Below are 57,671 nucleotides of genomic sequence, written 5' to 3'. Positions count from 1 at the left end.
CTGCGCGAACATGGCATTGATGTTGTCCATGATTTGCCAGGTGTTGGTGAGAACCTTCAGGATCATCTCGAACTTTATGTTCAGATGGAATGCACCAAACCGATCAGCCTCAACAGCAAGCTTGATCCGTGGAGCAAATTCAAAATCGGTCTGGAATGGTATCTGTTCAAAACCGGTCTTGGTGCCACCAACCACTTTGAAGCAGGTGGCTTTATCCGGTCCAAAGCCGGTGTCAAACACCCGGATCTGCAATATCACTTCATGCCGGCGGCGATTAACTATAACGGGTCAAAGGCCGCTGAAAAGGATGGTTTCCAGGCCCATGTCGGACCGATGCGATCCAAGTCGCGCGGCACTGTGCGACTGGCATCAAGCGATCCCAAAGTTCGCCCGATCATTGATCCGAACTATATGAGCCACCCGGAAGACTGGGAAGAAATGCGCGCATCGGTGCGTCTGACCCGGGAAATCTTCGGTCAGGAAGCTTTCGCCGATCTGCGCGGGGCAGAAATCGCACCGGGCAAGGATATCCAGACGGACGAGCAGATTGATGCCTGGGTCGCTGATCATGCCGAAAGTGCCTATCACCCGTCCTGTTCGTGCAAGATGGGCAGTGATGACATGTCCGTGGTCGACGAAAAGACCCGCGTGCATGGCATCGAAGGCCTTCGTGTGGTCGACAGTTCGATCATGCCGTCGATTGCCACGGGTAACCTGAATGCGCCGACGATCATGATCGGTGAAAAGGCTGCCGACATTATTCGCGGACGCGATCCGTTGCCGCCATCAAACGCACCGTTCTTTGTTCATCCCGAATGGGAAACAAAGCAACGTTAACAGCCATAACGTCAAAGCCCCTGATCATTGGTCAGGGGCTTTTTTTATCTGGTGTGATGTTATCGACGCCGTGATCTGGCACGGGGCAGGTCGCGCCGCTGGACCGGGCGGTCACCGTTGCCACCACCAACACCATCACGCAGTCTGTGGTGCAACCCCGCACCGATGGCGGTGCCGATCGCGCTGCCCATGGCTGTTCCCATTGCGATATATGGGGCATGGTTTCCGGTAACTGTGCCCAGAAAAATACCGGCAGTAGTACCCGAAAGCGTCCCGACAAGCAGGCAAATTGACATCGACATTACCGGATCATCCGCTGTGCAAAGGGTGAGATTAAGGGGCAATAATGCGCAAGCACGAACCGGTTTGCAAGATAAGTAGATTGCAATTGCCGCAATGGCGGGTGATCATTATGGAATATTGTATGCAATGCGCATGTTGTTTCCCGCAATCATCCGAAGTCCCGCCATGCAAGAAATCAGTCTGCTTAATTCCGTGATCGGCCCCGTGATGCGCGGGCCGTCAAGTTCGCACTGTGCCGCGCCCTATATGATGGCAAAGCTGGTGCGCGAACTTTCATGTTCTAATGGCGAGGTCCTGCAAAAGGCGGTGGTGCGGTTCGATCCGCGCGGCTCGTTCGCCCCTTGCTACAAGGCGCAAAGTTCGGATGAAAACTTTGCCGCCGGTCTTTACGGGGCCAAGCTGACCGATGGGGATTACCGTGACATTCTGGGGCGGGTGGAACGCGGCGAAGGGTTCCATTTCGCAATCGAGGTCACCGAACTTGATAACAACAACCATCCCAACCGGGTTGATCTTGAACTGACCCTGCAAACGCAAGATGGCGGGCAGCGCACCGATCTTTATACCGGGGCGTCGGTTGGCGGTGGCATGTATTACATCGACAGTATGAATGGCGAGGCCCTGTTTCTGACCGGGAAAACCGCAAGCGTCTTTGTCTGGGGGGATGCGGCGGTGACGGATGCCGACACCATTGCCGAAATGCTGGCCGGTGGTGGCAATATGTTGCTGGGGGTGGCTGTCGACCAGAAACACACACGTATTGAAGTATCCCTGCAATCCGTGCCCGCCATGGACATTCTGGGGCAAGTTGCCAAACGCGATGGCGTGACCGATCTGCGCTTTGCCGATGCATCGCAATATCCGGTCTGTGCGATGGATGATCTGTTTTCAACCAGCGATGCGGTAATTGCCATTGCCGATCAGCAGGAAGGCGGATCGATTGCCGATGCGGCCCTGGCACTTGAAGCCAAACGTCTTGGTCTGTCGCGCCAAGCAACCCGCGATCTGTTTCGTGAACGGTGCGAATTGATGCTGCGCGTCGTGGCCGAGGGATTTGATGCCAAACCTGAAGATAACGTCATGCGGTTCCTGACACTTCGGGCGCGCAAGGTGCGCGATGCCAATTTGCCCGATGGTCTGGGTGGTCCGGTATTGCAGGATGCGATTGCCGGTGCGCTTTCGGCAATGGAACGTGACAGCAATCGGGGGCTGGTCTGTGCTGCCCCGACGGCGGGCAGTGCCGGGGTGGTGCCCGGAACGCTATATGGTTTGATCCGCCATGGCATTGATATCGAAGGTGCAACCGACGCGCTTCAGGTCATGGCGCTGATCGGGGCCGTGTTTGCCGCACGCGGGACATTCGCCGCGGAATGCGGGGGATGTTCGGTTGAAACCGGGGCATCGGCGGCAATGGCGGCGGCCGGTGTGACCCAGGCCTATGGCGGGACGGCACAGCAATGTTTTGATGCGGCCAGCATGTGTTTGATGAATACGCTTGGTTTGGTCTGTGATCCGGTTGGCGGGGACGTTGAAATCCCGTGCCATGCCCGCAATGTGGCCGGTGTTTCACATGCCTTTTCATCGGCGATGGCGGTATTGGCCGGGTTTGATGCGGTTCTTGGCTATGACGAACTGGTTGATCAGACCGTCAAGATCGGGGCAATGATGCATCCCGATTTGCGCTGTACGGCGCGCGGAGGCTGTGCTGCGACCAAGACCGCCTTGCGCATGGTCGAAGCCGCAAGTCTTGGCAAATAGGACAGGACTCCGTCCATGACGGCGGACGGGATTTGTCATCCTGCCTGTTTTGGATGGTTTTGATGGATTTCTGCTGACAGATATCGCGTTGCGGATGCGGGTTGACGCAATCCTTTATCCCGATGGTTGCCTGTTTTGGCATAATCCGCGAAATCCGGTCAAAGTCATTAGAAACAGGCAGTTTTCCCTTGATAGCTGCCCCTGATCGGGCAGGATAGAGCCACAATATTCAACGAAAATGAGGATTCCTCATGTTTACCCCGAACCTGCTGACCGCCAATGACCGGGACGGCACCTATCCGGCATCCTATTACGCGGCAACGGCGAATGCGACCGACCCGTTTGCCAAGCTGGAAGGCGATCAAACCTGTGACATTGTGGTGATTGGCGGGGGCTTTACCGGGTTGTCATCCGCACTGCATCTGGCCGTGCGCGGCTTTGATGTGATTGTGCTTGAAGCCCATCGTGTGGGGTGGGGCGCATCGGGGCGCAATGGCGGACAGGTCGGGTCGGGCCAGCGCCGCGAACAGGATGATCTTGAAAAAATGGTCGGGCGCGATGATGCCCGCAAACTTTGGGATATCGCCGAACAGTCCAAGGATATCGTCAAATCCCTGATCACCAAACACGATATCAAATGCGACTGGAAACCGGGCATCCTCCATGCTGACCATCGGGCGCGTTTTGTCCCGGAAACCCATGAATATGTTGAAAAGCTGCAATCCGAATACGGCTATGACCAGATCCGGGCCGTGGATCGAGATGAAATGCGCGCCATGCTGGGATCGGAATTTTATCACGGCGGGTCGCTGGATATGGGGGCGGGGCATATTCATCCGCTGAATTTCGCATTGGGGATTGCCGATGCGGCACGTGCAGCCGGGGCGCGAATTTTTGAAAATTCCGTTGTGACGTCCTATGAAAGTCAGGCTGGCAAGGTAACGGTGAAAACAAGGGATGGCGGCGTTGTTAGCGCTAACAAACTCATCCTTGGCTGTAACGGGTATCTTGATGCGCTTGATGATCGTGTCGCGAAACGCGTCATGCCGATCAACAATTTCATCATCGCGACCGAACCGCTAGGCGATGATTTGGCGCGTGAATTGATCCGCGATGATGTGGCGGTCGCAGATTCAAAGTTCGTGATCAACTATTACCGGCTGAGTGCCGATAAACGCATGCTGTTTGGCGGCGGGGAGACCTATGGTTATACTTTCCCCAAAGACATCAAATCGTTTGTCGCGCCCCATATGCTGGAAGTCTATCCGCAGCTTAAAGACGTCAAAATCGATTATGGCTGGGGCGGGACATTGGCGATCACCATGAACCGCATGCCGTTCTTCCGCCGGATCGAGGATAATATCTTTACCGCCAGCGGCTATTCCGGGCACGGGGTGGCGATGGCGACCCTTGCCGGTCAGATCATGGCCGATGCAGTGGGCGGAACCATGGAACGGTTCGATGTGATGGCCAATATCAAGACCCCGATTTTCCCGGGGGGCAAGGCATTACGGTTCCCGATGCTGGTGGCGGCCATGCTGTGGTATTCGATCCGCGACAAGCTGTGATCGGTTCGGGCAAATCCGGATGGGCTGCCTGACGGGGTCAGGTGTCGCCGTTCCCGGGTGACCAGCTTGTCACCGGGTCATAGCGTTCACCCTTGGACAGGATGACACCATTATGGGCGGCAATCCCGATTTCAAAACTTGACGCAATACGCAGCGCACGTTCCATGAAATGCCGTGCGGCGGCTTCCTTGCAATGTTCCGAAAGGGTCAGCGCAAACAGTTGCAGCCAGCGATCAAAATGATGGCGGGTGATTTTAAGCGGCAGGTGCTTTTGCATCGGGCGGCCGTCATAATTACCAGTGGCAAGGGCAACCGATGACCAGAACATCACCATGCGATCAAGGTGATGGTCCCAGTTTTCGACCTTTTCGGCAAATACTGGGCCGAGCATTTCATCTTCGCGAACCTTGGCATAAAAGCCGTGAACGATATTTTTGATCATGTCGTGATCGATCCCGGTATCTTCCTTGATACGGCGGGTGGCGATTTCGCGGCGTTCCTTGATTTCGGCAAGGGTAGGCTGTTTTTCAGACATGTCACATGGCCCGTGGTTCGCTGGATAGACCGCAGTTTTACGCAAATCCGCGATGTTGGAATATGACATATGTCACTTTGACCCGGGGCGCAAACAGATCACGGCCCCGGATCGGCAGACCTGTTATGCGTAACGGTCGCGCAAACCGTAATAGCGATAGGCAACCGACCGGGCAACGCGCCGCAGGGCTGGAAGCGGGAAACGCTGCATCGGTGTTGCAATAACAGCACCCAGATCTTCCTGATCGCTGATGCCCAGCATGCATTCCGCCAGCATCTTGCCGCCGAGACTGGCCAGCGCCACACCATTGCCATGCCAGGCAAGTGCGGTCCAGACATCATGATGACCGGGCACGCGCCCGATATAGGGACGCCAGCTTTGCGACAGACAGGCAAGCCCGTTCCAGTGATGGGTCAGTTCAATGTCGCGCCAGGCCGGGAATATGCGATGGAAATTATCAAGCAAGTCCTGCTTGCCCGCGGCAAAGGCGGCCTCGGTCGCGGTAATGCCGCCACGTCCGCCAAACAGGAACCGGTTATCAGGCAGCTTGCGGAAATAATGCAGCAGAATGCGGCTGTCAAAAGCCATCAGATCACTTGTCCAGCCCTGTGCGGCCAGTTCCGCATCACTTAGGGGCCGGGTGACAAGAATGCCCGAAAATACCGGCATCAGGCGCCCGCCAAGCCAGTCAGGAAGGTTTTCGGCACTGTATCCGTTTGTTGCAATGACAATCTTGCTTGCGGTGATCTGGCTGTCGCCGGCATAAAGACGATAGTTTTCACCATCTTCAACAAAGCGGTCGATGCGGGCCTGTTCAAATATCCGAACACCTGCCGCAATGCATTTTTCATGCAAACCCGCCAGATATTTCATGGGGTTAAGGCCGAAACCTTCTTTGACGTGCAAGCCGCCATAGGTATCCCCGGCATTCAGGCCGCGTTCGATCAGGGCATCCTTGTCAAGAAATTCGGTCTGAATACTGGTGAAATGGGCGATCTCGTCAGCTTCGTGATGAAGGTCGCGCACGCGGTTGGGTTTATGGGCCAGCACAACTTCTCCATCCGAATGACGATCGGCATCAATGTTCCAGTCGCGCAGGCGCTGATCAACCAGATTGACGGCATCGCGCTGAATGAGGGCAAAGTGACGCACGGCATCGTCGCCAAACCGTTTGGCAAGCTCACCATATCCCTTGCCGCTGCCGCCCATGCAGCAGAAACCGCCATTGCGTCCCGAAGCCCCCCAGCCACTGCGACCGGCGTCAAAGACCGCGACATCAGCCCCGTTTTTGGCAAGTTCAAGTGCCGCCGACAGGCCACAATATCCGCCACCGATAATCGCAACATCGGCCTTGATGACCGCATCACGCGGCAATTGTTGGCAATCGGGAAGGGGGGATGCGCTTTGCACCCAGAAGCTGTCAGGCAGGGTGTGCGTCTGATAGGCGGCCGGCTGATAAATGCGTTTGAGCATGGGGCGTCTCATAGTGGGGTGAGGTAAAAGTTGGGGCAAAAGTTGAGGCAAAACTCGAGCCGAAACAACGGGGCGGACAGTCACGTGATAGAGTTGGTCGAGTGGCGGTCAACAGTTGGTCAAAGTTGATCAGAGGCCGGGGCGGCCTATCAGTCAGGTGGTCGGGGCTTGGTGCGATGGCCATAAAATGAAAATACCCGGCGATGATAATGCATGCCGGGTATTTCGTTAAGGTCCTGAAATCGATCAGAAATTACATTTTGCCGATTTTCTTTGCCGTCTCGTCAAAGGCCGCGCGGGCGCGTTTGACCAGTTCGTCAATTTCTTCCTTGGTGATGCAAAGCGGCGGGGAAAGTACCATGCGATCACCACAGGCACGCATGATCACGCCATTGGCAACACAGGCATCGCGGCAGATGGTCCCAACCGTGCCCGGCTTGTCGAACATCTTGCGGGTTTTCTTGTCATCAACCAGCGGCATGCCGGCAATCAGGCCAACCGTTTCAACCGCACCGACCAGCGGATGGTCTTCAAGGGTTTTAAGGGCCTTGGCGAAATAGGGGCCAATGTCATCCTTGACGCGTTCAACCATCTTTTCGTCGCGCAGAATGCGAATGTTTTCAAGGGCCACGGCGGCACATGCCGGATGACCGGAATAGGTGAAGCCATGGGTGAATTCACCACATTCATTGATCAGCACATCCGCCACGCGATCACCGACCATGACGGCCGAAATCGGCAGATAACCCGATGACATGCCTTTTGCCATCGGCATCAGGTCCGGTTTGATGTCAAAGGTATCGGAGCCGAACCATGCACCGGTCCGGCCAAAGCCGCAGATAACTTCATCAGCGATCAGAAGAATGTCGTATTTCTTGCAGATGCGCTGGATTTCCGGCCAATAGGTTGACGGCGGAATGATGACGCCGCCAGCACCCTGGATCGGTTCACCGATAAAGGCGCCAACGCGATCCGCGCCAAGTTCCTCGATCTTTTCTTCGAGTTTGCGCGCCGCAATCAGGCCGAATTCTTCCGGGGTGTGATCGCCGCCTTCGCCGTACCAGTATGGCTGATCAATATGGACCACATCCGGCAGAAGCGGGCCGCCCTGGGCGTGCATGCCGGCCATCCCGCCAAGCGACGAACCGGCAACGGTCGACCCGTGATAGGCGTTCTTGCGGCTGATGATCACCGAACGTTCCGGCGTGCCTTTGAGTTTCCAGTACTGGCGCACCATACGGACAACCGTGTCGTTCGCCTCCGAACCGGAATTGGCATAGAATACGTGGTTCAGGCCATCTGGCGTGATTTCGGCAAGAACTTTGGAAAGCTCGATCGCCGGGGTATTCGCGCACTGGAAGAAGTTGTTGTAATAGGGCAGTTCAAGCATCTGCTTGTAAGCGACTTCAGCCAGTTCCTTGCGGCCATAGCCGACATTGACGCACCACAGACCGGCCATACCATCAAGATAGCGTTTGCCGTTCGAGTCCTCGATAAACACGCCTTCGGCACGGGTGATCACCCGGGTGCCACGGTTATTCAGATCCGCTGTATCGGTGAACGGATGAATATGGTGTGCCTGGTCGATGTCCTGCCAATAGGCGGTTTTGTCGAAATTATTCATAACGTCTCCTGACAGCGCAGTTTGTCTGCTTTTGTGCGATATGTTGAACATCTGTAATCAGTGTTCGTTTTTTTGAACACCTTTGCAAGAGGATTTTTCGACAAAATTTTTCGGCTATCCAACTCGGTTTTTGTTATCCAGTGGTTGGTTCGGGACGGCCATTGTTAAAGAGTTGTTTCGACCGGTGAATTCTTTTGCACTGCATGATTTGCACGATATATCGAACGAAGGGGCTTGACCGGGGCATTCCGGCGCGGCACGATGGAACACAGGCACAATTCCTTTAATAAAAGGCCTTTTCTGGGAGTATAAGACGATGAACAAGTCGTTCGTCGAAGACAGTAGGGCGGAAGCCCAACGATTCTTTGAAGAAAACCCTGATGTCGAACTTGTTGAGTTGCTCATTCCCGACATTAACGGCGTGTTTCGCGGCAAGCGAATCAGCAAGCAGAAGTTTCTCAAAAGTTTTACCGAAGGTGTGACTTTGCCGGGCTCCATGTGCCTGGTCGATATTACCGGTGACACCCCGGAAGGAACGGGGCTTCTTTGGTCGAGCGGTGACCAGGACAATCTGGCAAAACCGATCCCGGGAACCCTGTGTCTTGTTCCATATGGCGAATTGCCCTTGGCGCAGGTCATGATGAGCCTGCATAACCTGGATGGTACCAAGTTCTTTGCCGATCCGCGCAATGTGTTGCAGGGCGTTGTTGATCGCATGGCGGCCGATGGTCTGTATCCGACCGTCGCCCTTGAACTTGAATTCTATCTGGCAGATCAGAACGAAAAGACCGCTGAACCGCTTCCGCCCCAGCCGCTTGGCGGCGGGATCGCATCGGACGGTGTGCAGGTTTACGGCCTTCAGCAGATCGAAGACTTTGAAAAGGTCCTTCATGACGCGGTTGCCGAACTGAACCGTCAGGGCATTCCGGCCGACACCATCGTTGCCGAAGCCGGACCCGGTCAGTTTGAAATCAACCTTGGTCATGTGACCGATCCGATGCTGGCCGCTGACCATGCAATGCAGCTTAAACGCGTGGTCAAGGGCATTGCCTGGGACCATGGTGTGACCGCGACTTTCATGGCCAAACCCTATTCCGATCAGGCGGGCAACGGTTTGCATGTTCATGTGTCCTTGCGGGACAAGGATGACAATAACGTGCTGTCCCCGGTCGCGGGCGAGGAAGTTTCCGAAAACCTGCGCTTTGCGATTGGCGGTTTGCAGGAAGCGATGTTTGAAAGCATGGCGGTATTCGCGCCGAACCCGAATTCATATCGCCGGTTCCAGAACAAGGCCTATGCGCCGATGTCGCCGAACTGGGGTTTGAACAACCGTACGGTCGCGTTGCGTATTCCGGCCGGCAGCCCCAAGGCCGCCCGTGTCGAACATCGCGTGTCGGGGGCGGATGCCAACCCGTATCTGGTGCTGGCCTGTGTTCTGGCCGGGATGCATTACGGCATGAAAAACAAGCTTGATCCGGGCGAGCCGACCGTTGGTAACGGTTATGAACAGCATGGCGGGCGGATTGTTCCGCGCAGCATGATTTCTGCTCTTGATCGTTTCGTGGATGGCAAGATCGTCAAGGAATATCTTGGTGAACGCTTCGTCGAGGTCTTTGATATCTGCCGTCGGGCCGAATATGACGAATTCTTTGCCGAGGTCACCCAGCTTGAATATCGCTGGTACCTTGATGCGGTCTGACCGCAGGTAAAAATAAAAACATTCAATAGGGAACAACCGGGAATGTCGCAAAAGGTCGGGGATCGTCTGAAAGCTGTGCGCAGCATGTACGGGCTGTCGCAGCGTGAACTGGCACGACGTGCCGGTGTCACGAACAGTACGATTTCAACGATTGAACAAAATCGTGTCAGCCCGTCTGTTGACAGTCTTGCCAAAGTGCTGGCAGGCATCCCGATGAGCCTGATTGATTTCTTCACCATTGATCTCGACAATGGTGAAGAAATTTTCTTTAAAAAAGAAGAGCTTGTCGAACTTTCCGACGGGACGATGTCAATGCGTCTTGTCGGGGCATCGCGCAAGGATCGCAAATTGCGCGTGTTGCATGAAACCTATCCGGCGGGTGGCGATACCGGTGACAATCTTATCGTTCAGAAGGGCGAGGAAGCCGGTGTCATTATCCGCGGGAAACTTGAGGTGACAGTGGGCGAGCGGGTCAAGGTTCTTGGCCCTGGTGATGCCTATTACTTCAATGCAGAAATTCCGCACCGTTTCCGCAATGTCGGGGACGGGGAATGCGAAGTCGTCAGTGCTGCCACACCGCCGTCATACTGATCGCGTAAAGTATCGGGCATATGACCCGACCTGAATTCCGATATTGAACAAGGCCCCAAAAGCGCCATCCGTCAGGAGACTTCCGATGACCAATCCGTTGAATTTTGAACAACTGACCGCACAGGCCGCCGCCCTTGATATTCGCAACAAGGCGTTCATCAACGGTGCCTATGTTGATGCCGCATCGGGCAAGACATTCGATTGCATCAGCCCGCGCGACGGGTCGGTTCTGACCAAGGTTGCCGAATGCGATGTCGAAGACGTCAACCGTGCGGTGGCATCGGCCCGCGCAGTCTTTGAAAAAGGCAGCTGGTCCGAAGCGGCACCTGCCAAACGCAAGGCGATCCTGCTTCATTTCGCGGACCTTCTTGAAAAGAATGCAGCCGAGCTGGCATTGCTTGAAAGCCTTGATATGGGCAAGCCGATCACGCTTGCTGCCCGCGATGATATTCCGCTGTCTTACAAATGCATCCGCTGGTATGCCGAGGCGATTGACAAGATTTATGATGAAATCTCGCCGTCGGGCACCAATGAAATCGGCATGATCACCCGTGAGCCGCTTGGCGTGGTTGCGGCAGTGGTGCCGTGGAACTTCCCGCTGATGATGGCGGTCTGGAAGCTTGGCCCGGCATTGGCGATGGGCAATTCGATCATCCTGAAACCGGCAGAACAATCGCCGCTGACCGCCCTTCGTGTGGCGGAAATCGCGGTTGAGGCCGGTATTCCCGAAGGTGTTCTGAACGTTGTGCCGGGCTTTGGTCCGACGGCGGGCAAGGCGCTTGGCCTGCATGAAGATGTCGATTGCGTGACCTTTACCGGGTCGGGCGAAGTCGGCAAGCTGTTCCTGCAATATTCGGGTCAGTCGAACATGAAGCGCGTCTGGCTTGAATGTGGTGGCAAAAGCCCGAACATTGTTCTGGCCGATTGCCCGGATATGGATGCCGCGGCCGCGGCCGCAGCCGGTGGTATTTTCTATAACCAGGGCGAGGTCTGCACAGCCGGTTCGCGCCTGATTGTCGAAGAAAGCATCAAGGATGAATTCATCGAAAAGGTCATTGCAGCGGGTGCAAAAATGCAGCCGGGTGATCCGCTTGATCCGAAAAGCCAGATGGGCGCGATTGTCGATGAAAGCCAGATGAACCGCGTTCTGGGCTACATCGAAAAAGGTTCTGCCGAAGGTGGCGTTCTGCGCACCGGTGGCAAACGCGCACGCACCGAGTCCGGTGGCTATTATGTCGAACCGACCGTGTTTGATGGCATCAAAAACGATATGACAATCGCCAAGGAAGAAATCTTTGGCCCGGTTCTGTCGGTTATTTCGGTCAAGGACTGGAAAGAGGCTGTTCAGACGGCAAATGATACGCCATATGGTCTCGCAGCAGCGGTTTGGACGCGCGACATCAACAAGGCACACATGACCGCAAAGAAACTGCGTTCGGGTCTTGTCTGGGTCAATTGCTGGGACGGGGGATCAATCACCATGCCGTTTGGTGGTTACAAGCAGTCCGGCACCGGTCGCGATCGTTCGCTGCATGCGCTCGATAAATATTGTGAAATCAAGTCGACCTGGATTGCGCTGGGCGACGCCTGATTACAAGCAGGTTCTCATTCGGAGATAAGGGAAGAAAAATGAGCAGCACTGGCGTCATTGACACCAAGGGCGGTGATAACGCCTTTACGGCGAAATCTGTGCATCAGAATACCAGCGAGCCGATGTATTCCGGTGCGCTGTCATTCATGCGCCGCCGCTATTCGCGTGATCTTAACGGTATTGATATTGCCGTGACGGGCATTCCCTATGACCTTGCGACATCAAGCCGTCCAGGCACGCGCCTCGGCCCGCAGGGGGTGCGTCGTGCATCGACCAATCTTGCATGGGCACCGCATTTTCCGTCCGGGCGCGATATCTTTGCCGAACTGGCGGTGATTGATTACGGCGATATGGTGATCGATCCGGGCCATCCGGAAAAACTGCCTGACATGATCGAAGACCACGCGCGCGATATCGTGCAGTCAGGTGCGAAGATGCTGACGATTGGTGGGGATCACTTCATCACCTATCCGATCCTGAAAGCCCATGCCGAAAAATACGGTGATGGTATTTCCCTGATCCAGTTTGATGCCCATTCCGATACCTGGGAAGATGATGGCGACCGTATCGATCACGGCACCATGTTCTGGCACGCGGCGAAAAAGGGCATCGTCAATCCGTCGAAATCCATTCAGGTCGGTATTCGGACCCACAATGAATCGACGCACGGCTATAACATCATCTATGGCCCGGAAGTTCAGTCGATGTCGATTGACGCCATTGTCGAACAGATCAAGGCAACGGTTGGCAACAACCCGGCCTATATCACCTTTGACATTGATGGTCTTGACCCGTGCTATGCGCCGGGAACCGGTACGCCGGTTCTGGGCGGTTTGACCAGCCATCAGGCAGTGTCGATCCTGCGCGGTCTTGCCGGTCATGTGAACCTGATCGGCAGTGACGTGGTTGAAGTATCCCCGCCATTTGATGTTTCGGACATCACATCCCTTGCCGGGGCGACCATGGCGTGGGAAATGCTGAACATTCATGCGGTAAACCGCGCGAAATAACGGTTCTGCTCATAGGCCAGGGCGACGCAGTCAGTTGCGCGCACTGGAAATATTCAAGGGCTGGTGCTTTTAACAGGCGCCGGCCCTTGTTTTTTCATTTTCTTGTGCTCTGATAGGGCCGAATAAGAAATGAAACATGACAGGAAATGAAAAATGAAACCGATCGCGATTACCCGTTTGACCATCTGTGGCATTGATGAATTGCCAACCCATCGTAATCACGGGGTTTCCCATATCCTGTCAGTTCTTGATCCTGACCGGGAAGATCCGCCCATCTTTGGCGATTTTGGCCCGCATGAACGGACCGTTTTGCGGTTTCATGACGTGATTGACGACAAGGAAGGCCGTCCGGCACCGACCCGTCAGGATGTCGAAGCCATTCTGGCCTTTGGCGAGGCCCTGAAAGCCAGCCACGCAGATCGCCGTGATGGTCACTTGCTGGTGCATTGCCATATGGGTGTGTCGCGCTCAACCGCAGCCATGATTACCCTGATGGCGCAAATCGAACCGGATCGTGACGAAGACAGCATTTTCACCACCATTCGCGAAATGCGCCCGATTGCCTGGCCGAATTCGGTCATGATTGCGTTTGCCGATGACATGCTGGGGCGCGAAGGGCGACTGACCGCCGCCTTGCATCGTCACTATGCCATTCAGCTGGAACGTGATGACATGTTTGAACGCTGGATGACCGAACTTGAACGTGCGCGCGAGATCGAATTTGGCCGCGCACTGGCCCGCCAAAAGGCATCCACACAGTGATGTGCTATCATTCGTTCCGATTTTGGTTTGCACGTCAAATTGAATCGATTTAAAAAGCCCGTCGGTCCCACAGATCGCAACATGAATTTGATAACGGGTCCGCATTTGTTTGCGGACAATCCGAACGGAGAAACGTCATGACAGCCAAAGCTGTTTGTCTTGGGGAACTGCTGATTGATTTTGTTCCGACTGTGACCGGTACCGGCCTTGCCGATGCGCCTGCCTTTGCCAAGGCAGCAGGGGGGGCGCCGGGCAATGCGGCTGTGGGATTGAAACGTCTGGGCATTGATACCGGCTTTATCGGCAAACTTGGCGATGATGCCTTTGGGCATTTCCTTGTTGATACGCTTAAGGCCGATAATGTTGATACATCGGGTATTGTTCTGACCAAGGAAGCGCTGACCGGATTGGCATTCGTGTCGCTTCGTGCCGATGGCGAACGCGAATTTTCATTCTATCGCAGCCCGTCGGCGGACATGTTGCTGTGCCCGGCCGATCTTGATCGGGATATGCTGACATCAACCGATCTGTTCCATTACGGAACCCTGTGCATGATCGATGATGATCCGCGCGCCGCCACCCTTGAGGCCATCCGTATCGCGCGTGAAAACGGGGCGATCATTTCATGTGACCCGAACCTTCGCCTGCCGCTTTGGCCAAGTGTTGAAAAGGCGCGTGAAATCCTGCGTCTTGCGATCAGTCAGGCCGATGTCGTCAAGATGTCGGACGAAGAAATCATCTTTGTATCTGGCAAGGAAGACCTGGAAGACGGCATCAAGGATCTTTGGTGTGACCAGTGGCGTGCACTTGTCGTGACCTATGGCCCCAAAGGATCGCGCTTTATCACGCCGGAATTTGACGGTTTCGTTCCGTCGTTTGACGTAACGGCGGTGGATGCCACTGGTGCCGGGGACGGATGCACGGCGGGCTTCCTGTCGCGTTTGCTGAAAGACCCGGAACTTCTGGGGGCCGAGGAAAAGCTGATTGCGGCATGTCGCTTTGCCAATGCGGTGGGGGCGATTACCGCGACCAAGCGCGGGGCCATCAATGCGCTTCCGACCGAAAAGGAAGTCGAAGACTTTCTTTCAGCGCGCTAAGGCGCCAGCAACAGGAATGTCGTGGTATCCGCATAATCTTGCCACGACATTCTGCAAACTGTCCCACACATGGTTTGAACAAGATGCTAGTCTGCGGGATCGCGACTGCACTGTTTTGGTGTGTAATACGTTGAACAAGGCCGAGGGTGGTGATGTCCGCTGACAAACTGACTGCAAACTGGGAAGAACTGGATCAATTGGGCGCGGAGGTTTCCGGGAAACTGAACCTGCGCCAGGCATTTGCCGATGATCCGGCACGGTTCGAACGTTATAGCGCCGCGCTTAATGACCTGTTTGTCGATTATTCGAAAAACCTGATCACCGATGATGTGATGGCCGCCCTTGTGCGCCTGGCCAAGGCTGCGAATGTCGAAGAATGGCGCGACCGGATGTTTGCCGGTGACAGGATCAATATCACCGAAAACCGTGCTGTTTTGCACACGGCCCTTCGCAATCTGGATGGCGGTGCGGTCAAGGTTGATGGCGAAGACGTCATGCCCGCCGTCAAGGAAGTGCTGGCACGGCTTAAGGCATTTGCCACGCGTGTTCATTCCGGCGAATGGAAGGGTCATACAGGCAAGAAAATAACCGATGTGGTCAATATCGGTATTGGCGGATCCGACCTTGGCCCGGTGATGGTCAATGAGGCACTTCGCCCGTTCCATATTGATGGCATTCGCTGCCATTTCGTTTCAAACGTCGATGGCGCGCATATTGTCGATACGCTCAAGGATCTTGATGCGGAAACGACACTTTTCATCATTGCGTCCAAGACCTTTACGACCGATGAAACCCTGACCAATGCCTATTCCGCTCGTGACTGGCTGGTGAAGGCGCTGGGGGATCAAAGTGCGGTCGCCAAACATTTCGTGGCGGTTTCAACCGCCCTTGATAAGGTCGCCGCATTTGGCATTGATACCGATAATGCATTTGGGTTCTGGGACTGGGTAGGCGGGCGTTACAGCCTGTGGTCGGCGATTGGTTTGCCGATCATTCTGGCTGTCGGCTATGACAAGTTCGAGGACCTTCTGCGCGGTGCGCAATCAATGGATAACCATTTCAAAACCGCACCGGTGGAAACCAACATTCCGATGATCCTGGCCCTGATCGGGGTGTGGTATCGCAATGTTCTGGGCGCATCGAGCCAGGCCATCCTGCCTTATGATCAGCATCTTTCGCGGCTGCCAGCCTATTTGCAGCAGGCCGATATGGAAAGTAACGGCAAATCTGTCACCCGCGATGGCAAGGCGATTGCCTATGAAACCGGACCGATCATCTGGGGCGAGCCCGGCACCAATGGCCAGCATGCGTTTTATCAGCTGATCCATCAGGGCACCGAACTGATCCCGGTTGATTTCATTGTTGCGGCCAATGCGCTCCATCCGCTTGGCAACCATCACGACAAGCTGGTGTCGAACTGTCTGGCGCAGGCCGAAGCATTGATGCGTGGCAAGACCGAGGATGAAGTGCGGGCCGAACTGGCGGGCAGTGACCTTTCCCCGGCCGAGATTGATGTTCTTGCCCCGCAAAAGGTATTTGCCGGGAACAAGCCCAGCACCATGATCCTGTATAAGCAGCTTGATCCATTCACCCTTGGCCGCTTGGTGGCGATGTATGAACATAAAATCTTTGTTCAGGGCGTCATCTGGAACGTCAATTCCTATGACCAGTGGGGCGTCGAACTTGGCAAGCAGCTTGCCAAGGAGTTGCTGCCGATGGTCGAAGGCAAGGAAGACGCCGGTGCGCGTGACGCATCAACAGCGGGCCTGATCAAGCGTCTGCATGCTTTGCGCGGGTGATTGCTAGTTCCCGTCATCGGGGACCAGACAAAGCCGATAGGCACCGGAAGGGCGGTTTTGGCCATGGCTGATACCGCCCTTTTGATATTCAAGCAGCCGTTCGGCGCAGAGCTGTTCGGCCACCTGATGAATGCGCGGCATCAGATCGGTCCAGTTTTTGCCAAATGATCGGGCGACCTCGGACGGGCAGAAGGATTTGTCCGCACCGCGCCGGGCGGCAAGTGACAGCATTCTTTGGCGCAAAACCGCATAGGTTGGCCGGGTTTCTTCGACATCATCAACCATCATGACCCAACACCATCATGCTCAGGTGATCTTTTGTGCGGACGGCTGTTGCGGCATCGGTCGGAACAGTATTTGACGTCTTCCCAACAGGTTTTCCATTTGCGCCGCCACAAAAATGGCCGACCGCAGGACAGGCATGTCTTTGACGGCAAATGCGCCTTGGCGCGGAATGATCCATTGGCATTGCGGGGCATGGCATTACCGGGTCGTACTTATCCGATCAGGGTTTCAATCATAGCATGGGCGGCAGACTGACCGCTGCGCCATGCGGCTTCGACCCGGGCACCAAGACACCAGTCCCCGGCGGCGATCACGCGCCCGTTCATACCGTTCAGATGGCTTGAACCGAGTGGCTGTTCGGTGCGCGCATAGCGCCAGCGATGGGCCTGCACCGAATGCAATTGCGGTAGTTTGACACCACTCACATCGCGCAGGGCAGCCAGAAGGTTTTCAATCACGCGGTCCTTGTCATCTTCAAGATGGTCGCGCGACCATTGCGGACTGGCATGAAGAACCCAGGGGTCGGGACAGCGCCGATGGAACAGATCATCTGACTGTGTGCTGCGTGCTGCCCAGCTAATTGCCGGGGATGGATGCAGCATGGCATCAAATGCCGTCGGAAGTGGCTGTTCAAAGGCCGCCATCACCGCCCAGCATGGCGCGGTAACCACGTCACCAATCGCGTCATAACGCGCTGAAAGTGGCCGCAACAATTCAGCCGTCTGCGGGGCAGGGGCCGTTACGATAACCCCGTCAAACGGGCCGAATTCCCCGTCCAGATCGTCATGAAGGACAAAGCTTTTTCGATCAAGCTGTTCAATTCTGGTGATGCGGTGCTGTTTGTGAATGGTAAAGGCATCGACAAGCGGGCTGATCAGCTTGTTCATTTGCGGCGCGCCTTGATACCAGTGATCAAGCGCAAGGTTCCCGGCACTTTGCATGGCGGGAATGTCGCCATGATGCAGGTTCGGTTTCCAGTTCTGGGCGGCGTTATGTGATGCGGCCTGTTCCAGATAGGCGGCAAAACCGGGATGCCGGGCGGTAACATATTGCGCACCGTGATTGAAATGACCGAAATCGGTTCGCCGTGATGCCAGTCGCCCGCCCAGACCACGGCTTTTTTCAAAGACGGTGATGTCCATCCCGACCTTGTGCAAAGTGCTTGCAGCTTTCAGTCCGGTCATGCCTGCGCCGATGATGGCGATGCGGATTGCTTTCATCTGACAGCCCCGATGATGTGGTGTTGCGACAATTCAGCGGTTTGATTCTGATACGCAAGACGGGGCGGGTTGGAGCAGTCACTGCCACAAGATATTTATGAAACTGTCACGCCCGGGTCATCAAACCGTTACAACAAATCAGCAGGTTGTCTGATCTGTCGAACCGTTTACCAAGGGGGAATTATGCGTTCTTCATTGATGGCAACTGCTGCTATTTCCGTACTTTTGACGGCCTGTGCCGGTACTGCACCAGATCACGCGATGATGACCGAAAGTGTTGCCAACGCGGGCGCACATCCGATCACGATTGTGCCGATGGGCGAATATCGCACCGGCATGCTCGATGAGGGTGCCGCAGAAATCCCGGCATTTGACCCGGTGTCCAAACGCATCTTTGTCGTCAATGGCGCGGACAAGGCGATTGATATCCTTGATATGTCAAACCCCGACAAGCTTTCCAAGCTTGGCGCACTTGAACTTGCGACCTGGGGCAAGGGCGCAAACAGTGTTGCGGTGAAAAACGGGATTGTTGCCGTCGCGGTCGAGAATGAAGACAAGCAGGCCCCGGGCAAGGCGGTGTTTTTTGATACCGAAGGCAACTTTATCGCATCGGTAACAGTCGGTGCATTGCCCGACATGATCAAGTTTTCACCCGATGGAAAATACGTCCTTGTTGCCAATGAAGGCGAACCCAATGACGCATTCAGCAACGACCCGGAAGGCAGCGTTTCAATCATTTCGATTGCCGGTGGTGTCGATGGTTTGAGCGATGCCGATGTGCGCACGGTTGACTTCAGGTTCCTGAATGATGCGGAACTGCCATACGGGATGCGGACATCCAACCCGGGTACGTCAAGTGTCGCCCAGGATATCGAGCCGGAATACATTGCTGTTTCAGGTGACAGCAGGACCGCCTATGTGTCGCTTCAGGAAAACAATGCAGTCGCCATCATCGATATCGAAACCGCGACGGTCAAACATGTGGCCGGTCTTGGTTTCAAGGACCATTCGGTTCATGCCTTTGATGCCAGTGACAAGGACGGCAAGATCAATATCCGCACCTGGCCGGTGATGGGCATGTATATGCCCGATACCATTGATGCGATTGAAATTGGCGGCAAGGACTGGATCCTGATCGCCAACGAAGGCGATTCCCGTGACTATGACGGTTACAGCGAAGAAACCCGGGTTGGCAAACTGACCCTTGACCCGGTTGTCTTCCCGAATGCCGACACCCTTCAGAAAGACGAAAATCTTGGCCGGTTGAAAACGACAACCGCACAGGGTGACACCGATGGTGACGGGGATGTTGACGTTATTTACAGCTATGGCGCGCGGTCATTCTCGGTTCTGAATGCCAGCGGTGAGATGGTCTTTGATAGCGGTGATGCATTCGAGCAGGTGCTGGCGGCGAAATATGCCAATGTCTTTAATTCCTCGGACACCGAAAATTACAGCCGTGACAATCGTTCCGACGACAAAGGCCCGGAACCCGAAGGCATTGCTGCGGGGTATGTCAACGGCGTTCCCTATGCCTTTATCGGACTGGAACGGCAGGGTGGCTTTATGGTCTATGATCTGACCAATCCGGCCAACCCGCAATTTGTCACCTATCACAGTGATCGCCGTTTCTCGGGCAATCCCGAAGCTGACACCGCAGGCGAACTGGCACCCGAAGGCATGCAGTTCGTTGATGCCAAGGACAGCCCGACCGGGAATGCCATGCTGGTGATTGCATCCGAAGTATCGGGCAGCACCAAGGTCTATGACCTGAAATAAAACCCGATGAGACGTATCGGGCAGATACAGGGAAAGCCGGGTTCAGCCCGGCTTTTTCTTTTATGATCAGGTCATGGTAAAATGTTTCAATCCGAAGGCAATATGGACTAAACTCCGCGCACGGTCAGGAACATGACCGATTGATAAAGGGGAGTTCGGGACTCTGACTACGCGACGTGAACCTCATATTCTGGTTGTCGATGATGATCAGGAAATCCAGAAGCTTTTGAAAAAGTTCCTGCTGCAGCATGGTTTTCGCATCACGACCGTTTCTGACGGCAACGAGATGCACCGTGCCTTGCGCGACTGGAAGATTGATCTGGTCATTCTGGACATCATGCTGCCGGGCGAAGACGGGTTTGCGTTATGCCGGGATGTCCGGCGCACATCCAAGGTGCCGATCGTGATGCTGACAGCGGTGGGTGAGGATACCGACCGTATTCTTGGGCTTGAACTTGGTGCGGATGACTATTTGACCAAACCGTTCAATCCTCGCGAACTTCTGGCCCGTATCCGGGCGGTGTTTCGCCGGTTTGAAACCGGGGCGGTGGGGCCGACCGACAATGAAGTGGCCCCGACCCAGCGTATTATTTTCGGTGAATGGACATTGGATATCGGATCGCGTGAATTGCGCGATGCCGACAATGTGGCGGTGCATCTGTCGACCGGTGAATTTTCATTGTTGCTGGCACTGGTGAAAAACAACAAGCGGGCGCTGTCGCGTGAACAGCTTGTTGATATTGTCCGCGGGCAAAGTTCACTGCCATTTGATCGCAGCATCGACATCCAGATCAGCCGCCTGCGGCGCAAGATCGAAAAAGATGCGAAAAATCCCAAACTGATCAAAACCGTTCGCGGGATCGGGTATCAGTTCTGCGCCGATACACAGACGCTTTAGGACTGTGTGATGGCGGACATGTTCGCACAGTTCAGTGATTATCTAAGACGCTACAAACCGCGTACCTTGGGTGGGCGGATCTTTATGCTGATGATGCTGGGTGGGGTGATCATTGCCGTGCTGAGTGCGTTGGCATCCTATTATGTCATTGAACGCAACGAACGGATCAGCCGGGCCTATACGTTGGGCTTCACCATTCGTGAGCTGGCCCGCATTGCCGACAATCCCGAATTTGAAGCCAATATCGTCGATATCGCGGCGCGCGATGGCATGGCATTGCGCATTTTGCCGGCCGATGATCTTGGCACGTTGCTTTTGTTTTCAAGGCCGGCACAACATATCGCCATGCCGGTGCGACTGGCCAATACCGGTTGGCCGACATCGGTCAAGGTCCATTTCCTGCGCGGGCGCCTGAGTTCCGAACAACGTGCCACCATCGAGGCCACCGAAAACCCCAGCCTGTTTTTTGCAGAATTGTCGCGCGAAATGGCGCGTCTGGGACTGGAAGCCCAGCTTGAAATCATGATGCCGTCGGGCAAGCGGCTTTTGATCAGTCATGATGAATTATGGGCCAGCTATTCATCGCCATCGCTTGTGTTCCTGATGTTTCTGATGGGGGTGGTTGCGGTTTTGGCCGTCTTTGCCGCCCTTGCCGATTTGCTGGCCGGACCGTTCAAAAAGTTGACCGCAGCAATCATTGCCCATGGGGACGAGGTCGATGGCCCGCTGGTCGAAGAACGCGGCCCGACCGAAGCCCGGTCAATGGCCGCGGCCTATAACGATTTGCGCGAACGGATTTCGCGCATGCTGGGTGATCGTACCCGCATGCTGGCAGCGATTTCGCATGATTTGCGCACACCGAGTACCCGCCTTCGTCTGCGTGCCGAATTCATTGAAAATGATGAATTGCGCGAAACCGTTCTGCGCGATCTGGATGAAATGGACGGTCTTTTGAATGATGCGCTCGATTTTCTGGGCGACTGGATTCAGAAAGAAGAAGAACGCACCGTTGATTTCGTTTCCGTGCTTGAAGCGATTTGCGATGACTATGCCGATCTCGGCCGTCCTGTCAGTTTCGACGGTCCGCAGCCATTACAATTTTCATCGGTTCATACGGTGTTTGGCGGCGGGGACGAGCCCCATTCATTTGATGGCAAACGCAGCATTCGATTGACCTGCCGACCGGGTACATTGAAACGCGCCTTTACCAACCTGATTGAAAATGCCCTGAAATATGGTCATCGCGCCAAGGTCAGTCTGGAAGCAACAGCGGACAATGTTCTGGTGACCATCCGTGACGAGGGGCCGGGCATTCCGGTCGAACATCAGGACAAGGTTTTCCTGCCATTCTATCGCGTTGAAGGATCGCGTGCGCGCAGCACCGGGGGCAGTGGGCTTGGACTGTCGATTGTCAAAACCGTGATTGACGCCCATGACGGACGGATCAGCCTGCGCAATATGCCAGGCAAGGGGCTTGAGGTCACCATATCGCTGCCGCGGCGGATCATTGCGCCCAACTGATCGGGATGGCAGAAACAAAAAAGCGGCCCGCATATTCGGGCCGCTTTTTTCATGACCGGCAGGTTTGACACACCGGTAAAAGAAGAATGGCGGGTGGCCCCCAGAACCACCCGCCAGTCAGATCAGATCCGCAACTCGGTTTCCGGGTCAAACAGACTGATCTGAGACATGTCGGCCGAGAAGGTCATGCTCTCGCCCGGTGTCGGTGCGCGGTCCGGACGGACACGTGCGACGATTTCTTTGCCGGCAATGTCGATCACCGTCATGGTGTCGGCACCGGTCGGTTCGATCACTTCGACCTTGCTGTCGAAGTTGACATACTGGCTGCCCGGTTCGTCTGAGCCGGTGCGCTTGTGTGTCAGGCCTTCCGGACGGATGCCAAAGACGACTTTCTTGCCGACATAGGCCTTGTAGCTTTCCGGTGCTTCGAACAGCGGCAGGGTAATCGGACCGCCATCACGTTCGATTGAAACGGCAAGCTTGCCGCCATTGTCGATCAGGGTCGCATCGACAAAGTTCATGGATGGCGAACCGATGAAGCCGGCAACAAACATGTTGTTGGGGCGCTCATAGATGTTCTGCGGCGTATCGAACTGCTGAAGAATGCCACCTTTCATGACCGCGATGCGTGATGCAAGGGTCATTGCTTCGATCTGGTCATGCGTCACATAGACAATGGTTGATCCAAGACGCTGATGCAGCTTCTTGATCTCGGTCCGCATGTCGACGCGCAGCTTGGCATCAAGGTTGGACAGCGGTTCGTCAAACAGGAAGATATCCGGATCACGCACAAGCGCACGGCCCATGGCAACGCGCTGACGCTGACCACCCGAAAGCTGGGACGGTTTGCGATCCAGAAGCGGCTCGATCTGAAGCAGCTTGGCGACATCGGCAACGGCCTTGTCACGTTCCTGTGCCGACACACCGCGGATTTCCAGACCAAAGGTAATGTTCTTGCGAACCGTCATGTTCGGGTACAGCGCATAGGACTGGAACACCATGGCGATGTTACGGTCTTTGGGGTGTACGTCGTTGATGACGCGATCACCAATGCGGATTTCCCCGCCGGTCGAACTTTCCAGACCGGCAATCAGGTTCAGAAGGGTCGATTTACCGCAACCTGACGGACCGACAAGGACGAGAAACTCGCCATCTTCGATTGCCAGATTGATTTCCTTGAGAACTTCGACAGGGCCAAAGGCCTTGCGAACTTTATCGAGGGTGAGTGATGCCATTTGCTTATCCCTTCACCGAACCGGCGGTCAGGCCGCGGACGAAGTATTTGCCTGCCAGGACATAAACCAGCAATGTCGGAAGACCGGTCAGCAGGGCTGCTGCCATATCGACATTGTACTGTTTCACGCCGGTAGTGGTGTTGACGATATTGTTGAGTGCGACTGTCATCGGAGCGTTTTCGCCAGAGGCAAAGGACGCGCCAAAGAGGAAGTCATTCCAGATCTGGGTGAACTGCCAGATGACCGAAACCACGATGATCGGGGTCGAAATCGGCAGAATGATGCGCCAGAAAATGGTGAAGAAACCCGCACCGTCAATGGTGGCTGCCTTTACCAGTTCATCCGGGATCGATACGTAATAGTTCCGGAAGAACAGGGTGGTGAAGCAAAGGCCGTAAACGACATGGACCATAACAAGGCCCGGGGTCGAGCTGGCAAGGCCGAGCTTGCCAAGAACCTGTGACATCGGCAGCAGAACGACCTGGAACGGAATGAAGCACCCAAACAGCAGAAGCGCAAACACGATGTTGGCACCCTTGAACCGCCATTTGGTCAGTGCATATCCGTTGATCGCACCAAGGAAGGTCGAAATCAGAACGGCGGGGATCGCCATTTTGACCGAGTTCCAGAAATAGACTTTGATCCCGGTGCATTCCACACCGACGCAGGCTTCGTTCCATGCATAATTCCATGCATCAAACGTCACCACCCGCGGCAGCGAAATCAGTGATCCTTCGCGGATTTCGTCAAGCGACTTCAACGATGTTGAAATCATGACGATCAGCGGGAACAGATAATAGGCTGCGAACAGGATCAAAACGAGATAGAGCAAGCCGCGCAGCACCGTGTTTTTCCAGCCTGCGTCGTGGCTATAGGTCTGAAGATCAGCCATTTTTCTTGCCTCCGCGCAGTTCGGAATACAGGTACGGCACAATGATTGCCATAACGGTTGCCAGCATCATCATTGCACTGGCCGCGCCAACACCAAGCTGGTTGCGCTGGAATGCCATGGTGTACATGAAGGTTGCCGGAAGATCCGATGCGTAACCCGGACCGCCACCCGTAAGGGCGATGACCAGGTCAAAGCTTTTGACGGCCAGATGGGCCAGAACGACGATCGCACTCAGGAAAACCGGGCGGATCGACGGAATGATAATGCCGAAATAGATACGGGGCAGGCTGGCACCGTCCATATAGGCTGCGCGAATGATGTCCTGATCGACGCCGCGCAATGCCGCAAGGAACATTGCCATGACAAAGCCCGATGCCTGCCAGACAGCCGCGATCACAACCGTGTAGATCGCCATGTCCGAATTGACCAGCCAGTCGAACTTGAAGCTCGTCCAGCCAAAATCATGCATCATGCTTTCAAGGCCGAGGCCCGGATTGAGAAGCCATTTCCAGACGGTACCGGTCACAATGAAGGACAGGGCCATCGGATACAGGAAGATCGTGCGAAGTGCGCCTTCGGCGCGAATACGCTGATCCAGAAGAACTGCCAAGAGGCACCCGATGATCAGGCAGGTCACGATAAACAGACCGCCAAAGACCAGAAGGTTTTCAATGGCAACATGCCAGCGTTCCATTTGCCACAGGCGTTCATACTGTCGCAGGCCTGCCCAATCCCATACAGGAAGCATGCGCGACTTGGAAAACGCCATATAGCCCGTCCACAGGATGAACCCGTAAACGAAAAACAGGGACGCAGCAAAGGACGGTGCAACAACGATCTTGGAAAGATGACGCTGGATGCGGGCCGTCAGGTTGCTTTCGGTGCTTTGAGAAGCCCCCATACCCTTTGCCTCAAAAGTTAAAGTAGCGGGAAGCAGGCCCCGGAAACCGGGGCCTGCATACGATTCAGTCGATAAGACTGTTCAGATCAGGTGAGATTAGTCTTTGGCCAGTTCAACAGCTTCGACCAGACGCGAGACGGCTTCGTCAGACGACATGTCGGAGTTGAAGTGGGCGGTGACAACGTCAACGATCGCACCGGACAGGTGGCCGCGAAGTGCCATGCCGTGTGCCATGGACGGCAGGAAGCCACCAGCTTCCTGGGCTGCCAGAAGGTCAGCTTCGGATTTCTTGGCGCAATCGTCGAACTTGTCGAGCGAAACACCAAGACGTGCCGGGATCGAACCTTTGAGAAGGTTGAAGGTTTCCTGGAACTTCTCGCCAACGATCAGTTCAGCAAGCAGTTTCTGGCCTTCGACCTTGTCGTCACCCGAAACGTTGAACATTGCAAAGCTGTCAACGTTGAACAGGTAGCCGTGCTCAGACGGGGTTGCCGAGCAGATGAAGTCTTTGCCCGGTACTTTGCCAGCAGCAAGGAATTCGCCTTTTGCCCAGTCACCCATGATCTGCATGGCAGCTTCGCCATTCATGACCATTGCGGTTGCAAGGTTCCAGTCACGACCCGGGAAGTCGGCATCGACATAACCGCGGATTTTGCGCATCTGGTCGAACACCGCTTTCATGGTGTCGGATTTCAGAGCGTCTTCGTCGAGATCAACCAGGGCCTTCTGGAAGAATTCCGGGCCGCCAAGGCCAAGAACGACGGTTTCAAAGACAGTTGCGTCCTGCCACGGCTGACCACCATGGGCAACCGGGGTAATACCGGCAGCTTTGAGTTTGTCAGCAAGGGCGTTGAACTCGTCCCAGGTTTTCGGGGCTTCGGTCGCGCCGACTTTTGCCAGAAGGGTCGGGTTTGCCCAGATCCAGTCAACACGGTGAATGTTTACCGGAACAGCAACATAGTCGCCTTCATACTTCATGACGTCCTGAATCGCAGGCGGGATAACCTTGTCCCAGCCTTCTGCTTCGGCAACGTCATTGAGATCAGCAAGCGCACCCTGTTCGGCCCAATCCTGGATCGCCGGACCTTTAAGCTGAACAGCAGCCGGTGCGTCACCAGACAGAACGCGCGAACGCAGAACGGTCATGGCCGCATCGCCGCCACCACCAGCAACCGGGCTATCGACCCATTTGCCGCCTTTGGCTTCGAAATCTTCTTTAAGTGCAGCAACAGCTTTCGCTTCGCCGCCCGAAGTCCACCAGTGCAGAACTTCAGCGGTCGGCTCTGCATGTGCAAAGCTTGCAGTTGCGAGTGCAGAAATCGCCACACCGGTGGCGAGGATGGTTTTGCGCAGATACATTTAGGTTTCCTCCCTGGCTTTGAACCATTTGCAGCGACAACATGCTGTGAGAGACCGTTCAATGCATCCACAAAACTGTAACAGGGCGTTTCCAGAATGCGAACTGAAACAATCTGTTACAAAAATAATGTGGTAGCCAATCACCATATTGCAGGGCAGCAAAAACAATTAGAGCGTTTGTCAGCATCAGAGATGTTCCGGACCGTCACAAGTACCGGAAAATTCACGCATATTGATATGGTTTACGATGCGATCCGGCACAAATGAAACCTGTTTTACGCCATTTGCCGGTTTTGACGGATCTGTTGTCGGTCGACAAAACAGGCGATCCTGTTTGCCCGATGTCAAATCGGTCATCAATTTCGCGAAAACAGACGTTATTTCCGTCAAAATAAAGCTGATATTGCCCGTGATCGCCGGTGTTTTGCCGCGCCGCGGTACGTTTTGACGGGGCGTCCGTTGGCTGAAAACACCTGTGAAATATGCATAACTTCGGGGTTTCGTGGCCGATCAGCCGTGGTCACGGGCTTATATGTGACAAAATGGAACAGATGATGTGCAAACTTTGGCAATTGAGGATTGAGTGACCCTTGGGCATATTGCATTGCGAAACTACTGAGGTGAATGCGCCAGACAGTTGGAGGTGAGCTCCAAGGCAGCATTCGAATTTTGTAACCCAAGGAGGTTCAACATGTTCCTGTCCAGTATTCTTGTTGCTGTTCGCCGTTGGGCCTATGCACGCTCGGTTGCGAATGAACTTTACGGCCTCGATAAGCGCGATCTTGATGATGTCGGTATTTCTCACTGGCAGATCAAAGACGTTGCTCGTAAAGCAGCTCGTGACGCGATTGCATAACGCCAGCGCACTTTAGGCACCCGTTTATCGGGATGGCCAATGCGGAAGCCGGACATCAGTCCGGCTTTTTGTGTTTTGGGCGACAGTTTCGTCTTTTGGTAATTCAATCTTTTGGCATCCAGGCTGGGGAGCCTGTTCTGTCATCAGCTTGCCGTTGTGGTTCGGAACGGGGAAACCCGCCCGGCTTTGGGTTGATTTCCGGGATTTAAAACAGTGTTGCCTGCTTTGGCGGATTTGAAAAATCACCTTTATCAAGACGGTTCAGGAACTGTTCGGCCTGCGTGATCAGGTCGCGCTTTGTCTCGTCTTTCATTCGGGCCCAGTTACGATATGGCATGCCGAGGCGGGGATTGTTGCCAAGCGTATCGGCATTGCGATCCAGAAAATGCCAGTAAAGCGCATTGAACGGGCAGGCGTCCGGCCCGGTGTTTTTGCGCGGATTGAACTGACATCCCTGACAATAGTCCGACATGCGATCGATATATTTTCCGCTGGCCGCATAGGGTTTGGACGCCATGACCCCGCCATCGGCATAAAGTGCCATGCCCAGGGTGTTTGGCAATTCAACCCATTCAAAAGCATCGATATAAACAGCCAGATACCAATCGCACACGTCCTTGACGGACAGACCGGCAAGCAAGGAAAAGTTACCAATCACCATCAGGCGCTGAATATGATGGGCATAGGCATCGTCCAGCGTTTCGCCGATTGCATGGCGCAAACAGTTCAGTGAAACGTTCCCGTCCCAGAAAAAGGCTGGCAGTGCCCGGCTGGCATTGAAATGATTACGCGTGGCGTAATCCGGGCCCATGAACCAGTAAAGACCGCGCACATATTCCCGCCAGCCAAGAATCTGTCGAATAAAGCCTTCGACCGCATTCAGGGGCGCTGTGCCGTCGTGATAGGCGCGCTCCGCCGCCCGGCAGACTTCGTCGGGCAACAGCAATCCGATATTGAGATAGGGACTGATCAGCGCGTGATAAACGGTCGCACTTTTGACCGTCATCGCATCCTGATAATCGCCAAAGTGGGGAAGGCGGGTGGTGATGAAATGATCAAGGACAGCCCGCGCATCATCGCGCGTCACCGCCCATCCGAAAGAATGGGCATCCCCAATGGCATCGGGGAAATCTGTGTCAACGCATTCCAGAAGATCGCGGGTTATCTCATCGGGTGCAAAGGACACTGGTTCAGGCGGTGTCACATCGTCGGGCAGGCGTTTGCGATTGTCGTGGTCAAAGTTCCATTTGCCACCGACCGGCTTGCCATCGGGTTCCATCAGAATGCCGCTTTCGCGCCGCAGCCCGCGATAGAAATATTCCATCCGCAATTCTTTGCGATTGCGTGCGAAATCCTCGAACGCGCCAAGTGTCGCAAAGAACCGGTCATCGGGGCGAATTTCAAGTTCCGCATCAAATTGCGTTTCCCAGCCCTCTATTTCCTTGCGAACCCGCCATTCCCCGGGCTCGGTGATAATGACTTTCCGGCAATTATACTGATCAAGGGATGACCGCAGTGCTTTGCTGAAGCTGTCGCAGGGGCGGCTTTGATAGTCATGATAGTCGACAATGAAGCCTTCTTGGCGCAGTTGATCTGCGAAATGGCGCATTGCCGACAGGATCAGGACGATCTTTTGTTTGTGATGGGGGACATAGGTGGCCTCCTGACGCGGTTCGGCCATGACAATCACGTCGGTCTGCGGATCGGCATCGGCAAGACTTGAAACAGAGCGCGTCAATTGATCGCCCAATACGAAACGAATGGTGTGACAAGAAGGCATTTTGATCCCGGTACAGGCTGCGTGAATGTGGTTACGAGTCGTACGGATCAGGGGCGGTAAAAGATCGCATTCGGGTGATTTTTTGCCGAAGCGATTTTCATTCGCAGGCCCAAATCTGCGAATGATTTTTAATCAAGCAGTGTAAATGAAGAATTTTAAGGAAATCGCCTAAATTATTGATAATGGTAATCAAAGGCGCGTTTTTCTCTTGAAACGGGTGGGGGCTGTTCCCAATATCTTGGTAGCCCAACCCATCAGGAGAGCCATGATGAAAGGTGATCCCAAGATCATCACATATCTTAATCGCATTCTGACCAATCAGCTGACTGCGATTAACCAGTATTTCCTGCATGCCCGGATGCTGCGCGACTGGGGCGTCGAAGAAATGGGCGAATATGAGTACAAGCTTTCCATCAAGGAAATGAAACGTGCCGATGACACGATCGAGCGCATTCTGTTCCTTGAAGGCCTGCCCAATCTTCAGAACCTCAATAAACTTATGATCGGCGAAAATGTCGAGGAAATCGTCAGTTGCGACATGAAGTTCGAACTGGCCTCCTTGCCGCTGCTGCGCGAAGCAATCACTGCATGCGAAAAAGCCGAAGATTTCGTCACCCGTGATCTGCTGGTCAAATTCCTTGAAGAACAGGAAGAACATGTCGACTGGCTTGAGACCGAGGAATGGCAACTCGAACATGTCGGTATCGCAAATTACATTCAAAGCCGTTCAGGCGACGGCGACTAACCAGATCAGGAGCTTAACGCCATGAAGGGTAGTAAAAAGGTTATTGCCGCACTGAACAAACAGCTGACTGCCGAGCTGTCTGCGGCCGACCAGTACAACACGCATGCCGAAATGTATGCCGACTGGGGCCTGCATTCGCTGTATGAGCGCATGCACCATGAAAAGGACGAGGAACTTGAACACGCCAAGCGTTTGATCGAGCGTATCCTGTTCCTTGAAGGTGTGCCTGACACCGCATCGCGTGAACCGATCAAGATCGGCAAAACCGTGCCCGAGATGATGAAAAACGATCTCGAGCACGAATATCACGTGATCAACCTGCTTAAGGAAGCCATCAAAATCGCGGAAAAGGAAGACGACTTCCAGACCCGTCAGATGCTGGTTGGTTTGCTTGATGACAGCGAAGAAGATCACGCATACTGGATCGAACAGCAGATACGCCTGATCGATATGATGGGCCTGCAAAACTACATCCAGTTCCGCGCGGCCGGGGAACCGAACCCGCACGGCTGATCGAATTTGCGATCAACGCTTCAAAAGCCCCGGAATTTGTCCGGGGCTTTTTTTATTATAATTCAAAGCTTTCCATCATTTTTTCGCATCGGAACTTTTCGGCTTGACCTTCCAGTTGCTGGAAGGTCTATCTTCCACCATATCAAACAGGGATGTGCGCCAAACGGCATTGAAGCCATGCGCGCCCCGTCAACCCGGATTGAGGTGACAAGATATGGATAGCCGGATCGAAACAACCGATCACACCGCCCAGGGAAGTGCCGCCCAAGAAGGCACTACCCAGGAAAGCACAGGCAGTGGATCACAGGCAGCGTCCGCGCAACAGGACGAGGTCAGTTTACCGATTGAAGGCATGACCTGTGCCAATTGTGCCGGGCGCGTGGAGAAGGCGATTGCCGGTCTTGATGGCGTGACCGGGGTCGATGTCAATCTGGCACTGAATTCCGCCCATATCCGCTTTGACGGCAACAAGCTTGATACGGCAAAGATTGCAGATACCATCAAGGATGCCGGTTATAGCGTTCCGCAACAGCAGCTGTCTTTTGATGTTGATGGCATGACCTGTGCGAACTGTGCATTGCGCGTGGAAAAGGCTTTGGCCGCGATGCCGGGCGTCACATCGGCCAGCGTCAATTTCGCCCTTGAACGTGCTGATATCGACGCGTTGCCCGGCAAGGTCAATGATGCAGCAGTCATTCGCGCGATTGAGGATGCCGGGTATCATGCAACGTCGCGCAACACATCCGCGACGGGCGATAACGATGCGACCGACGGGCAATCCGCCACCGACAATGGGCAGGCGCGCCGGTTTGACAAGTCACTTGTGATGCTTGCGGTATCGGCACTTCTGACCGCGCCGCTGGTGTTGCAGATGGTGTGGATGAATTTGGGTGTGAATTATCACCTGCCGGCCTGGCTTGAACTGGTCCTGGCAACACCGGTGCAGTTCATCATTGGTCAGCGGTTTTACAAAGGTGCCTGGGCGGCATTGCGCCATCGCAGTGCCAATATGGATGTTCTTGTCGCACTTGGAACGTCGGCGGCCTATTTCCTGAGCGTCTATAACATGGTGGTCGGCAAACCCGGCGACATGCATCTGTATTTCGAGGCATCAGCAGCGATCATCACCCTGATCCTGGCTGGCAAGATCATGGAAGAACGCGCCAAACGCGGTGCGTCCGCGGCGATCCGTGAATTGATGGCATTGCGCCCGCGGCGTGCACGCAAACTGGTTGATGGTGCTGGTGAACAGGATGTCGCCATCGAAAGTCTGACGGTGGGGGATATTGTCCGTGTACTGCCGGGCGAACGCGTTCCGGTCGATGGGACTGTGCATGCCGGTGAAAGCGAACTGGATGAAAGTCTGATTACCGGTGAAACCCGGCCAGTGGCCCGCATGCCCGGCGATGCCGTTGTTGGCGGTGCTGTCAATGGCACCGGCCGACTGGATATCGAAGTACGTGCCGTTGGCGATGACACCACGCTTTCACGGATCATTCGATTGGTCGAAAAGGCCCAGACCGGCAAGGCGCCGGTGCAAAAGCTGGTGGATCGTGTTTCTTCGGTGTTTGTGCCGGTGGTGGTTGCGATCGCCCTTGTGACCCTTTCGGTCTGGTTGCTGATGGGATACGGGGCAGAAGCATCCATCGTTGCCGCAGTTTCGGTGCTGGTGATCGCATGTCCCTGTGCGCTTGGTCTGGCAACCCCGACCGCCCTTGTTGCGGGGACGGGCAGTGCCGCGCGTAACGGGATCCTGATCCGCAATTTCGAATCCCTTGAGCAGGCACATAACGTTGATACCGTGATCTTTGATAAAACCGGAACCCTGACCGAAGGCACACCGACGGTCCGTGACGTTCGTGCGGTAAACGGGGTCGAACGCAATGACATGTTGCGTCTGGTTGCGGCGGTGCAGGCGGCAAGCGAACATCCGCTTGCGCGTGCGATTGTGTCATTGGCCCGTGACGAGGAAATGCAGATCCCCGATATCACCGATTTCAAAGGCAAAACCGGGGCTGGTGTCCTGGCCAGGGTCGAAGACCATTCGGTTGCAATCGGGACAGAGGCCCTGTTGCAGGATCAGGGTATCGCATCGCCCCAACAGGCGATTGCCGATGAAATCAAACAGCATGAAAGCGAAGGCCGCACTGTTGTGCTGGTGGCGATTGAAGGTGCGTTTGCGGGCTATATCACCCTTGAAGACCGCATTCGTGAAAGCGCCAAACAGGCGATTGCCGACCTTAAGGCGCGCGGCATTTCATCCATCATGTTGTCTGGTGACAGTCAGGATGTCGCAACCCATGTTGCCCGTGAATTGGGATTGGAGCGCGGAGAAGGACGTATTCGCCCGCAGGACAAGGCACGCGAGGTCGAAAAACTGCGTAAGCAGGGCCGTCATGTCGCCATGGTTGGCGATGGCATCAATGATGCGCCGGCATTGGCGGCCGCCGATGTTGGTATTGCCATGGGTGGCGGTACCGATGTCGCCATGGAGACCGCGGGTATCACCTTGATGCGGTCGGATCCGGCGCTGGTGTCGGCGGCGATTGATATCTCGATCGCCACGCGCCGCAAGATCGCACAGAACCTGTTTTGGGCCTTTGCCTATAACGTGGTGGGTGTGCCGCTTGCCGCTCTTGGCGTTCTGAGCCCGGCGATTGCCGGTGCGGCCATGGCGCTCAGTTCTGTTTCGGTGGTCGGCAACTCTTTGACGTTGCGCGGCTGGAAAGTCCGGCGGTAAGGCGGGGAGAAAGTTATGAATATTTCCGATGCAGCAACCCGGTGCGGGCTTCCGGCGAAAACCATCCGCTATTACGAGGATATCGGGCTGGTTACGCCAGGGCGGCTTGAAAACGGATATCGCGATTACAGTGACGATGACCTGCATAAATTGCGGTTTTTGCAACGTGCCCGCGGGCTTGGATTCTCGGTCGAGGATTGCCGTGTCCTGTTGTCGCTTTACGAGGATCGCAACCGCGCATCGTCCGACGTAAAGGAAATCGCCAAGGCCCATCTGGGTGAAATCGAACGCAAGATTTCGGAACTGCAAAGCTTGCAGAAAACACTTTCCGATCTTGTGCATGCCTGCCACGGCGATGATCGTCCGCATTGTCCGATCATCAACGATCTGGCGCGCTGAAGCGCGGGCCGTAAATCAAAAAAGAAAAGAGAGAGACCAAAGCGTGCAAAACAAAGGTGTTATGGTGCTGGGGGCCGCTGTCGGGGCCGCCATCATGTATGGAATTGTTTCCTTTTTCGTCCCGCAGACCGGGCCGAAACAGAACGTGGAATTGCACCCCGATGATCTGAAGGTCGTGGCTCTTGGCAAGAAAATCTATGACGCCAATTGTGCGTCCTGCCACGGCGTAAAACTGGAAGGGGAGGCCAACTGGCGCGAACGGGGCGAAGACGGTTTGCTGCCAGCCCCGCCACATGATGAAACCGGTCACACCTGGCATCATCCCGATGCCCTGCTATTTGCCTTGACCAAATATGGTCCGGCCGCAATGGCAGGGGATGGTTACACCTCGGCCATGCCGGGGTTTGAGGATGTCCTGAGTGATGAAGAAATCATCGCCAGCCTGTCCTATATCAAAAGCCGCTGGCCCAAGGAGGTCAGACAACGCCACGACCAGATCAACCAGTCAGCTGCACAACAGCAATAGTATGCAGAACTGACTGGTGCGGTCTGCACGGCTGCTTGAAACACCAAGCCCCGCATCAAACGACCGATGCGGGGCTTGGTGTTGATATTCGGGATGTAGGGTTATCCGCGCGGCAGCGTGATGCGCACGGTTGTTCCTTTGCCCGGTGCGCTTTCGATGCTGAGATTGCCGCCATGCAGTTCGACCAGAAGCTTTGCCAGCGGAAGACCAAGTCCGGTCCCGGCACTTTCCTTGACCCCGGATGGGTGCAGCTGTGAAAAGCGGGCAAGTGCGCGCGGAATGTCATTCGGGCTCATGCCAACGCCATTGTCGGCAATCGCGATGGTGACGTCATCATCGGTGGATGTCAGATTGATCGTGATCGTGCCGCCATCAGGGGTGAATTTCGCGGCGTTGCTCAGAATATTGATCAGGATTTGTTTGAGCTTCAGCTTGTCACAGCGAAGGGCAAACCCATCCTGCGGCAAGTCGATCCGAAGATGGTGCTTGCGACGGGTGATGTCGTCACGAACCAGTTTGGCGGCTTCATTGATGACGATGCCAAGATCGGCGTCTTCGGCTTGAAGGGTCATGGACCCGGCCGACAGCTTGGACACATCAAGAACATTGTTCACAAGTTCAAGCAGGTGCTTGCCTGCTTCATACACATCGCGTCCGCAATCCCGATAACCATCGGGAATATCCCCCAGAACGGCCTGGGCGATCAGTTCGGAATTGCCGATGATCGCATTAAGCGGTGTACGCAGTTCATGGCCCATATTGGCGATGAAGTCGGATTTTGATGCATTTGCGTCGGCTTGATGGCGGGTTTGTTCCATCAGAGATCGTTCGGCTTGTTGCTGACGATCATTTTCCAGAAGCGTCATCAAAACCGCGGTACGTGTTTCATTGTTCTGGAAATATTCAAGCGGGGCGATCGAAAGATCGCAAACATGGCTTTCGCGTGATGCACCAACCAGAACAATATCACCGCGCCAGGTGCGGCCCGAAGCGAACACGTCTTCGATATCGTTGATCAGGCCCTTGGAAAGAAAGCCGGCCTTGCGGCCCATCATGCGGTCGCGCGACACGCCAATCAGGCGCGCGATGGCCTCGTTACACTGAAGAACAATACCGTTTCGATCACAGATGACAGCCGCATAGGGAAGGGCGTTCAAGACAACCTGATCGGCCAATGGCACACTGGTTGTGCCAATCGGTGTATTGCTGGTCATATCAGCCCCTGGTCCCATGGTTTACAGTAACGCTCGTTTAAAACGTTCGATACCCAGCCCTGTAAGTGGGATGTCAGGTGTGCGATTGCTTATAACGTCGGCGATTGCCTTTGCCGATCCACAACTCATCGTCCAGCCCAGCGTCCCATGCCCCGTGTTAAGGAACAGATTACCATATTTTGTGCCGCCAAGAATAGGGGCAGAATCAGGCGTCACCGGGCGCAATCCCGACCAAAAGGCGATGCTGGACCGGTCCCCGCAATTTGGAAACAATTCTAAGGCCTTATCAACGATCAACTGATTTCGGCGCGGCGACATGCGCAGGTTATACCCGTCAAGCTCGGCGGTGCCTGCAACCCGAAGTTGGTTGCCAAGTCTTGAATACACCATTTTAACGCTGTCATCGATCAGGGCGGTGTGCGGTGCGCCGTCATAACCGGTCGTATCGATACTGATCGAATAGCCCTTGCACGGGTAAATCGGCAAATCGATACCAAGCGGCCTGACCAGAAGCGGACTGTAACTGCCAAGACAGACCAAAAAGGCATCAGCTTTAATCTGCCCCTGATTGGTCTGGACTGCCGTGATCTTGCCATTGTCATGGATCAGACGGTCAATCGTGGTGTTGAATTTGAAGTCGGCACCACGGGCACGGCAATGGCCGGTCAGTTGTTCGGTGAATTTTCGGGCATCGCCACTTTCATCATCAGGGGTGTAGCTGCCCCCGACAATAGGGGCCGTGCTTTGACGCAAGGCAGGTTCAATTTCGTAACATTCCTGCGTGCTGACCAGTTTTCGGCCAAGACCGAGTTCCTGCATCTGTTGGGTCGCACGCGCAACCGCAGCCATTTCGCCATCATCGCGGCAAATATGCAGGATACCCCGTTCACTGTGATCGTATTGCAGGTCAAGCTGACCGCGCAACGCACGCAGGCAATCACGGCTATAGGTCGCAACCCGCAAGGCCTTTTCAAGATTGACCTGCGCACGTTTATCCGTGCAATTGGCCAAAAACCGCAATCCCCAGGCAAACAGTTGCGGATCAAAGCGCATTCTGATCAGAAGCGGCGCTTCTTCGCGACCAAGCCATTTCAGGATTTGCCCCGGCGTACCTTTGTTGGCCCAAGGAGTGGCATGACATGCAGAAATCTGACCGCCATTGGCAAAGCTGGTTTCCTGCGCGCTGGCATGTTGGCGGTCAATTACCGTGACCTGATGACCATTTTGCAAAAGATACCAGGCCGCTGTCGTCCCGATGACGCCAGCACCCATAACGACAACATGCATGTGGGCAAAGCCTTGTTGCGGAAAGTGCGTGATCTTTGCAGACCAGAAAGATAACCCTATGTGCTAACTGTCTGATGTGCGAATTTTGGTGCAATATACTGTTACATCAGGAAAATGGCTACCGGTGACTTGCCATGCCCGGTGACCGGACGGGCAGGTGGGAATTCCGCCATGCGGGTTGATGCTGCCGCGCAAAGCTGACGGGGTGAAATGTTCGAAATTCTGACCACAGACCAGATGTATGAAGCAGATCGTCGCACCATCGATGGCGGGATTGCCGGTGATGTGCTGATGGAGAATGCCGGACGTGCAGTGTACGAAGAAATCGTGCGCCACTGGTCGCCGCGATCGGTATCGGTTCTGTGCGGGCCGGGCAATAATGGCGGGGACGGTTTTGTTATTGCGCGTTTGCTGCGCGAGGCGGGCTGGTCTGTAAGGCTTGGGCTGATGGGGGATGTCGCGGCCCTTAAAGGGGATGCTGCACATCATGCCGCGCGCTGGGAAGGCGCATCCGAACGCCTGTCGCCGGCGCTGGTTGTCGGGGCGGATCTTGTTGTCGATTGTATCTTTGGTGCCGGGCTTGCCCGTGACATCACGGACGATATTGCGGTGCTGGTCACCACGATCAATTCAAGTACGGCTTCTGTGGTTTCGGTTGATGTGCCCTCAGGCGTTGATGGCAATACCGGCATGATCCGCGGATGTGCGATCAAGGCGGATCTGACGGTTACGTTTTGCCGGGCCAAGCCGGGGCATTATCTTTTGCCGGGGCGGTTGATGTGCGGTGAACTGGCCATTCGCGATATCGGGATTTCCGATCAGATCATTTCGGAAATCCGGCCGAATTGCTGGCGCAATGATCCTGTTTTGTGGCGGGCGGGCATCCATTGGCCCGGTCTTGACGGGCATAAATATCATCGTGGTCATCTTCTGGCCTTTGGTGGGGCTGCCATGACCGGGGCGACCCGGCTTGTCGCACGGGCCGCACGGCGGTCCGGTGTCGGGTTGTTGACGGTGGTATCCGACCCCTCAGTCTTGCCGATATACGGGGCCGATAGCCCCGGCGTGATGACCGCACCGACCGGTCAGATCGAAACTCTTTTGAATGATTGCCGGCATAACGCCTTTGTCATCGGGCCCGGATACGGGGTTGGCGACGATACAAGAAGCCTTGTTCTCAAACTTTTGCATCAGTGCCGGTCAACGGTTCTGGATGCGGATGCCCTCACAAGTTTTGCCGATGATCCGTCTACATTATGTTTTGCGGTTCAGGGGCCGACGGTATTGACCCCGCATGAAGGGGAATTCGGTCGTCTGTTTCCCGACATCGAAGGTGACAAACTGACCCGGGCGCGGGCGGCGGCGAAACGAAGTGGTGCGACGGTTCTGATCAAAGGTGCCGATACGGTCATTGCCGCCCCGGACGGGCGCGCGGCCATCAGCGCCATTGAAGCCCCCTGGCTGGCAACGGCCGGTTCCGGCGACGTGTTGGCAGGGATTATTTGCGGGCTGATGGCACAGGGCATGGAAATGTTTGATGCGGCCTGCATGGGTGTCTGGTTGCATGGCCGGTGCGGTGCGGATATTGGCCCGGGGCTGATCGCCGAAGATATTCCGGACCATCTTCCGGTCATTCTGCGCGAATTGTGGCTGGCCTCGCGGAAGAAAGCCTGAACATTTCACCATTGATCCGGGTGATTGCGCAAAGCGCGTTTTGCACCAAATTTGTGACAAGTGCCAACAGGTGCTGGATGTTTGGTGCCGACCTTCCGATATAAATGTCAGACAGGCCGCATAAAGCCGCATAAAAAGTGATGCCACCGACATCTCCTGCATGTCTTACATGGTGCGAGAAACTGGTCAGTCGCGATCTGCCCGGATCATGGCCGGGCTGTAAAACTGCTGGATGTGGGGGACAATCATGTCTCAGACCTTTCTTGACAGAACCATCGATAATCTTCGTCTGGCCTGGCGTGAATTGCGCGACAGTTCGGTTGTGCGCAGTCTTGGTCTGGATGAAGGCCAAAGCCGTCAGGATCGCTGGCGCCGTCAGATTGCAGATTGTTTGGCCCGGCGCGGTGGTGCGGTATCGGCGCGATCACGTGCGGCGGAACTTGGACATGATTTTCTGCGCCTTGATGATGCGGGCAAACGTGCGTTTCTGCATTTGCTGGTCAATGAATTTGGCGTGGATCGCGATCATGTTTCGGCGGTCATGGCAGACTGGAACATGGCTGATGATCTGGCTGAACAGGCGCTTCTGGAGGCGGAGCTCAGAACCGCACTTGTACCGCCATTTCGCATGATCCTTAAGGAATTCAATTCCTTGCCGCAGGGGGTGAAGTTTCTGGTTGATCTGCGGGCCGATCTTTTGCGCTGGCGCAAGGAGGCACCGGGACTTGCGATTCTTGAACGTGATCTCAAGGAATTGCTGGCAAGCTGGTTTGATATCGGTTTTCTGGAATTACAGCGCATTACGTGGAATTCATCGGCAGCCCTTCTGGAAAAGCTGATCGCCTATGAGGCCGTTCACGCGATCCAAAGCTGGGACGATCTTAAGCGTCGGCTGGCCCCGGACCGCAGATGTTTTGCCTTTTTCCATCCGGGAATGCCCTATGAACCGCTGATCTTTGTCGAGGTCGCACTGGTTAACGGCATCGCCGGAAATGTCGATGCCCTGATCCAGGGCGATCAGGACGCACATGAACAACAAGGCCTTCAAGCGGGCGCAGTGGCCGATACCGCGATTTTCTATTCGATCTCGAACGCACAGGCCGGGTTAGCAGGGATCAGTTTTGGCGATTTCCTGATCAAGCGGGTGGTGGGCGAATTACAGCGCGATTTGCCTGACCTTAAACAGTTCAGCACCCTGTCACCGATCCCGGCACTGCGTGGCTGGATGAACAAACAGCTTGATGCCATCGCGCAAAACCAGGAAACCGGCCTGCCCAAGGCGATCGAGGCGGCCTTGCGTGACTGTGATGACCTGATGGGGCCAAAGCCGCCTGCCAAACATCCCGACGAGGTAGGCGAACGCACGCGTACCAATATCGAATATCTTGCAGCATGGTATTTGTTAAATGCCAGACGCCCGGAAACCGGGTCGGCATTTGATCCGGTGGCTCATTTCCACCTGACCAACGGGGCCCGGGTCGAACGGCTTAACTGGAATGGCAATGGCAAGGAAAACGGCTGGCTGCAGTCATTCGGGGTGATGGTGAACTATCTTTACGACCTTTCGATGATCGAAAAAAATCACGAAAGCTATGTAGGGCAGGGCAAAATTGCCGCATCTGGCGCGGTCAAACGTCTTTTGCGCTAGTTTCTTTTTTCACGCAAACCGTTGAAAGTCGCGCGATAGCGCGGCCGTTTGCCGGTTAATTTCGACAAGAATGCATTTGTCGAAAAGGCGATGCTTGCATGAGGTGAGCGAAGTTTGTATTAAGGCGCACTCATTCCGGTCTTACCGGCGTGATTTGCGTGCTTGTGTGCGGGCGTGGCGGAACTGGTAGACGCGCTGGATTTAGGTTCCAGTGGAGCAATCCGTGGGGGTTCGAGTCCCTTCGCCCGTACCACTTGCAGGCTTTAAAATTAGATCAGGTTTTATATTCGTTTAGTCATATTGACTTTCTGACGTCCGGACTGCGTCGCGTAACGGACATTATTCGAACCAAGCAAAAGAGTTATCTATGCAGGTTACTGAAACCAAAAACGAAGGCCTGGCGCGCGAGTTCAAAGTCGTCGTGCCCGCCGCACAAATCGAAGAAAAAGTCGTCGCCAAGCTTGACGAGATCAAAGACCAGGTTCGCCTGCCGGGCTTCCGTCCGGGCAAAATTCCGGCGAAACTCCTGCGTCAGCGTTATGGCCAGGCCGTCATGGGTGAAGTTCTTGAAGCTGCTGTGAACGAAAACACCGGCAAAGTTCTTTCCGACAATGACCTGCGTCCGGCTGTTCAGCCGAAAATCGAAGTCACCAAATTCGACGAAGGTGGTGATCTCGAGTTCGATATCGCTGTTGAAGTTATCCCGGCAATCGAAGCCATGGACTTCAAAAAGCTGAAGCTGACCCGTGAAGTTGTTGAACTTGACGAAGCCAAGGTTACCGAAACGCTTGAGCGTATTGCTGCTGCACAGGGCACCACCGAGCCGCTCGCACGCAAGCGCAAGTCGAAAAAAGGTGACGTTGTTGTCATCGACTTCCTCGGCAAAATCGACGGTGAAGCATTCGACGGCGGCAAAGCCGAAGATTACGAACTCGAACTGGGTTCGGGCTCCTTCATCGATGGTTTCGAAGATCAGCTGACCGGTGTGAACGCTGGTGACGAAGTTGTCGTCAAAGTGAAATTCCCGGAAGCTTACGGTGCGGCTGAACTCGCAGGCAAAGACGCCGAGTTCGACGTAACCGTCAAGGAAATCAAAGAAAAGAAACCGGCTGAGCTGGATGACGAACTGGCCAAGAAACTCGGTCAGGAATCGTTCGAAGCCCTCAAGGACGCGATCCGCAAGGATTACGGCCGCGAGTACGAATCGGTTTCCCGTCAGAAGCTGAAGCGTGAGCTGCTTGACGCCCTTGCAGAAAACCACAGCTTCGAACTTCCGACCTCGCTCGTTGAAAACGAACTCGAAGGCATCATCGGTCAGATCAAACAGGCCCGTGAAGCTGGTCAGGAAGATGACGAAACCAAAGGCAAGTCCGAAGAAGAGCTGACCGAAGAGTTCCGCGAAATCGCAGAACGTCGCGTTCTTCTGGGTCTTCTGCTGGCAGAAGTCGGCCGTGCAAACGACATCCAGGTTACCCAGGAAGACGTGAACAAGGTCCTCGTTGCCGAAGCTCAGAAGTACCCGGGCCAGGAACAGCAGGTTATTGAATTCTATAAAAATAACCCGCAGGCCTTGCAGGCGCTTCAGGGCCCTGTATATGAAGACAAGGTCGTGGATTACATCGTCGAACTCGCCAAGGTTGAAGAAAAGACCGTTACGGTCGAAGAACTTCTGAAGCCGGAAGAGGAAGACGAAGCTCCGAAGAAGAAATCGGCTGCCAAGAAAGCACCGGCGAAAAAGGACGCAGAGAAAAAGGCTCCGGCCAAGAAAGCTGCTGCCAAGAAGCCGGCTGCGAAGAAAAAAGCAGCTGACAAATCCGACGAGAAGTAATCCGACCGGACACGGTTTAGGATAATGCAGGGAGTTGCAGTTGATGATTAGAGAACAGATGAATTCGCTTGTACCGATGGTGGTTGAACAGACCAGCCGGGGCGAGCGTGCCTACGACATCTTTTCGCGTTTGCTCAAGGAGCGTATCGTTTTCATCAACGGCCAGGTCCATGACGGCATGTCGTCGCTGATCTGTGCGCAGCTCCTGCATCTCGAATCGGAAAATCCGGACAAGGATATTTCGCTTTACATCAACTCTCCGGGCGGTGTTGTGACCTCGGGGCTCGCCATCTATGACACCATGCAATACATCCGTTGCGATGTTTCGACGGTGTGCATGGGGCAGGCGGCATCCATGGGATCGCTTCTTCTGATGGCCGGTGCAAAAGGCAAGCGTTACTGCCTGCCGAATGCACGCGTCATGATCCACCAGCCGTCCGGCGGTTTCCAGGGCCAGGCATCGGATATCGAAATCCATGCCCGTGAAATCCTGGCACTGCGTCAGCGTCTTAACGAGATTTATGTCGAACATACCGGCCGTGATCTCAAGACGATTGAAGATGCGATGGAGCGTGACAACTTCCTCACCCCGGATCAGGCCAAGGAATTCGGTCTGATCGACGAAGTGGTGACCTCGCGTCCGAAGCCGGAAGGCGATGAAAAGAAAGACTGATTGCCATATCGCAATCGGTGAAAACGCCCCGGTCAATGGCCGGGGCGTTTTTTTATGTCTTGCCTCATGGCAGTTTTAAGTCATAGACAGGTAATTAGCGCGTGCGACAGGCCGATGTCTGGAACTTGTGGGTCGCTCGAACGTTCGGGTGATTAATGCAAGGGGTTTCGCAACCACGATGGCGGACCCATATCAAACATGACGCCATAACGTCGAAAAGCGCAGATTAAACGTTGAGATCGGTATCGTTTACCGGCTAACATGGCGATAAAAGATAACGTCAAACGTAATTGGGGTTTGTATGAGCAAATCGAATAGCGGGGACTCCAAGAACACTCTGTACTGTTCTTTCTGTGGAAAGAGCCAGCACGAGGTTCGCAAGCTCATCGCCGGTCCAACCGTATTCATCTGTGATGAATGCGTAGAGCTTTGCATGGACATCATCCGCGAAGAGCATAAAACCCATCTCGTCAAATCGGCAGACGGGGTGCCTTCTCCGCAAGAGATTTGCAAGGTCCTTGATGACTATGTCATCGGTCAGGGCCATGCGAAAAAAGTTCTCTCGGTCGCGGTTCACAACCATTACAAACGCCTGCATCACGCCAGCAAGAATGAAGACATCGAACTGGCGAAGTCCAACATCATGCTGGTCGGTCCGACCGGTTGCGGTAAAACGCTTCTGGCCCAGACCCTGGCCCGTATTCTTGATGTGCCCTTCACCATGGCGGATGCCACCACCCTGACCGAAGCCGGTTATGTGGGTGAAGATGTCGAGAACATCATTCTCAAGCTGCTGCAGGCTGCGGATTACAATGTCGAGCGCGCCCAGCGCGGCATCGTCTATATTGACGAGGTCGACAAGATTTCGCGTAAATCCGACAACCCGTCGATCACGCGCGATGTCTCGGGCGAGGGTGTGCAGCAGGCATTGCTCAAGATCATGGAAGGCACTGTTGCATCGGTTCCGCCGCAGGGCGGCCGCAAGCATCCGCAACAGGAATTCCTGCAGGTCGACACCACCAACATCCTCTTCATCGTCGGTGGCGCGTTCGCCGGCCTGGACAAGGTGATTTCACAGCGTGGCAAGGGCAGCGCAATCGGCTTTGGTGCCGATGTTCGCAGCCCTGATGACCGCCGTACGGGTGAAGTTCTGCGTGAAGTCGAACCGGAAGATCTTCTGAAGTTCGGTCTGATCCCGGAATTCATCGGTCGTCTGCCGGTTCTGGCAACGCTTGAAGACCTCGACAATGATGCTCTGGTCAAAATCCTGACCGAGCCGAAAAACGCACTGATCAAGCAGTATCAGCGCCTGTTTGACATGGAAGATGTGAAACTTACCTTCCAGCCGGACGCGCTCAAGGCGATTGCCGACAAGGCAATCGAACGCAAGACCGGTGCACGTGGCCTGCGCTCGATCATGGAAGGCATCCTGCTTGATACCATGTTCGATCTGCCGACCATGGAAAGTGTCGAGGAAATCGTCATCAATAATGACGTTGTCGAAGGAAAGGCAAAACCGTTGCTGATCCATTCGGAACGCCATGAAGGTGTCGAAAATACCGCCTGATCTTAAATCCCGCACCGGCATCCATTGCGGTGCGGGAATTTCAGCTTATCTAAGAAATGTTCGCGTTACTGGCGGGGCCTATGGCAGGACCCCAGCAACGTTTTTGGCTCAGAGTAGGGAATAGAACATAATGGTCGAATTGGCGCGTGGCGAAATTTACCCGGTGCTGCCGTTGCGCGACATTGTCGTGTTCCCGCACATGATTGTTCCGCTTTTTGTCGGACGCGAGAAATCGGTGCGTGCACTCGAAGATGTGATGCGCGAAGACAAGCAGATCCTGCTTGTTACCCAGAAGGACGCCGGTCTTGATGACCCGGCCGTCGAAGATCTCTATGAAGTTGGTACTGTCGCAACTGTCTTGCAGCTTCTCAAGCTGCCGGACGGCACCGTCAAGGTGCTGGTCGAAGGCGGCAAGCGTGCCGAGATTTCCGGTTATGTCGATAACCCGGACTTCTTCCAGGCTTATGGTGCCGTGCGCGAGGACGCTGACGAAGATGACAGCGAACTTGAGGCACTGGCACGTTCTGTGGTTACACAGTTCGAGCAGTACATCAAACTCAACAAAAAAATTCCGCCGGAAGTCCTGGTTTCGGTCAATCAGATCGAAGAACCGGCAAAGCTTGCTGACACGGTGGCATCCCATCTGTCATTGAAGATTTCCGAAAAGCAGGAATTGCTGGAAACCAAGCTGGTTGGCGATCGTCTTGAGCGTATTTTCGGTTTCATGGAATCCGAAATCGGCGTGTTGCAGGTCGAAAAGAAAATCCGCAACCGCGTCAAACGCCAGATGGAGAAAACCCAGCGCGAGTACTATTTGAATGAGCAGCTTAAAGCCATTCAGAAAGAACTTGGCGAAGGCGAAGACGGCAAGGATGAAGCTTCTGAAATCGAAGAGAAGCTGAACAAGGCCAAAATGCCCAAAGAGGCAAAGGAAAAGGCCCAGGCAGAACTCAAGAAACTGCGCAATATGAGCCCGATGTCGGCAGAAGCCACCGTGGTGCGCAACTATCTTGACTGGATGGTGTCGATTCCGTGGAACAAGCGTTCGCGTGTTTCCCATGATCTGAAAAAGGCCAAGAAGGTCCTGGATAAGGAGCATTACGGTCTTGAGAAGGTCAAGGAACGCATCCTTGAATATCTTGCGGTGCAGGCGCGTACCAAAAAAGTCAAAGGCCCGATTTTGTGCCTTGTTGGTCCTCCGGGCGTTGGTAAGACCTCGCTTGGTAAGTCTATGGCTAATGCCACGGGACGCAGCTTTATCCGCATGTCGCTTGGCGGTGTGCGCGACGAATCCGAAATCCGCGGTCATCGCCGGACCTATATCGGTTCCATGCCGGGCAAGATTGTCCAGGGCATGAAAAAGGCGAAATATTCCAACCCGTTGTTCCTTCTCGACGAGATCGAAAAAATGGGTTCGGATTTCCGTGGTGACCCGGCATCGGCCCTGCTTGAGGTACTTGATCCGGAACAGAACTCGACCTTTAACGACCACTATCTTGAAGTCGATTACGATCTTTCGGATGTGATGTTCGTGACCACGGCCAACTCGCTTCGCATGCAGCAGCCGCTGCTCGACCGTATGGAGATCATCCGGATTTCCGGTTACACCGAAGACGAGAAAGTCGAAATCGCCAAACGTCACCTGATCCCGAAACAGATCAAGGATAATGGTCTGCGCAAAGGTGAATGGAGCATTTCTGACGAAGCGCTTCGTGATCTGATCCGCTTCTATACCCGCGAAGCCGGTGTGCGTAACCTTGAACGCGAACTGGCCCGTCTGGCACGTAAGGCGACCAAACGCATCATGCTTGAAAATATCAAGACCGTGCGTGTGACGCCGCGGACGCTTGGCAAATATGCCGGTATCCGCAAGTTTCGCTATGGCGAGACCGAGGGTGAAGACCAGGTCGGTGTTGTTACCGGTCTTGCCTATACGGAATTCGGTGGTGATCTGCTTCAGATCGAAGCCGTTACCGTCCCGGGCAAGGGCAACATGAAAACCACCGGCAAGCTCGGTGAAGTCATGACGGAATCGATCCAGGCGGCAACCTCGTTCGTGCGGTCGCGTGCAACGGAATTCGGCATCAAGCCGACCCTGTTCCAGAAACGCGACATTCACGTTCACGTGCCCGAAGGTGCGACCCCGAAAGACGGTCCGTCAGCCGGCGTGGGCATGGTGACTTCGGTTGTTTCGGTTCTGACCGGAAACCCGGTGCGCAAGGATGTCGCCATGACCGGCGAAGTTACGCTGCGTGGCCGTGTTCTGGCGATCGGTGGTCTGAAGGAAAAACTTCTCGCGGCACTGCGGGGCGGGGTGAAAACCGTTCTGATCCCGCAGGAGAACGAAAAGGATCTCGAAGAGATTCCGGACAACGTCAAACGCGGCATGGAAATCATTCCGGTGTCCCATGTTGACGAAGTTCTGAGCCATGCGTTGGTCAATCCTCTGGTCCCGATCGAGTGGGAAGAGCCCGATGATGATGTTGCCGTCAAATCAAAGGACGGTGAAGAATCGGAAATCGGCGGTGTGACGACTCATTAAGGTTCGTCACAACCGGCAGAAAACAAGGGGAGCGACCATGTCGCTCCCCTTTTTCTGTGGATAACTTTGCCCAAGAATCGGCGAAGGGCCATGTCGAGATTGGTGTAAAGCGCAAAAAAAGGAAAAAAACGTCAAAAACCGCAGAAAACTGCGTCTCTCGCATTGACGAGCTGTTTGCTACCTGCTTACACTGCCCATGCAACAGGTTTGGGGCAAACCAAATTTCCTCATAACTCCGAACGTCCAAACAAGGGGGCCAGGAAGTGAATAAAAACGATCTCGTTGGAAGTGTAGCTGCTAAAGCTGATCTGTCCAAAGCTGACGCTGCTAAAGCGGTTGACGCTGTTTTCGATTCCATCACCGATTCTCTGAAATCCGGCGACGAAGTTCGTCTGGTTGGTTTCGGTACCTTCGCTGTCGCTGCTCGCGCTGCTTCAAAAGGTCGCAACCCGCGCACCGGTGAAGAAATCGACATCCCGGCATCGAAACAGCCGAAGTTCAAGGCTGGCAAAGGCCTTAAGGATGCCGTCAACTAAGTTTGACGAAGTTCTTAGAAAAAATGCCGGTGACACACGTCACCGGCATTGCTTTTTGTAAAAACCGTGTTATGTTCCGCCCCGCTTCTGCAGGAAACAGCGCGGAAACAAATGGGTGATTAGCTCAGCTGGTTAGAGCATCTCGTTTACACCGAGAGGGTCGGGAGTTCGAATCTCTCATCACCCACCATGAAGAAGGCAGCCCTAAAGGCTGCCTTTTTCGTCTCTGGCCGGATTGCGAATCTGGGCGAATCATTTCCGAATCACTGCGAAATCTTGCACGGCATTGCTTTGCCGAAATTATCGGGCGTTCAGTGATGTTTACGGGGAATTTTGGTGGGTTCAGGTTGACCAGTTACCATGGATAAATACCCTTGAAATAGAAGTTACATTTTTCTGCAATCAGGGCATTGCTTTTTGAAAAAACCATGGTAAGTTCCGCCCGCTTCCGCAGAAAACAGCGCGGATACGCAACGGGTGATTAGCTCAGCTGGTTAGAGCATCTCGTTTACACCGAGAGGGTCGGGAGTTCGAATCTCTCATCACCCACCATGAAAAAGGCAGCCCTAAAGGCTGCCTTTTTTCTTTGCCGGTTTTCCCTGATAGACATGAAATCAAGATCGTCATCTGCGCGTTTGCATGCGGGGTGATTTTGCGCCGCGTTACAGGGTGCGAAAAGGCCCTGTGTGGCGCAATATGCTGTGTCATGACAAAGTGGATTGCTGCGTATGCAACGGGGCTCTGTTGCGGGTTTGTGCAGCTGTTGACGGTTGTTGTTGTCGGCATCCGGGTTTGTCTGCCAGGCAGGGCGGCTGACAGCAGTGATCCGTTCCATTGTGGTGGCGTGGTAAATATCTGTAAAAGTTGACGCTTGGGCATCTGCCGGGCAGTGTTAAGCGCAAGGCACCAGCCACTGGATAAAAGAATCGGAACCTGCACCATGAATGTTTCCCCGGCTGAACGCGTTTCAAACCTTGTCAGACGACTTCGCCGTTTGATGCTTGTGCTGTTTCTGCCGTTGGTTCTGGCAAGTTGCTATCTGCCGGAATCCTTCAATATCGATATTTCGATGGAACGTAATGGTGACTATCGCCTGAGCTATCGCGGGCTTCTGGTGCAGCCAAACATTACACAGGGGCTGTTGGACAACAGTCTTGATGAAGCCGGTGAAAAGGAAAAGGTCGCCAAGGTTCTTGCCGATCTGAAACGCGATTCGGGTGTGCGTCAGCTGACCTATAACGGCCGGGGCGTCTTCAACATGGTTTATGAGCGTCGCGGCAATATCATACGTGAAAAAAGCTTCGTGTTTGTGCGTCGGCAGTCCCGCATCCTTGAGATGTTCTTTCACAAGGATCGTAATACTGTCGAAATTCGCGGCGGCTTTGTTCCCGATCAGTATCAGGACCGTCTGAATGCGCTTGGTTATCAAATGACCGGCAAGATCGAGTTCCGGACCACAGCGGGTATCCGCAGCCATAACGCCGCCGAGTTCAAGGAAGTTGGCGGCCAGAACCGGCTACGCTGGGAAATCAGGTCAATCACCGATCCGGTCCCCAATGTGATTGTCGGTTAGGGCAGGGATCAAGACGGCATATGAAAAAAGGGACAGCTTTTGCTGTCCCTTTTGAATTCGGATGGTCGTCATGCTGTGCTGGCGATTTAATAGACCATTTCGTCTTCGCCACTGCCTTCGGAAATGACGATCTGGCCCTGTGCGGCAAGTTCCTTGGCCAGCTGGACAATCATCATTTGCGATTCTTCGACATCGGAAAGGCGGACCGGGCCAAGCGCATCCATGTCTTCTTTCATCATCTTGCCGGCACGTTCGGACATGTTCTTGAAGAACAGATCGCGCATCTGATCGGTGGAGCCTTTAAGGGCCAGGGCAAGTTTGTCTTTTTCGACCTGACGCAGAAGGGTTTGAACGCCGTTATTGTCGAGACGGGCAAGATCCTCGAAGGTGAACATAAGGGCCTTGATCTTCTCGGCCGAGTCACGGTTACGTTCTTCCAGTGCAGTCAGGAAGCGATCCTGGCTCTGACGGTCAAGGCTGTTGAAGATATCTGCCATCAATTCGTGGTTGTCGCCGCGCGATCCGCGCGCAAGGTTCGACATGAACTCGGTACGCAGGGTTTTCTCAATATTATCAAGAACTTCTTTCTGGACAGCTTCCATGCGCAACATACGCATGATGACTTCCATCGAAAAGTTTTCAGGCAGCAAAGACAACACGGAAGCCGAGTGACCCGGCTTGAGTTTTGACAGAACCACGCCGACGGTCTGCGGGTATTCGTTTTTCAGATAGTTGGCAAGGACCGCTTCGTTGACGTTATTCAGCTTGTCCCACATGGTGCGACCCGCCGGGCCGCGGATTTCTTCCATGATGCCGTTAACGCGGTCTTCGGGAAGAACTTTCGACAGCAGTCGTTCGGTCGTGTCAAACGAACCGACAAGAGAGCCAGTCGATGAAAGCTGGTCGGCAAACTCAACAAACAGACGTTCAACGATGTTGGCGCTGATGGTGCCAAGCCCGGACATGGTTTGGGAAATCTCTTTGATTTCCTCGTCATCCATCATGCTGAACATCTTGGTCGCGTGCTCTTCCCCAAGAGCAAGCATGAGAATCGCTGCCTTTTCCGGTCCGGCCAGTGATCTGTATTCTTCTTTAACGCGCCCCACGGGTGGTCTTCTCCGTCGTAATGACTCTGTCTTTCATTGAACCGACAATGCAAGAACGTGCCCCTATCGCACCGTAAGATAGGGGGAATTTGTCAACAATTCTATAAAAGCCGGCGCGTCTTTGCAAAGACCGACCGCACCTTGATGTGCAAAATGTACAGAATGGGTGAAATCGGTACAAATTCGGGCCGAAATTGCCTTTCAGCGGGTGATGTTGACTGGCGCAATTGTCGAAAGGGTTGAAAACACTGCTAGCTGCTTGACTTGGTTTGGGGGGTGGTCTAACAAAGGCCCGCCGATTGATGGTCATTTTGCGGGCGTAGCTCAGTTGGTTAGAGCGCCGGCCTGTCACGCCGGAGGCCGCGGGTTCAAGTCCCGTCGCTCGCGCCATGACCCATCATCTGTTGTCTTTTGTCGGGCGTTTCGTCTTTTCCGCGATCGCCTTTTCATGTGTTGCTTACACTGCATCGCAGGGCAGGGTCTTGATCATCTCGACATGCGCCCCGATATCGGACGGTAGTAAACGGTAAAAAGATTAGAAAGTTTCCGGTCTTAGAGCAGCTTAATCCTGCTTGAGGACTGGAACTTGTGCGGTGCATACGTTATGGTGCGCCGTAATGGGCCAGGTGGGGACCTGGTCGGGTCACAAGGCCTGTTCTTGAGAGGTCAGAGAGATGCAAGAGCTTCTTTCGGAATATCTTCCGATCCTGGTATTCATCGGGATCGCCGTCGGTCTTTCGGCGGTAATCGTCATCGCGTCGCTGGTTCTTGCCAAGCAGGCACCGGATGTTGAAAAACTGTCCGCATACGAGTGCGGGTTCGCGCCGTTTGAAGATGCGCGTATCAAGTTCGACGTCCGGTTCTATCTGGTCGCAATCTTGTTCATTATTTTCGACCTCGAAGTCGCCTTCCTGTTCCCGTGGGCTGTTACCCTCGGTGATATCGGGACTTTCGGCTTTGTATCGATGGTGATCTTCCTGGCTGTTCTGACGGTCGGATTTATCTATGAATGGAAGAAGGGAGCTTTGGAATGGGAGTGAGCACCAATACAGGCGCACCCCTGGCACCCGGTACGGATCAGGATGCACTGCTTAAGGGCGTGTTTGACGAGATGAATGACAAGGGCTTTGTCCTTGCCAATCTCGACAAGCTGGCAAGCTGGGCAAGCACCGGTTCCCTTTGGCCGATGACGTTCGGTCTTGCCTGCTGTGCTGTTGAAATGATGCATTCGGCTGCGTCGCGTTACGACCTTGACCGTTACGGTCTGGTGTTCCGCCCAAGCCCGCGTCAGTCAGACGTGATGATCGTTGCTGGTACGCTTACCAACAAGATGGCCCCGGCACTGCGTAAGGTCTATGACCAGATGGCAGAGCCGCGCTGGGTTATTTCGATGGGTTCGTGCGCAAATGGCGGCGGTTACTATCACTATTCCTATTCGGTGGTGCGCGGCTGTGATCGCGTTGTCCCGGTTGACGTATATGTACCGGGTTGCCCGCCGACAGCCGAAGCGCTGATCTACGGCATATTGCAGCTGCAAAAGAAAATCCGCCGTACTGGTGTCCTGACACGCTGATCCGTAATAGGGGGCTTGCATGAGCGAACTGCTCAGCGATAACAGCGCCGCATTGAATGATCTTAAAGATCTTGTGGTGTCCCAGCTGGCCAACGAAATCCTCGAAAGCGAGATTCGTTACGGCGAGCTGACCATCGTCGCAAAGCGCGATGATATTCTTAAAGTTCTGACCTTCCTTCGGGATGATACCGGCTGCTTGTTCAAGCAGCTTATCGACGTTTGTGGTGCAGATTACCCGGAACGCCCGGAGCGTTTTGATGTTGTGTATCACCTGCTGTCGCTCAAACATAACCTGCGTATCCGCGTAAAGGTCCGCACCGACGAAGAAACCCCGGTACCAAGCTGTGTACCTGTTTTCAGCGCCGCCGACTGGTTCGAGCGCGAAGCATGGGACATGTACGGTATCTTCTTTGCCGACCATCCGGATCCCCGCCGTATTCTGACCGACTACGGTTTCGAAGGTCATCCGCTGCGCAAGGATTTCCCGCTGACCGGTTATGTTGAAGTTCGTTACGATGATGAGCAGAAGCGCGTTGTCTACGAGCCGGTAAAACTGGTTCAGGATTTCCGTAATTTCGATTTCGAAAGCCCGTGGGAAGGCATCCAGCATGTTCTTCCGGGTGATGAAAAGGCGGAGGGCAACGCCTGATGTCCGAACAAAAAATCAAAAATATGACCATGAACTTCGGCCCGCAGCACCCTGCGGCGCACGGCGTTCTGCGTTTGGTTCTGGAAATGGACGGCGAAGTCGTCGAACGTTCGGACCCGCATATTGGTCTTCTGCATCGCGGTACGGAAAAGCTGATCGAATATAAGAGCTATATTCAGGCGACCCCGTATTTCGACCGTCTTGACTATGTCGCGCCGATGAACCAGGAACATGCATATTGCCTGGCCATCGAGAAACTTATGGGGATCGAAGTCCCCAAACGTGGTCAGTATATCCGTGTTCTCTATGCGGAAATCGGTCGTATTCTGAACCACATTCTGAACCTGACCGCGTTTGCACTGGACGTTGGTGCGATGACCCCGCTTCTGTGGGGCTTTGAAGAACGTGAAAAGCTCATGGAATTCTATGAGCGCGCCTGTGGCGCCCGTCTTCACGCCAACTATTTCCGTCCGGGCGGTGTTGCGGCCGATCTGCCAGCTGGTCTTCTTGAAGACATTGATGCCTGGGCCGATCAGTATGACGTGTTCCTCAAGGACTTTGACCGCGTTCTGACCGGCAACCGTATCTTCAAACAGCGTACGGTTGATATCGGTACCGTCAGCGCGGAAGAGGCGCTTGACTGGGGCTTTACCGGCCCGAACATCCGTGCATCGGGTCTGGCATGGGATCTGCGTAAATCGCAGCCCTATGATTCTTACGAAGATTTCGACTTCGACATTCCGGTTGGCAAGAACGGCGATTGCTATGACCGCTTCCTTGTCCGCTTTGAAGAAATGTGGCAGTCGCTGAAAATCATCAAGCAGGCCATCAAGAATATGCCTGATGGTCCTGTTATTGTTGAAAATAACAAAGTGGCACCGCCGTCGCGCGCCGAAATGAAGCGTTCGATGGAAGCCCTGATCCATCACTTCAAACTCTTTACCGAAGGTTTCCACGTTCCGGCTGGCGAATGCTATGCCGCGGTCGAGGCACCGAAGGGCGAGTTTGGTGTGTATCTTGTTTCGGATGGCTCGAACCGTCCGTATCGCTGCAAAATTCGCGCACCCGGGTTCCCGCACCTCCAGGGTATCGACTTCATGTCCAAAGGTCACATGCTGGCCGACGTCGTTGCCAATATCGGGTCGCTAGATATCGTGTTCGGTGAGATTGACCGATGAGCCATTTGAGAAGACCAGCTCCGAAAGAGCTTCAACCTGTCAGCTTTGCTTTCACTCCGGAAAATCTGGAAAAGGCAAAGAAGATCATCGCCAAGTACCCGGAAGGCCGCCAACAAAGCGCGGTCATGCCGCTGCTTGATCTGGCACAGCGTCAGACCGAAGGTAACTGGGTTCCGACCGTCGCAATGGATTACATTGCCGACATGCTCGAAATGCCGGCCATTCGCGTCTACGAGGTCGCAACCTTCTATACGATGTATAACCTTGCCCCGGTGGGCAAGAACTTCATCCAGGTTTGCACCACGACGCCGTGCTGGCTTCGCGGTTCTGCCGACGTTGTCGATACCTGCAAAAAGGAACTTGGCATCGGTGTTGGTGAAACGACCGAAGACGGTCAGTTCACCATGATCGAAGTCGAATGTCTTGGCGCATGTGTCAACGCACCGATGATGCAGATCAACGACGATTACTACGAAGACCTGACCCCGGAAACGACCAAGGCGATCCTTGATGCCCTTAAAAAGGGCGAGAAGCCGAAAGCCGGTCCTCAGAGCGGCCGTAAAGGTTGCGAACCGATGGGCGGTCCGAAGGTTCTGAAGGCATTCTGTGGCTGCGGTGCAGCTCCGCAGGACGCTGATGCAAGCGAAGGGGACGCCTGATATGCTGCAGGATAAGGATCGTATCTTTACCAACCTGTACGGTTTCCAGGATTTCGGCCTTAAGGGCGCGCAATCCCGCGGCAACTGGGATGGTACCAAGGCGTTGATCGAAAAAGGCCGCGACTGGATCATCGACGAGATGAAAGCATCCGGTATGCGTGGTCGCGGGGGCGCAGGCTTCCCGACCGGCCTGAAATGGTCGTTCATGCCCAAGGAATCCGATGGTCGCCCGAGCTACCTCGTCGTCAATGCCGACGAAGGCGAACCGGGTACCTGTAAAGACCGCGAAATCATGCGCAATGATCCGCATACCCTGGTCGAAGGTTGCCTTCTTGCCAGCTTTGCGATGAATGCACATGCGGCTTACATCTATATTCGTGGTGAGTTCTATCACGAGGCCTCCAACCTTCAGCGTGCGATTGACGAGGCATATGATGCCGGTCTGATCGGTAAAAACGCGTGTGGTTCGGGTTGGGACTTTGACCTTTACCTGCATCTTGGTGCCGGTGCCTACATCTGTGGCGAAGAAACCGCCCTGATCGAAAGTATCGAAGGTAAAAAAGGTCAGCCGCGTCTCAAGCCGCCATTCCCGGCAAATGCCGGTCTTTATGGCTGCCCGACCACGGTGAACAACGTTGAAAGTATCGCAGCGGTTCCGACCATTCTGCGTCGTGGCGGTTCGTGGTTCTCAAGCTTTGGTCGTGAAAACAACCACGGTACCAAACTGTTCGCCATTTCCGGTCACGTCGAAAAGCCGTGCACGGTCGAAGAAGCGATGAGCATTCCGCTGCGTGAACTGATTGAAAAGCATTGCGGCGGTGTCCGTGGTGGCTGGGACAACCTTCTGGCGGTTATTCCGGGTGGTTCGTCGGTTCCGTTGATGCCCAAAGACATTTGCGATGACGTCCTGATGGATTTCGATGGCCTGCGTGAAGTGGGCTCGGGTCTTGGGACGGCTGCTGTGATCGTCATGGACAAGTCGACCGACATTGTCTACGCGATCGCGCGTCTTTCGGAATTCTACAAGCATGAAAGCTGTGGCCAGTGCACGCCGTGCCGTGAAGGTACCGGCTGGATGATGCGTATGATGGCACGCATGGTCCGCGGCGAAGCCACGCTTGATGAAATTGATCTGTTGTGGGATGTGACCAAACAGGTCGAGGGCCACACCATTTGTGCGCTTGGCGATGCTGCTGCATGGCCGATTCAGGGCCTTATCCGTCATTTCCGTCCCGAAATGGAACGTCGGATCAAGGAATATCGCGCACGGATCGCGGCCTGAGAGGGGCCTGTTGAGAGGGATTGAGACATGCCGAAACTAACAGTTGACGGTATTGAAGTTGAAGTAGAAGCCGGGGCGACAGTCCTTCAGGCCTGTGAAGAGGCCGGTAAGGAAATCCCGCGTTTCTGCTATCACGAACGCCTGTCAATCGCCGGCAACTGCCGTATGTGCCTGGTTGAAATGGAACGCGCGCCCAAGCCGGTAGCGTCCTGTGCCATGCCTGCGGCAGACGGAATGGTGATCAAAACCGATTCAGACCTGGTCAAAAAAGCACGCAATGGCGTGATGGAATTCCTGCTGATCAACCATCCGCTGGATTGCCCGATTTGTGACCAGGGTGGTGAATGTGACCTTCAGGACCAGGCCATGGCCTATGGTTTTGATGCATCGCGTTACGCCGAGAAAAAACGCGCAGTGAAAGACAAGGAACTGGGCCCGATCGTCAAGACGATCATGACCCGTTGCATTCACTGCACCCGTTGCGTTCGTTTCTCCGAGGAAGTCGCCGGTGTCGGCACCATGGGTGCTGTCTATCGTGGCGAGGACACCGAGGTCGGACCGTATATCGAAGCTTCGATCAACTCCGAACTTTCGGGCAACCTGATTGATCTTTGCCCGGTCGGTGCGCTGACGTCCAAGCCGTACGCGTTCACCGCGCGTCCGTGGGAGCTGAAGAAAACCGACAGTATCGATGTGATGGATGCGGTTGGTTCGAACATTCGTATTGATGCCCGTACTGCCGAAGTTCTTCGTGTTCTTCCGCGTACGAACGAAGACATCAACGAAGAATGGATTTCGGACAAAACCCGTTACGCCATTGATGGTCTGAAGCGTCAGCGTCTGGATCGTCCGTATGTTCGCGTGAATGGCAAACTGACCCCGGCAAGCTGGGACGAAGCGTTTGCTGCGATCAAGGCAAAGGTTTCAGGTCTCGATGGCAAGAAAATTGCCGCTCTTGCCGGTGACACGGTCGATTGTGAAGCCATGACCGCGCTCAAGGATCTGATGGGCAAGCTTGGCTCACCGAACCTTGATTGCCGTCAGGACGGTTCGAAGATTGGCGGCCCGCGCGCTTCCTATATCTTCAACAGCACGATTGCCGGTATCGACGAGGCTGATGCCTGCCTGATCGTTGGTGCCAATGTTCGCGCCGAAGCGCCGATCATCAATGCCCGTCTTCGCAAACGCTGGCGGTCGACCGCCGGTGATTTCAAAGTCGGTATCATTGGCGAAAAATGGGATCCGACCTACAAGAACGAGTATCTTGGCGCAGGCCCGGACACCCTTTCGGAAATTCTCGAAGGCAAGAACGAGTTCGCCAAAATTCTCGAAGCCGCTGAAAAGCCGATGATCATCGTCGGTATGGGCGCGCTGAACCGTGAAGATGGCGACGCCGTTCTGGCGACCACCCGCGCAATTGCCGAGAAGTTCGGCATGGTTGCCGGTGAATGGAACGGTTTCAACGTTCTGCACACCGCAGCATCGCGCGTCGGCGGCCTTGATCTGGGCTTTGTCCCGGGTGAGGGCGGTCTTGCAACCAATGACATTCTTGATGCCGCTGCCAAAGGCGACGTTGAGGTTGTCTACCTTCTTGGTGCAGACGAAGTCGACATGAGCAAACTGGAAAAGGCATTCGTCATTTACCAGGGTGCCATGGGCGATGCCGGTGCACAGGCAGCAGATGTTATTCTGCCCGGTGCGGCCTATACCGAAAAGAACGGCACGTATGTCAATACCGAAGGCCGCGCCCAGCAGGGCTGGCGTGCGATCTTCCCGGTTGGTGACGCGCGTGAGGACTGGGCGATTGTTCGTGCTCTTTCGGGTGCGCTTGACCAGACCCTGCCGTACAACAACATCGATGCCGTTCGCTCGCGGATGGTCGAACTCAGCCCGACCTTCGCGTCGCTGAACGTTCCGACCAAGGCGGAATGGACCGATTTCGGTAAAGCGGGTGACATGAAACCGGAAGGTTTCGCATCACCGGTTCGCAATTTCTATATGACCGACCCGATCAGCCGTGCATCGGTGACGATGGCCAAATGTACCGAGGCCTTTGTCAAGGATGCGGCTGCCGAGAAGGTTGCCTGAGTAAGATAGGCGGCGCACCGTCGTCGCCTATCCCACAAGGGGGTGTCCCAATTCTGGGACGAAACGCAAAAGATACGGTTTGACCGATGGAACTTCTTTGGGACGGATATATTGAACCGCTGGTCTGGATCGTCGCCAAGATTTTGGCGATTGTCCTCCCGCTGTTGGGTGCTGTCGCCTATCTGACCTACGCCGAGCGTAAGGTTATTGGTGCGATCCAGCTCCGCAAGGGCCCGAACGTTGTGGGGCCGTTTGGCCTTTTGCAACCGCTTGCTGATGGTTTGAAACTGTTTCTGAA

At 54.7% G+C, this 57,671-nt stretch carries 50 protein-coding genes and 4 tRNA genes (2 of these 54 running past the window's edge); 39 read left to right on the top strand and 15 right to left on the bottom strand.

Annotated elements, in window-relative coordinates:
• Window positions 1-837 carry the 3' end of a choline dehydrogenase gene (gene betA / locus M9H61_RS05245; protein WP_250283765.1) on the top strand. 846 nt of this gene lie to the left of the window's left edge, so the window shows 837 of its 1,683 coding nt (coding positions 847-1,683); its start codon lies off the left edge, out of view; its stop codon occupies window positions 835-837.
• 59 nt (window positions 838-896) lie between these two features.
• Here the strand turns inward: betA and M9H61_RS05240 are convergent, their stop codons facing one another.
• On the bottom strand, window positions 897-1,139 hold the full coding sequence (locus M9H61_RS05240) for a hypothetical protein (RefSeq protein ID WP_250283763.1): 243 nt from the start codon (window positions 1,137-1,139) through the stop codon (window positions 897-899).
• 166 nt (window positions 1,140-1,305) lie between these two features.
• On the opposite strand from M9H61_RS05240, the gene M9H61_RS05235 reads away from it, so the two are divergent.
• Together M9H61_RS05235 and M9H61_RS05230 are read left to right on the top strand one after the other, a co-directional pair.
• Window positions 1,306-2,898, top strand: a complete 1,593-nt coding sequence (locus M9H61_RS05235; protein ID WP_250283760.1) for an L-serine ammonia-lyase, iron-sulfur-dependent, subunit alpha — start codon at window positions 1,306-1,308, stop codon at window positions 2,896-2,898.
• A gap of 251 nt (window positions 2,899-3,149) precedes the next feature.
• On the top strand, window positions 3,150-4,466 hold the full coding sequence (locus M9H61_RS05230) for an FAD-binding oxidoreductase (RefSeq protein ID WP_250283758.1): 1,317 nt from the start codon (window positions 3,150-3,152) through the stop codon (window positions 4,464-4,466).
• A gap of 37 nt (window positions 4,467-4,503) precedes the next feature.
• Here M9H61_RS05230 and M9H61_RS05225 read toward each other — a convergent pair whose 3' ends face one another.
• The 3 genes from M9H61_RS05225 to M9H61_RS05215 all read right to left on the bottom strand — a co-directional run bounded on the left by M9H61_RS05225 (window position 4,504) and on the right by M9H61_RS05215 (window position 8,098).
• Complete coding sequence (locus M9H61_RS05225) at window positions 4,504-5,001, bottom strand: group III truncated hemoglobin (protein WP_068517435.1); 498 nt, start codon at window positions 4,999-5,001, stop codon at window positions 4,504-4,506.
• A 123-nt stretch (window positions 5,002-5,124) separates the two neighbouring features.
• Window positions 5,125-6,474, bottom strand: coding sequence for an FAD-binding oxidoreductase (locus M9H61_RS05220; protein ID WP_250283757.1), 1,350 nt, complete (start codon window positions 6,472-6,474; stop codon window positions 5,125-5,127).
• Window positions 6,475-6,727: 253 nt separating this feature from the next.
• Window positions 6,728-8,098, bottom strand: coding sequence for an aspartate aminotransferase family protein (locus M9H61_RS05215; RefSeq protein WP_068517405.1), 1,371 nt, complete (start codon window positions 8,096-8,098; stop codon window positions 6,728-6,730).
• 316 nt (window positions 8,099-8,414) lie between these two features.
• Between M9H61_RS05215 and M9H61_RS05210 the strand changes: the two genes are divergently transcribed.
• From M9H61_RS05210 to pgi, 7 genes are all read left to right on the top strand, one after another.
• Complete coding sequence (locus M9H61_RS05210; protein WP_068517406.1) at window positions 8,415-9,797, top strand: glutamine synthetase family protein; 1,383 nt, start codon at window positions 8,415-8,417, stop codon at window positions 9,795-9,797.
• 42 nt (window positions 9,798-9,839) lie between these two features.
• Window positions 9,840-10,388 (top strand): cupin domain-containing protein, encoded by a 549-nt coding sequence (locus M9H61_RS05205; protein WP_068517407.1) that lies wholly within the window; start codon window positions 9,840-9,842, stop codon window positions 10,386-10,388.
• An 85-nt stretch (window positions 10,389-10,473) separates the two neighbouring features.
• Window positions 10,474-11,979, top strand: a complete 1,506-nt coding sequence (locus M9H61_RS05200) for an aldehyde dehydrogenase (protein WP_068517408.1) — start codon at window positions 10,474-10,476, stop codon at window positions 11,977-11,979.
• 38 nt (window positions 11,980-12,017) lie between these two features.
• On the top strand, window positions 12,018-12,989 hold the full coding sequence (gene speB, locus M9H61_RS05195; protein ID WP_068517409.1) for an agmatinase: 972 nt from the start codon (window positions 12,018-12,020) through the stop codon (window positions 12,987-12,989).
• A gap of 153 nt (window positions 12,990-13,142) precedes the next feature.
• Entirely contained in the window at window positions 13,143-13,751 is a 609-nt protein-coding gene (locus M9H61_RS05190; protein WP_250283755.1) for a tyrosine phosphatase family protein, read from the top strand.
• Between the two features lie 137 nt (window positions 13,752-13,888).
• On the top strand, window positions 13,889-14,848 hold the full coding sequence (locus M9H61_RS05185; RefSeq protein ID WP_250283753.1) for a PfkB family carbohydrate kinase: 960 nt from the start codon (window positions 13,889-13,891) through the stop codon (window positions 14,846-14,848).
• Between the two features lie 152 nt (window positions 14,849-15,000).
• A complete protein-coding gene (gene pgi, locus M9H61_RS05180) occupies window positions 15,001-16,647 on the top strand; it encodes a glucose-6-phosphate isomerase (protein ID WP_250283751.1) in 1,647 nt (548 codons plus the stop codon).
• A gap of 3 nt (window positions 16,648-16,650) precedes the next feature.
• On the opposite strand, the gene M9H61_RS05175 is transcribed toward pgi, so the two are convergent.
• From M9H61_RS05175 to M9H61_RS05165, 3 genes are read right to left on the bottom strand one after another with little or no spacing between them, the layout of a single operon-like run.
• Window positions 16,651-16,935: a DUF3253 domain-containing protein gene (locus tag M9H61_RS05175; RefSeq protein WP_250283749.1), complete on the bottom strand. Its 285-nt coding sequence runs from the start codon at window positions 16,933-16,935 to the stop codon at window positions 16,651-16,653.
• Window positions 16,932-17,126, bottom strand: a complete 195-nt coding sequence (locus tag M9H61_RS05170) for a DUF2256 domain-containing protein (protein ID WP_250283747.1) — start codon at window positions 17,124-17,126, stop codon at window positions 16,932-16,934. Before M9H61_RS05170 ends, M9H61_RS05175 begins: the two co-directional genes overlap by 4 nt.
• Before the next feature lie 18 nt (window positions 17,127-17,144).
• Window positions 17,145-18,152: an NAD(P)/FAD-dependent oxidoreductase gene (locus tag M9H61_RS05165; RefSeq protein ID WP_250283744.1), complete on the bottom strand. Its 1,008-nt coding sequence runs from the start codon at window positions 18,150-18,152 to the stop codon at window positions 17,145-17,147.
• A gap of 183 nt (window positions 18,153-18,335) precedes the next feature.
• On the opposite strand from M9H61_RS05165, the gene M9H61_RS05160 reads away from it, so the two are divergent.
• The 3 genes from M9H61_RS05160 to M9H61_RS05150 all read left to right on the top strand — a co-directional run bounded on the left by M9H61_RS05160 (window position 18,336) and on the right by M9H61_RS05150 (window position 22,350).
• On the top strand, window positions 18,336-19,931 hold the full coding sequence (locus M9H61_RS05160) for a choice-of-anchor I family protein (RefSeq protein ID WP_250283741.1): 1,596 nt from the start codon (window positions 18,336-18,338) through the stop codon (window positions 19,929-19,931).
• Between the two features lie 226 nt (window positions 19,932-20,157).
• Window positions 20,158-20,829 carry a response regulator gene (locus tag M9H61_RS05155; RefSeq protein ID WP_305879850.1) on the top strand — a complete coding sequence of 224 codons (672 nt, stop codon included), beginning with the start codon at window positions 20,158-20,160 and terminating at the stop codon, window positions 20,827-20,829.
• Between the two features lie 9 nt (window positions 20,830-20,838).
• Complete coding sequence (locus tag M9H61_RS05150; RefSeq protein ID WP_250283740.1) at window positions 20,839-22,350, top strand: cell wall metabolism sensor histidine kinase WalK; 1,512 nt, start codon at window positions 20,839-20,841, stop codon at window positions 22,348-22,350.
• A 122-nt stretch (window positions 22,351-22,472) separates the two neighbouring features.
• Here the strand turns inward: M9H61_RS05150 and M9H61_RS05145 are convergent, their stop codons facing one another.
• The 4 genes from M9H61_RS05145 to M9H61_RS05130 form a co-directional block, all read right to left on the bottom strand.
• On the bottom strand, window positions 22,473-23,585 hold the full coding sequence (locus tag M9H61_RS05145; RefSeq protein WP_068518891.1) for an ABC transporter ATP-binding protein: 1,113 nt from the start codon (window positions 23,583-23,585) through the stop codon (window positions 22,473-22,475).
• Window positions 23,586-23,589: 4 nt separating this feature from the next.
• Window positions 23,590-24,477: a carbohydrate ABC transporter permease gene (locus M9H61_RS05140; RefSeq protein WP_068518892.1), complete on the bottom strand. Its 888-nt coding sequence runs from the start codon at window positions 24,475-24,477 to the stop codon at window positions 23,590-23,592.
• Window positions 24,470-25,378, bottom strand: coding sequence for a carbohydrate ABC transporter permease (locus tag M9H61_RS05135; protein WP_068518893.1), 909 nt, complete (start codon window positions 25,376-25,378; stop codon window positions 24,470-24,472). Before M9H61_RS05135 ends, M9H61_RS05140 begins: the two co-directional genes overlap by 8 nt.
• 96 nt (window positions 25,379-25,474) lie before the next feature.
• Entirely contained in the window at window positions 25,475-26,737 is a 1,263-nt protein-coding gene (locus M9H61_RS05130; RefSeq protein WP_068518894.1) for an ABC transporter substrate-binding protein, read from the bottom strand.
• Between the two features lie 691 nt (window positions 26,738-27,428).
• Here M9H61_RS05130 and M9H61_RS05125 point away from each other — a divergent pair.
• Window positions 27,429-27,593 (top strand): DUF1127 domain-containing protein, encoded by a 165-nt coding sequence (locus tag M9H61_RS05125; RefSeq protein WP_114097336.1) that lies wholly within the window; start codon window positions 27,429-27,431, stop codon window positions 27,591-27,593.
• A gap of 205 nt (window positions 27,594-27,798) precedes the next feature.
• Here M9H61_RS05125 and M9H61_RS05120 read toward each other — a convergent pair whose 3' ends face one another.
• Window positions 27,799-29,373, bottom strand: coding sequence for a cryptochrome/photolyase family protein (locus tag M9H61_RS05120; protein ID WP_250283738.1), 1,575 nt, complete (start codon window positions 29,371-29,373; stop codon window positions 27,799-27,801).
• A 268-nt stretch (window positions 29,374-29,641) separates the two neighbouring features.
• Between M9H61_RS05120 and bfr (M9H61_RS05115) the strand changes: the two genes are divergently transcribed.
• The 5 genes from bfr (M9H61_RS05115) to M9H61_RS05095 all read left to right on the top strand — a co-directional run bounded on the left by bfr (M9H61_RS05115) (window position 29,642) and on the right by M9H61_RS05095 (window position 34,296).
• The gene (gene bfr / locus M9H61_RS05115) at window positions 29,642-30,118 is read left to right on the top strand and encodes a bacterioferritin (protein WP_068518897.1); all 477 of its coding nucleotides are present in this window, start codon (window positions 29,642-29,644) and stop codon (window positions 30,116-30,118) included.
• Window positions 30,119-30,139: 21 nt separating this feature from the next.
• Window positions 30,140-30,631, top strand: a complete 492-nt coding sequence (bfr, locus tag M9H61_RS05110) for a bacterioferritin (RefSeq protein ID WP_068518898.1) — start codon at window positions 30,140-30,142, stop codon at window positions 30,629-30,631.
• A gap of 214 nt (window positions 30,632-30,845) precedes the next feature.
• Window positions 30,846-33,371 carry a heavy metal translocating P-type ATPase gene (locus M9H61_RS05105; protein WP_305879849.1) on the top strand — a complete coding sequence of 842 codons (2,526 nt, stop codon included), beginning with the start codon at window positions 30,846-30,848 and terminating at the stop codon, window positions 33,369-33,371.
• 15 nt (window positions 33,372-33,386) lie between these two features.
• A complete protein-coding gene (cueR, locus tag M9H61_RS05100; protein WP_206927691.1) occupies window positions 33,387-33,770 on the top strand; it encodes a Cu(I)-responsive transcriptional regulator in 384 nt (127 codons plus the stop codon).
• A gap of 43 nt (window positions 33,771-33,813) precedes the next feature.
• On the top strand, window positions 33,814-34,296 hold the full coding sequence (locus M9H61_RS05095; RefSeq protein ID WP_250283735.1) for a cytochrome c: 483 nt from the start codon (window positions 33,814-33,816) through the stop codon (window positions 34,294-34,296).
• A gap of 101 nt (window positions 34,297-34,397) precedes the next feature.
• Here the strand turns inward: M9H61_RS05095 and M9H61_RS05090 are convergent, their stop codons facing one another.
• Window positions 34,398-35,510 (bottom strand): PAS domain-containing sensor histidine kinase, encoded by a 1,113-nt coding sequence (locus M9H61_RS05090; protein WP_114113991.1) that lies wholly within the window; start codon window positions 35,508-35,510, stop codon window positions 34,398-34,400.
• A 21-nt stretch (window positions 35,511-35,531) separates the two neighbouring features.
• Entirely contained in the window at window positions 35,532-36,797 is a 1,266-nt protein-coding gene (locus tag M9H61_RS05085) for a D-amino acid dehydrogenase (protein WP_250283733.1), read from the bottom strand.
• A 210-nt stretch (window positions 36,798-37,007) separates the two neighbouring features.
• Here M9H61_RS05085 and M9H61_RS05080 point away from each other — a divergent pair, with 210 nt between their 5' ends.
• From M9H61_RS05080 to M9H61_RS05030, 11 genes are all read left to right on the top strand, one after another.
• Window positions 37,008-38,471 (top strand): NAD(P)H-hydrate dehydratase, encoded by a 1,464-nt coding sequence (locus M9H61_RS05080; RefSeq protein ID WP_250283731.1) that lies wholly within the window; start codon window positions 37,008-37,010, stop codon window positions 38,469-38,471.
• A gap of 247 nt (window positions 38,472-38,718) precedes the next feature.
• Complete coding sequence (locus M9H61_RS05075; RefSeq protein ID WP_250283729.1) at window positions 38,719-40,119, top strand: malonyl-CoA decarboxylase; 1,401 nt, start codon at window positions 38,719-38,721, stop codon at window positions 40,117-40,119.
• A gap of 168 nt (window positions 40,120-40,287) precedes the next feature.
• Window positions 40,288-40,372 (top strand) — tRNA-Leu (locus tag M9H61_RS05070).
• Between the two features lie 114 nt (window positions 40,373-40,486).
• Window positions 40,487-41,947, top strand: a complete 1,461-nt coding sequence (tig, locus tag M9H61_RS05065) for a trigger factor (RefSeq protein ID WP_068518905.1) — start codon at window positions 40,487-40,489, stop codon at window positions 41,945-41,947.
• A gap of 43 nt (window positions 41,948-41,990) precedes the next feature.
• On the top strand, window positions 41,991-42,620 hold the full coding sequence (gene clpP / locus M9H61_RS05060; RefSeq protein WP_068518906.1) for an ATP-dependent Clp endopeptidase proteolytic subunit ClpP: 630 nt from the start codon (window positions 41,991-41,993) through the stop codon (window positions 42,618-42,620).
• Window positions 42,621-42,921: 301 nt separating this feature from the next.
• Complete coding sequence (gene clpX, locus M9H61_RS05055; protein WP_068518907.1) at window positions 42,922-44,187, top strand: ATP-dependent Clp protease ATP-binding subunit ClpX; 1,266 nt, start codon at window positions 42,922-42,924, stop codon at window positions 44,185-44,187.
• A 130-nt stretch (window positions 44,188-44,317) separates the two neighbouring features.
• Window positions 44,318-46,729, top strand: coding sequence for an endopeptidase La (lon, locus tag M9H61_RS05050; protein ID WP_068518908.1), 2,412 nt, complete (start codon window positions 44,318-44,320; stop codon window positions 46,727-46,729).
• A gap of 263 nt (window positions 46,730-46,992) precedes the next feature.
• Window positions 46,993-47,265: an HU family DNA-binding protein gene (locus M9H61_RS05045; RefSeq protein ID WP_008891813.1), complete on the top strand. Its 273-nt coding sequence runs from the start codon at window positions 46,993-46,995 to the stop codon at window positions 47,263-47,265.
• A 113-nt stretch (window positions 47,266-47,378) separates the two neighbouring features.
• Window positions 47,379-47,455 (top strand) — tRNA-Val (locus M9H61_RS05040).
• 285 nt (window positions 47,456-47,740) lie between these two features.
• A tRNA-Val gene (locus M9H61_RS05035) sits at window positions 47,741-47,817 on the top strand.
• Window positions 47,818-48,205: 388 nt separating this feature from the next.
• Window positions 48,206-48,838 carry a hypothetical protein gene (locus tag M9H61_RS05030; protein WP_250283726.1) on the top strand — a complete coding sequence of 211 codons (633 nt, stop codon included), beginning with the start codon at window positions 48,206-48,208 and terminating at the stop codon, window positions 48,836-48,838.
• Window positions 48,839-48,924: 86 nt separating this feature from the next.
• Here M9H61_RS05030 and fliG read toward each other — a convergent pair whose 3' ends face one another.
• Window positions 48,925-49,944: a flagellar motor switch protein FliG gene (gene fliG / locus M9H61_RS05025; RefSeq protein ID WP_068518909.1), complete on the bottom strand. Its 1,020-nt coding sequence runs from the start codon at window positions 49,942-49,944 to the stop codon at window positions 48,925-48,927.
• A gap of 313 nt (window positions 49,945-50,257) precedes the next feature.
• Between fliG and M9H61_RS05020 the strand changes: the two genes are divergently transcribed.
• The 9 genes from M9H61_RS05020 to nuoH all read left to right on the top strand — a co-directional run.
• Window positions 50,258-50,334 (top strand) — tRNA-Asp (locus M9H61_RS05020).
• A 284-nt stretch (window positions 50,335-50,618) separates the two neighbouring features.
• Window positions 50,619-50,984, top strand: coding sequence for an NADH-quinone oxidoreductase subunit A (locus M9H61_RS05015; protein WP_008891231.1), 366 nt, complete (start codon window positions 50,619-50,621; stop codon window positions 50,982-50,984).
• Window positions 50,975-51,517: an NADH-quinone oxidoreductase subunit B family protein gene (locus M9H61_RS05010; protein ID WP_068518911.1), complete on the top strand. Its 543-nt coding sequence runs from the start codon at window positions 50,975-50,977 to the stop codon at window positions 51,515-51,517. The genes M9H61_RS05015 and M9H61_RS05010 overlap by 10 nt, the downstream gene beginning before the upstream one ends.
• A 19-nt stretch (window positions 51,518-51,536) precedes the next feature.
• Window positions 51,537-52,166 carry an NADH-quinone oxidoreductase subunit C gene (locus tag M9H61_RS05005; RefSeq protein ID WP_068518912.1) on the top strand — a complete coding sequence of 210 codons (630 nt, stop codon included), beginning with the start codon at window positions 51,537-51,539 and terminating at the stop codon, window positions 52,164-52,166.
• Window positions 52,166-53,344, top strand: coding sequence for an NADH-quinone oxidoreductase subunit D (locus M9H61_RS05000; protein WP_068518913.1), 1,179 nt, complete (start codon window positions 52,166-52,168; stop codon window positions 53,342-53,344). Before M9H61_RS05005 ends, M9H61_RS05000 begins: the two co-directional genes overlap by 1 nt.
• Complete coding sequence (nuoE, locus tag M9H61_RS04995; protein ID WP_068518914.1) at window positions 53,341-54,003, top strand: NADH-quinone oxidoreductase subunit NuoE; 663 nt, start codon at window positions 53,341-53,343, stop codon at window positions 54,001-54,003. Before M9H61_RS05000 ends, nuoE begins: the two co-directional genes overlap by 4 nt.
• 1 nt (window position 54,004) lies before the next feature.
• Window positions 54,005-55,285 carry an NADH-quinone oxidoreductase subunit NuoF gene (gene nuoF, locus M9H61_RS04990; RefSeq protein ID WP_068518915.1) on the top strand — a complete coding sequence of 427 codons (1,281 nt, stop codon included), beginning with the start codon at window positions 54,005-54,007 and terminating at the stop codon, window positions 55,283-55,285.
• Between the two features lie 27 nt (window positions 55,286-55,312).
• Entirely contained in the window at window positions 55,313-57,373 is a 2,061-nt protein-coding gene (gene nuoG, locus M9H61_RS04985; protein ID WP_250283724.1) for an NADH-quinone oxidoreductase subunit NuoG, read from the top strand.
• Between the two features lie 86 nt (window positions 57,374-57,459).
• Window positions 57,460-57,671, top strand: the 5' portion of a protein-coding gene (gene nuoH / locus M9H61_RS04980) for an NADH-quinone oxidoreductase subunit NuoH (RefSeq protein WP_068518917.1). The gene runs 802 nt beyond the window's last position; only the first 212 of its 1,014 coding nucleotides appear in the window; it begins with the start codon at window positions 57,460-57,462; its stop codon lies off the right edge, out of view.

It is taken from the genome of Thalassospira sp. GO-4 (genome assembly GCF_023588965.1).
In the GTDB taxonomy this organism is placed as follows: Bacteria; Pseudomonadota; Alphaproteobacteria; order Rhodospirillales; family Thalassospiraceae; genus Thalassospira; species Thalassospira povalilytica.
This window is presented reverse-complemented; position numbering and strand designations above follow the sequence as displayed.

What these genes read in the sequence shown, in the direction of transcription:
- M9H61_RS05135 (WP_068518893.1), bottom strand. Translation starts at nt 25,378, where the DNA reads ATGGGGGCTTCTCAAAGCACCGAAAGCAACCTGACGGCCCGCATCCAG.
- M9H61_RS05130 (WP_068518894.1), bottom strand. Translation starts at nt 26,737, where the DNA reads ATGTATCTGCGCAAAACCATCCTCGCCACCGGTGTGGCGATTTCTGCA.
- M9H61_RS05240 (WP_250283763.1), bottom strand. Translation starts at nt 1,139, where the DNA reads ATGTCGATGTCAATTTGCCTGCTTGTCGGGACGCTTTCGGGTACTACT.
- nuoG (WP_250283724.1), top strand. Translation starts at nt 55,313, where the DNA reads ATGCCGAAACTAACAGTTGACGGTATTGAAGTTGAAGTAGAAGCCGGG.
- M9H61_RS05185 (WP_250283753.1), top strand. Translation starts at nt 13,889, where the DNA reads ATGACAGCCAAAGCTGTTTGTCTTGGGGAACTGCTGATTGATTTTGTT.
- bfr (WP_068518898.1), top strand. Translation starts at nt 30,140, where the DNA reads ATGAAGGGTAGTAAAAAGGTTATTGCCGCACTGAACAAACAGCTGACT.
- cueR (WP_206927691.1), top strand. Translation starts at nt 33,387, where the DNA reads ATGAATATTTCCGATGCAGCAACCCGGTGCGGGCTTCCGGCGAAAACC.
- M9H61_RS05220 (WP_250283757.1), bottom strand. Translation starts at nt 6,474, where the DNA reads ATGCTCAAACGCATTTATCAGCCGGCCGCCTATCAGACGCACACCCTG.
- M9H61_RS05235 (WP_250283760.1), top strand. Translation starts at nt 1,306, where the DNA reads ATGCAAGAAATCAGTCTGCTTAATTCCGTGATCGGCCCCGTGATGCGC.
- clpP (WP_068518906.1), top strand. Translation starts at nt 41,991, where the DNA reads ATGATTAGAGAACAGATGAATTCGCTTGTACCGATGGTGGTTGAACAG.
- M9H61_RS05215 (WP_068517405.1), bottom strand. Translation starts at nt 8,098, where the DNA reads ATGAATAATTTCGACAAAACCGCCTATTGGCAGGACATCGACCAGGCA.
- M9H61_RS05080 (WP_250283731.1), top strand. Translation starts at nt 37,008, where the DNA reads ATGTTCGAAATTCTGACCACAGACCAGATGTATGAAGCAGATCGTCGC.
- pgi (WP_250283751.1), top strand. Translation starts at nt 15,001, where the DNA reads ATGTCCGCTGACAAACTGACTGCAAACTGGGAAGAACTGGATCAATTG.
- clpX (WP_068518907.1), top strand. Translation starts at nt 42,922, where the DNA reads ATGAGCAAATCGAATAGCGGGGACTCCAAGAACACTCTGTACTGTTCT.
- M9H61_RS05175 (WP_250283749.1), bottom strand. Translation starts at nt 16,935, where the DNA reads ATGATGGTTGATGATGTCGAAGAAACCCGGCCAACCTATGCGGTTTTG.
- lon (WP_068518908.1), top strand. Translation starts at nt 44,318, where the DNA reads ATGGTCGAATTGGCGCGTGGCGAAATTTACCCGGTGCTGCCGTTGCGC.
- M9H61_RS05125 (WP_114097336.1), top strand. Translation starts at nt 27,429, where the DNA reads ATGTTCCTGTCCAGTATTCTTGTTGCTGTTCGCCGTTGGGCCTATGCA.
- M9H61_RS05225 (WP_068517435.1), bottom strand. Translation starts at nt 5,001, where the DNA reads ATGTCTGAAAAACAGCCTACCCTTGCCGAAATCAAGGAACGCCGCGAA.
- M9H61_RS05145 (WP_068518891.1), bottom strand. Translation starts at nt 23,585, where the DNA reads ATGGCATCACTCACCCTCGATAAAGTTCGCAAGGCCTTTGGCCCTGTC.
- M9H61_RS05210 (WP_068517406.1), top strand. Translation starts at nt 8,415, where the DNA reads ATGAACAAGTCGTTCGTCGAAGACAGTAGGGCGGAAGCCCAACGATTC.
- M9H61_RS05120 (WP_250283738.1), bottom strand. Translation starts at nt 29,373, where the DNA reads ATGCCTTCTTGTCACACCATTCGTTTCGTATTGGGCGATCAATTGACG.
- M9H61_RS05015 (WP_008891231.1), top strand. Translation starts at nt 50,619, where the DNA reads ATGCAAGAGCTTCTTTCGGAATATCTTCCGATCCTGGTATTCATCGGG.
- M9H61_RS05165 (WP_250283744.1), bottom strand. Translation starts at nt 18,152, where the DNA reads ATGAAAGCAATCCGCATCGCCATCATCGGCGCAGGCATGACCGGACTG.
- M9H61_RS05230 (WP_250283758.1), top strand. Translation starts at nt 3,150, where the DNA reads ATGTTTACCCCGAACCTGCTGACCGCCAATGACCGGGACGGCACCTAT.
- M9H61_RS05090 (WP_114113991.1), bottom strand. Translation starts at nt 35,510, where the DNA reads ATGACCAGCAATACACCGATTGGCACAACCAGTGTGCCATTGGCCGAT.
- M9H61_RS05000 (WP_068518913.1), top strand. Translation starts at nt 52,166, where the DNA reads ATGTCCGAACAAAAAATCAAAAATATGACCATGAACTTCGGCCCGCAG.
- M9H61_RS05205 (WP_068517407.1), top strand. Translation starts at nt 9,840, where the DNA reads ATGTCGCAAAAGGTCGGGGATCGTCTGAAAGCTGTGCGCAGCATGTAC.
- M9H61_RS05170 (WP_250283747.1), bottom strand. Translation starts at nt 17,126, where the DNA reads ATGCCCCGCAATGCCAATGGATCATTCCGCGCCAAGGCGCATTTGCCG.
- bfr (WP_068518897.1), top strand. Translation starts at nt 29,642, where the DNA reads ATGAAAGGTGATCCCAAGATCATCACATATCTTAATCGCATTCTGACC.
- M9H61_RS05010 (WP_068518911.1), top strand. Translation starts at nt 50,975, where the DNA reads ATGGGAGTGAGCACCAATACAGGCGCACCCCTGGCACCCGGTACGGAT.
- M9H61_RS05085 (WP_250283733.1), bottom strand. Translation starts at nt 36,797, where the DNA reads ATGCATGTTGTCGTTATGGGTGCTGGCGTCATCGGGACGACAGCGGCC.
- M9H61_RS05150 (WP_250283740.1), top strand. Translation starts at nt 20,839, where the DNA reads ATGGCGGACATGTTCGCACAGTTCAGTGATTATCTAAGACGCTACAAA.
- M9H61_RS05200 (WP_068517408.1), top strand. Translation starts at nt 10,474, where the DNA reads ATGACCAATCCGTTGAATTTTGAACAACTGACCGCACAGGCCGCCGCC.
- M9H61_RS05075 (WP_250283729.1), top strand. Translation starts at nt 38,719, where the DNA reads ATGTCTCAGACCTTTCTTGACAGAACCATCGATAATCTTCGTCTGGCC.
- M9H61_RS05190 (WP_250283755.1), top strand. Translation starts at nt 13,143, where the DNA reads ATGAAACCGATCGCGATTACCCGTTTGACCATCTGTGGCATTGATGAA.
- M9H61_RS05030 (WP_250283726.1), top strand. Translation starts at nt 48,206, where the DNA reads ATGAATGTTTCCCCGGCTGAACGCGTTTCAAACCTTGTCAGACGACTT.
- M9H61_RS05160 (WP_250283741.1), top strand. Translation starts at nt 18,336, where the DNA reads ATGCGTTCTTCATTGATGGCAACTGCTGCTATTTCCGTACTTTTGACG.
- M9H61_RS05005 (WP_068518912.1), top strand. Translation starts at nt 51,537, where the DNA reads ATGAGCGAACTGCTCAGCGATAACAGCGCCGCATTGAATGATCTTAAA.
- M9H61_RS05140 (WP_068518892.1), bottom strand. Translation starts at nt 24,477, where the DNA reads ATGGCTGATCTTCAGACCTATAGCCACGACGCAGGCTGGAAAAACACG.
- tig (WP_068518905.1), top strand. Translation starts at nt 40,487, where the DNA reads ATGCAGGTTACTGAAACCAAAAACGAAGGCCTGGCGCGCGAGTTCAAA.
- speB (WP_068517409.1), top strand. Translation starts at nt 12,018, where the DNA reads ATGAGCAGCACTGGCGTCATTGACACCAAGGGCGGTGATAACGCCTTT.
- nuoE (WP_068518914.1), top strand. Translation starts at nt 53,341, where the DNA reads ATGAGCCATTTGAGAAGACCAGCTCCGAAAGAGCTTCAACCTGTCAGC.
- nuoF (WP_068518915.1), top strand. Translation starts at nt 54,005, where the DNA reads ATGCTGCAGGATAAGGATCGTATCTTTACCAACCTGTACGGTTTCCAG.
- M9H61_RS05105 (WP_305879849.1), top strand. Translation starts at nt 30,846, where the DNA reads ATGGATAGCCGGATCGAAACAACCGATCACACCGCCCAGGGAAGTGCC.